The following is a 56656-nucleotide window of genomic DNA, read 5'->3' on the forward strand; positions in this document are numbered from 1 at the left end:
GGGAGGGCACACGCGCTAGCTGGGGTCGTACACACCCGTCTGCACGGCCTTCACCAATCGACGAGGAACCCTGAACTCCTGCCCACCTACCCGGACGGTGACGAGATCCGGTGCGACGGCTTTCCACTGCGCCCGACGGCTCCTCGTGTTGGAGCGGGACATCTTTCTCTTCGGAACGGCCATGGCTCAGGCTTCCTTTCGGGTGCGGCGCCCGTAGCGCTTCTCGAACTTCTCGACGCGACCCTGGGTGTCCATGATGCGCGCGGCGCCGGTCCAGAAGGGGTGCGATTCGCTGGTGACGTCGACGATCACGAGCGGGTAGGTGTTGCCGTCTTCCCATTCGATCTCGCGGGTGGACGTGATGGTGGACCGGGTCAGGAATTTACTTCCCGTGCCCGCGTCCTGAAAGACCACCGGGTGGTAGTCGGGGTGAATTCCCTGCTTCATTCCTTCGCCTCTCTCGATTGCTCCGAGTACGGAGATTCTGTTGTCTCGCATGGGTCCTCGTGGAATTGCCCGAACGGATCGGTCCAGGACGACCACTCGTCGGGCGAGGTCATCTCGTCGTCGGACACCAGAGCCCACTGCAGAGTTCGATCGATCTCCGACGGGTCGGCGGCATGCACCAGCACGACGAGCGAGGTGTCGCGATCGCCGTTCTCGTCGTCCCACCGCAGCGCCGCCATCGCACGACGCATCGTGCCGACCTGTTCCTGTTCCTCGGGAGTCATTGCGGCGAGCCACTTTCCGGCACTCGCGACGCGCAGACCCCCGCCCGCGGATTCGATCCACAGCGCTTCGTCGGGTTGCGTTGCGACCCAGGCTCGCCCGCGGGCGGTGACGACGCCGTCGAGCAGAACGTCGATCGCCTCGTGCAGACGTTCGGGATGGAACGGGCGCGTCGCAGCGAATTCGACGAGCGTGACTCCGCAGTCGGCCGTCAGCGGCGGCTGTCCGCGTAGCAGCGGCGAATGGGCGTCGGTGATCTCTCCGCGTCGCGCGTCGAACGGCACCGCTGTGAGGAGCGCTTCGACGTCGAGCGTGTCCCCCGGCCCGACCCACGCGACCGGTGCGCCGGGTGCGAGACGCGCGAGGACGGCCGCCAGTTTCGCGCGTTCCCAGCCGTCGACCTCCGGGCCTGCCGAGACGACCAGCGCGTCGGCGTAATCGACCTGTCCGACGACCACCTGCGCGACGGTACGGTCGTCGTCCCCGCTCGCGACGATGCCCCGGTCGGCCAGCGCGTCGTCACCGGTCGCGTCGGCGAGCCACGTCGCGGCATCCAGACAGTCGACGACCGCGGAGATACGCACGTCCCGCGCGGCAGGTCCGTCGATCTGTCCGACGACGCCTGCGACGACGACGTTCTCGATCGCCCAGCACAGCGCCTCCGGTTCGAGCGCCGGATCCATCGCCAGCACGATGCGCTGCACCGAGCTGCGGGCGGACAAGGCGCGCAGCAGCGGCAGCAGGTCCTCGCGCAACGTGCACGACACGCAGCCGTGTGCCAGTTCGAGAATCGTCTCACGCGGAGCCTCCCCTGCCGCGTAGAGAGTGCGACGGACGACGCCCTCGTAGACCCGGCCGAGGTCGTGACGGACGGCGACGGTTCCTGGCGCGAGTAGTGCCGTCGTCACATCCTCCATGGCTCCCGTCCAACCGGACACGAGCACGAGTGGCGTGCGACCGTCCACGAGCAGACCCCTTCTTTCGACAACGATTGTCATTTCTTCTCGCTGCACGCTACATTCGAATCAACGCTTTGTCGAAAACGATTGTCATAAACGGCAAGAGAGGAGCGCGCATGTCCGCGCACTGCCAGGTGACGGGGAGAAAGCCGGGATTCGGTAAGTCCGTCTCGCACTCCCACGTCAGGACCAGCCGCCGCTGGGACCCGAACATCCAGAAGAAGACGTACTTCGTTCCGAGCCTGGGCCGACGCGTCACGCTGACGTTGTCGGCGAAAGGCATCAAGACGATCGACCGTGACGGCATCGACGCGGTCGTCGCCAAGCTGGTCGCACGAGGGGAGAAACTCTGATGGGCAAGAGCACAGACGTCCGCCCGATCATCAAGCTCAAGTCGACGGCCGGGACCGGATACACGTACGTGACCAGGAAGAACCGTCGCAACGATCCCGACCGCGTCGTGCTGAAGAAGTACGACCCGGTCGTCCGCAAGCACGTCGACTTCAGGGAAGAGCGATAGCGATGGCGAAGAAGTCGAAAATCGAGAAGAACGAGCAGCGCAAGCTCGTCGTCGCCCGCTACGCGGCCCGACGCGCCGAGCTCAAGGAGCTGATCAGGAAGCCGTCGACACCCGATTCCGAGCGCGCGGAGGCCCAGGCGGCACTGCAGCGTCTACCACGCGACGCGAGTCCGGTACGATTGCGCAATCGTGACGCTGCGGATGGACGTCCGCGCGGTCACCTCCGGAAATTCGGACTGTCACGCGTGAAGGTGCGCGAGATGGCTCACCGGGGGGAGCTGCCAGGCGTCCACAAGTCGAGCTGGTAAGGGAAAAGGTAGAGATGGCAGTCAAGAGAGCACCGTCGAAGAAGGTCCGCGCCGAGGCAGGCCGTCGACCCAAGAAGAACCCGCTGAACGCCGCCAAGGTCACCACGGTGGACTACAAGGACATCAACCTCCTTCGTCAGTTCATCTCCGACCGCGGCAAGATCCGCAGCCGCCGCGTCACCGGCCTGACCCCGCAGCAGCAGCGTCAGGTTGCCGTCGCGGTCAAGAATGCTCGTGAGATGGCACTGCTGCCCTTCACCAGCCGCTAGATCGTTCACACCGGAAAGGCCACGCACCCTCCTCGGGTGCGTGGCCTTTCTGTGTAAGCACTAGAGTTGGCTCGCACTGTAGACGAAGCGAAGAAACGAGATCCGTAGCCCTCATGTCCGGAGTACTCGAGGGTTTCACGGTCATCTTCATCGTCATCGCGCTCGGCTACCTGCTCGCGCGTCTCGGGGTTCTCGGCCCACACGGTCAGTTCGTGCTCAGCCGGCTCGTCTTCTACGTCGCCACTCCGTCGCTGCTGTTCGTCACGCTCGCCACGTCGGACCTGTCGGTCATCCTGTCGCCGATTCTCGTCGTCGCGGGCGTGACAGCTCTCGCCGTCGGCGCGATCTACTTCGTCGTCGCCAAGTTCGTGTTGAAACGTGACGTGCCCGAGGCGACGATCGGCGGGCTTGCGTCGTCGTACGTCAATGCCGCGAACCTCGGAATTCCGATCGCGGTCTTCGTGCTCGGCGACGCGAATTTCGTCGCGCCGCTGCTGCTGTTCCAGATCATGGTGTATTCGCCGCTCGCGTTGACGATTCTGGATCTGTCGACGATGGGCAAGAAGGCGTCGATCCGGAACATCGTGGTCACGCCGTTCAAGAACCCCATCGTCCTCGCGGGCGCTGCCGGCCTGCTGCTGTCCGTCTTCGGAATCGAGCTGCCGGAAGCGCTGATGCAGCCGTTCGATCTCGTCGGCGGTGCCGCGGTGCCCGGAGCGCTCCTGGCGTTCGGACTGTCGCTGTACGGAACGCGAGTACTGGAGAAGGGCAGCAGCCCTAGGCGCGACGTCATGATCGCGTCGTCGCTCAAGATGATTCTGCAGCCGCTGCTCGGGTTCCTGATGGCTCTTGCCATGGGCCTCGAAGGCCACGAGCTGTTCGCGATCACCGTCATCTCTGCACTTCCCACCGCGCAGAACGTGTTCGTCTTCGCTCACCGCTACAACCGCGGTGTCGTACTGGCCAGGGATACTGCCTTCGTCACGACGCTCGTCTCCATCCCGGTCATCGCGCTCGTGACGGCGCTGCTGGCCTGAGCAGACTTTGTGCATGCTCAAAGGTTGTACTCAGCTCTCGGCGCTACCTTGGTGGCATGAGGAAAGTGGCTGCAGGACTGATGCTGTGCGTCCTGCTCGGCGGCTGTAGCAGCCAGGCGGTCTCCGACGACGCGGACGCCGACGGGCCGACGAATGCACCCGCAGGACTCATGCACAGCCCCAGTGCACCACCGGTTCCGATCGAGGTCCCCGTCGGGGAGGTGGGCACGATGTTCGATTCGACGCCCGGTCTGGTGCGCGCGACGGCCACGCCGTTCGAATCGTGGAGTCAGGTCTCCCCCAACACCATCGCCATCCATTTCGTCACGGGCACTCCCGAGTGCTACGGCGCCGAAGCCCAGGTCACCGAGACCGACTCGCACGTGGTCATCGCTTTGCGGACCGGCACCCTTCCGGAGGCAGCAGACAAGTCGTGCATCATGGTCGCCGTCTACGGAACCATGCAGATGACGCTGCAATCGCCACTCGGTGACCGAGCGGTGGTCAACGCAGCCTGAGTAAACTGCTCGTCGTGACCGATGAGCTCCCGGACAACCACCGAGCCACTGTTCGTGCGGCCGACGCCGACCGAGCTCTGGTCGCCAAACTTCTGAGCGACGCCTTGGCCGACGGTCAACTCTCCCTGTCCGAGTACGACGCGCGCACCGCGGCCGCGTACAAGGCCAAGACGTACGGCGAGCTGGACGTCCTGACGGGCGACCTCGCGTTGACGACGCCGAGCCCGGCGGACGGCCCCGAGAACGACCGCGCCATCGCCATCATGAGCGGCTTCACCCGCAAGGGCGAATGGACCGTGGCGAGGCGCGTCGACGCCGTCGCATTCTGGGGCGGCGGTGAAATCGACCTGCGCCGAGCGCGGTTCAGCGCCCCCGAGGTGACCATCAACTGCATCGCCATCATGGGCGGTATCGAGATCACCGTGCCGTCGACCATCCGCGTCGAGGTCCGCGGGGCTGGGATCATGGGCGGCTTCGACCACCTCAGCCAGGTCGGTCAGCCCGGTGCGCCGCTCGTCGTCGTCACCGGATTCGCGTTCTGGGGTGGCGTCGAGATCAAGGTCGAGGACTGACGCGTCACGACTTCCTCCGCCGCTTCAGGTAGTCGCTGACCACGGCGGCGCCGAGCCCGTCGAGATCCGGTGCGATGACGCGTCCGCCCACGCGCTCGGCCATTCGGTCGACCACTCGCGCGAGTCCCGGATCGTCGCCGAGCCGGAAAATCGTCACCTGCGCACCGAGTTTCGCGATGGTATCGAGCTCCCGCACCGTCAGCCCAAGCGTCCGTGGATGCGGCGGATAGTCGAAGAACGCGTGACCGTCCGGCTCGAGGTGGGCCGTCGGCTCCCCGTCGGTCACGATCAGCACGACGGGTTGCGCATTCGGGTGGCGACGCAGATGCCTACCCGCGAGCAGCAGGGCGTGATGCAGATTCGTGCCCTGGTCGTAGGCGCCGTCGAGACCGGCCAACTCCGACGCCGTCAGCTTCTGCGCGTGCCTGCCGAATCCGATCAGCTGGAGATCGTCACCCCGAAAGCGGGTACCGACAAGGTGATTCAATGCCAGCGCGGTGCGCTTCATCGGCACCCAACGTCCGTCCATGACCATCGAGAACGACGTGTCGACGAGCAACGCCACGGCTGCCTGCGTGCGCGTCTCGGTTTCGCTGATCTCGACGTCGGTGACCTGCAACCGAACTGGGAACGTCGAACCCTCCGCGGCCGTCCTGAGCACCGCGTTGCCCACCGTCCGCGTCACGTCCCACGGTTCGGTGTCCCCGAACTCCCACGTCCGCGACGCCCCCGTCGGCTCTCCCATCGCGCCGGCCTTGCGTGTGTCTCGCTCGCCGCCGCGTCGGGAAATCTTGCCGGCGACGTCCCGCAGTGCGGACTGGCCGAGCTGACGCATCGCCTTCGGGGACAGTCGCCACTGACCGTCGCTGCCCTTGTCCATGAAACCCTGCTGCTGCAGAGCCTTTTCGAGATCGGACAGCATCTTCGCATCGGCCGCGGCCCCCGGCCCCAGCTGACGTAGCAGCGACTCCGCGTCGATGTCGTCGAGCGCGGCCCCGTTGTACTGCTGCGACAGCTGATTCCCGAGGTTCTCGAGCTCCGCGATGTCCTGCAGTGCGCCGGTGCCGTCACCGAGTCCCATGCCGTTCTCGCCGCGGAAGTTCTGCGAACCGTCCCAGTCCTCACCGGGACGTGCCTGCTGCAGGTTCTGATCCAATTGGTCGAGCTGGCTCAGCAGGTCGGCGTCTCCGAAGGCCTGCTGCGCCAACGCATCCAGCTCGGCCCGCTGCTCGGGGCTCAGAGAATTCCGCAGCCGCTGAGCTGCTGCCGCACGCTGGGCCAACGCGTCGAGAAGATCGTCGATGTTTTTCGGATTCTCCGGGAAATGCTGACCGTGTTTGCGCATGAATTCGTCGAACTGCCGGTCGGTGTCCTCGCCCCGATTGTGCGCGTCGAGAAGCGAATTCAAGTCCTTCAGCATGTCGCTGATGGCTTGACGGTCCTCGTCCGTCGCCCCTTCGAGCGCCTTCTTCATTCCCGCGAAGCGCTGGTCCAGCATCTCGCGTCCGAGCAGGTCCTTGATCTTCTCGTAGTTCTCGCGAGCCTCCGACGACCGCCACTCGTAGTCCGAAAGCTCCTGCACCGCTTGCGCTGTCGACGGCGACAGATCGCCGATCTGCATCTCCTGGAACCGTGCGTCGTCGTCGAGTGCCCGCGCGAGGGCCTTGCGTTCTTCGAGTACCGCCTTGTCGAGCAACTCACGGACTTCCTGCAAGGTTCCGTCGAGATTGTTCTTGCGCAACAGATCTCGTCGACGACGGTGCGCATCTGCCGCGAGATCGTCGAGTCCGCGCATGTTCTGAGTACCGCGTCGGAGCATCTCCTGCATTGCCCGACGCGGCGACGACCCCTCGAGCACGTCGTTACCGATCGCGTCGAGCGCCTCGCGTAGATCCACCGGTGGGGCCAGCGGATCAGGGCCCCCGTGGTATCTCCCGTATCTGCTGGCGGGCATCAGCTGTACACCGTCTGTCCGTCGTCGTCGGGATCTTTAGCGATTCGGCGCGCCAAATACAGCCCCTCCAACGCCAATTCGGTGGCCGACGCCCGTTCGCCGTCGGATTTCGCGTGGAGGCGCTCGTCGATCTCCTGCAGCACCTCGAGGTCGGGCAGTTCGGCGATCAACGTCTTGGCCGCGATGCGATCACCGGTGACGACTGGCTCACCGTCCTCGATCGCGGTGACCAACGGCGCCAGATTGATTCCGCCGAGCCGGTCGCGGACGGTATCCGCGGTCGCGCGTCGCAGCAGATGCTCGAGCACCTCGACCTCGCGGCCTTCTTCGCCGGATTCGAATTCGACCTTGCCGCGCAACACCTCGATGACGGTGCCGAGGTCGACAGGTCGCGCGACGGCCTCGGCTTCGCCGAGGACTGCGGAGCGATGCACGGCAGCGGCGGCGATGGTCTCGGCGGCCGCGATCGCGAAGCGCGCCGACACACCGGACCGCTGATCGACCGACGGCGACTCGCGCAGCAATCGGGTGAACCGGGCCAGCACCTCGAGCAGGTACGACGGCACGGTCGCCGGGAGGTTCGCCTCCTGCTCGATGACGGAGACCTCGTCGTTCAGCGAGTGTGGGTAGTGGGTACGGATCTCGGCGCCGAATCGGTCCTTCAGTGGGGTGATGATGCGTCCGCGGTTGGTGTAGTCCTCGGGATTGGCGCTGGCGACGAGAACCACGTCGAGCGGAAGTCGCAGCGTGTAGCCGCGGACCTGGATGTCGCGCTCCTCCATGACGTTGAGCAACGACACCTGAATGCGTTCGGCCAGGTCGGGCAGCTCGTTGATCGCCACGATGCCACGGTGGCTGCGCGGCACGAGGCCGAAGTGGATGGTCTCGGGATCACCCAGGCTGCGACCTTCCGCCACCTTCACCGGGTCGACGTCGCCGACCAGGTCGGCCACCGACGTGTCGGGCGTCGCCAATTTCTCGGCATAGCGCTCGCTGCGGTGACGCCACTCGACGTCGAGGTCGTCGCCCAGCTCTCGCGCCCGGCGGATGCTGGCCGGGGTGATGGGATCGTAGGGATGCTCACCGAGTTCCGAGCCCGCGATGACGGGTGCCCACTCGTCGAGCAGAAGGTTGAGTGTTCTGAGCAGCCTCGTCTTGCCCTGCCCGCGTTCACCGAGCAGCACGACGTCGTGACCAGCAAGAATGGCCCGCTCGAGCTGGGGCAGGACCGTCCTGTCGAATCCGAGGATTCCCGGCCACGCGTTCTTGCCCTCCCGAAGCGCCTCGAGCAGATTGTCCCGGAGTTCTTCCTTGACCGAACGCTGCACGTGTCCGGACGCGCGCAACTCGCCGACGGTAGTGATGCCAGGTTTGGTAGAGGTCACTTCTTCAAAGTACGCCGGTCGTCATACCGGTGCCCCTGCTGCGCGCAGCGTCGCCCGGACCCGCTCGACAACGGCGAACGGCCGCAACTTCAGCTGCTCGGAGTCGACGCGCACGACGGCCCAGTCGACCTCGTCGATTCGGTCGATCTGCTCCCGCGTCCGGTGGGGTGAACCGTCGTACACCACCGCGACCTTCCACCGACTCCACCCCAGGTCGCAGCACGCGAACACGTGGCCGAACTCGTCACGAATGCGGACCCGGGTTTCCGGCCGCGGGAGTCCTGCATCGAGAAGCAACAGTCGGACCCGGGTCTCCTGGGGAGACTCCGCACCCCCGTCGGCCAGGCTCAGCACCTCCGCCGCGCGGGTGACGCCCCGTACTCCCGGATTCGTCCGGACCAGCTCTTGTGCTTCGCCGACCGAGACACCACTCGCATTCGCCAACGCGTCGACCGACTGGAGAGCGCGGAGTCGGGGCAACCGACGTGCAAGATCGAACATCGTGCGAGGAACGGTGGTCAGCGTCATGTCGCCGAGTGACGTGACGTCGGCATCCGCGAGCGAATCGTAGCGAACGAGAATCCCGTCGAGCTGCCGCTTTCGCCGGGGCCAGATCAGTTCCGCCGGTTCGCGCGCATCGATCCATTTCGCCCCGTGCACTGCAGACGCCGACAGTCCGCAGATTATTGCGTCGTCGCCCGCGAACACCTGTGCTGCAAAGGCTTTGACGACCGCGTCGATCTCGACTGCCTTCGGAACGTACACATCGCGGTAGACGCGCTGGAAGTCGGCGGCGAGCGCGTGACGCGTCAGAAGACCGTTGCGGACAGCCTGGGATCCTCGGAATGGATGGTCGAGTTGCACCCGCCGACGATGTCAACGAAATGGGCTCGAAAACGCGCCGGAGAAAGAATGTGGATAGCGCGATCAGTTATCCACAAACAGGCGAATCCGCACTTATGCAGGAGAATATGGTGTATTCGGCTGCATGAGTGCGGACTCGGCGTGAAACCTAGTGCGCGAAGTGCCGCGAGCCCGTGAGGTACAGCGTCACACCGGCATCCTGCGCTGCTGCGATGACCTCGTTGTCGCGGACGGATCCGCCGGGCTGAACGACGGCCTTGACGCCTGCGGTCAGCAGCACCTGGAGGCCGTCGGGGAAGGGGAAGAACGCGTCCGACGACGCAACCGAGCCTGCCACCCGATCACCCGCGCGCTGGACAGCCAGGTGAGCGGCGTCGACGCGGTTGACCTGACCCATACCGACGCCGACCGAGGCGCCGTCCTTCGCCAACAGAATAGCGTTCGACTTGACGGCTCGTCCTGCGCGCCAAGCGAATTCGAGATCCTTCAGGGTCTCGGCGTCCGCGGGCTCGCCGGCAGCGAGGGTCCAGTTCGCGGGGTTGTCTCCGTCGGCGTCGATCGCGTCCCGCTGCTGCAGCAGGGTGCCACCGGAGATCGGCTTGAGCTCGACTCCACCGGCGGACGGCGGCGTGGCCAGCAGAACGCGAACGTTCTTCTTGCGCTGCAGAACTCCGAGTGCACCGTCGGCGTACGCCGGGGCGACGACGACCTCGGTGAAGATCTCGGCGACCTGTTCGGCCATCTCGACGGTGATCTCGCGGTTGGCCGCGATGACGCCGCCGTAGGCACTGACGGGGTCGCAGGCGTGCGCCTTGCGGTGCGCCTCGGCGATGTCCGCGCCGACGGCGATGCCACAGGGGTTGGCGTGCTTGATGATCGCGACGGCGGGAGCGTCGTGATCGAACGCGGCGCGCCATGCGGCGTCGGCATCGGTGAAGTTGTTGTACGACATCTCTTTACCGTGCAACTGCTCGGCCTGCGCGATGCCGTCGTTCGACGGTGAAACGTACAGCGCGGCAGCCTGGTGCGGGTTCTCGCCGTACCGCAGCACTGCCGAGCGCTCCCAGGTTCCGCCGAGCCACTCGGGGAACTGCGAATCGGATTCGACGAGAGTGCTGCTCATCCACGAGGCCACGGCGACGTCGTAGGAGGCGGTGTGCTGAAAAGCCTGTGCCGCAAGCGAAGTGCGCTCGGCCAGCGTGAAACCGCCACCCTTGACGGCGTCCAGCACATCGGCGTACCGAGCAGGGTCGACGACGACGGCCACCGACGGGTGGTTCTTCGCGGCGGCACGCACCATCGACGGACCGCCGATGTCGATCTGCTCGACGCACTCGTCGGGCGTCGCGCCACTGGCGACCGTCTCCGTGAACGGGTACAGGTTGACGACGACGAGCTCGAACGCCTCGACACCCAGCTCCTCGAGCTGCTGCAGATGCTCCGGACGACGCGTGTCCGCCAGCACGCCCGCATGCACGCGCGGGTGCAGCGTCTTGACGCGACCGTCGAGCGTCTCCGGGAAACCGGTGAGATCCTCGACCTTGGTGACCGGGATGCCCGCGTCGGCGATCTTCGACGCCGTCGATCCGGTGGAGACCAGAGCGACGCCCGCCTCGTGCAAGCCGGTGGCGAGCTCGATCAGTCCCGTCTTGTCGTAGACACTGACCAGCGCACGCCGCACTGCTTTACGTTCACTCATCGCCTTATCTGAGCCTTTCGTCCATCGGAGACAACACCTCGGGTAGCGACGGCCGCGATCACCTCGACCAACAACCTGCGTTCCACAGTCTTGATTCGCTCGTGCAGCGACGCTTCGTCGTCGCCCTCCTGCACGGGCACGGCTTCCTGAGCCAGGATGGGCCCGGTATCGACACCGGCATCGACCAGGTGGACCGTCGACCCGGTCAGTTTGACGCCGTGCTCCAGCGCGTCACGTACCGCGTGCGCGCCCGGGAACGACGGCAGCAACGCCGGGTGCGTGTTGACGATGCGGCCGGCGAACGCGTCGAGAAATCGCGGTCCGAGAATCTTCATGAAACCTGCGGTGACGACCAGATCCGGCTCGTACTTCGCGACGGTCTCCGCGAGGGCCGCGTCCCATTCGGCGCGGTCCGCGTAGTCGCGTAGGCCGACGCGGACATGCTCGATTCCAGCGGTGTGCGCGTGCCGGGCCGCGTCGCAATCACGGTCGACGCCGACGGCCACGATCCGTGCCGGGTAGTCGCCCTGCGCCGCGTCGATGAGTGCCTTCAACAGCGAGCCCGTCCCCGAGGCGAGGACGACGACTCGTGCTGGGTGCACGCGTGTGGCTGTCAGCGCAGTTCTCCTGGGTTTCGTCGGGGGACGCCCGGTCGTGTCGGTACCGGGGCCACTCAGGAGCGTAGTCGCTGCGGTATGCAGCGTTCTCAGGCAGGTCGGGTTTCGTCGACGCTCACTTCTCGGGTACGTCCGAGCTCGACGGCGCGTCCACATCCTCGGTCGTCTCCGCCTCCACGACCTCGGCATCGGCGGCAACCGAATCCTCCGAAGCCTGCTCGGGAGTCTCCTCCGCGGCCCGCTCTTCGAAGACTTCGGCCTCGACGACCTCTGCTTCGACGACGTTCTCCTCGTCCTGCGACGAGGCGGTGTCCTTCGACGAGGCGGTGTCCTTCGACGGAACTGCGTCGGCTTCCGCAACGACCTCGGCATCGACCGCGCGTTCCTCGTGGACGACGGGGGCGGCGATGGCGGCCACCGGCTCGTCCGTGCGCGCCGGCTCGGGCTCGGCGTCGACGGCCGGCTGCTTCGAGCCGCCACGCCAGGCGGTGATCGCTGCGGACACCGAACCGACGACGGCGAGCCACGCGAACGTCAGCAAACCGAGCGACCAGACGGTGACCTGCACCGTCCCGAACGTTCCGAGACTGCCGCCCGCCGCGACCCCGAGCAGAAGCGTCGCGACGCCGACGACCGCCGACCCCAGCCACACTGACGACAGCGCGTAGTGCAGGTCGACGGTCCGGTGCGCACAATCCCTGCCGAGCAGAATTCCCGCCGTCAGCGGCACCACCAGCATCAGGAACCAGATGCTCTGCGCAGGTCCCTCGGGCAGGACGGACAGCACCGGCAACGGCGGAACCGGTCCCCCGGTCGTGGCGAAGAAGCTGACGACGACGTCGCCGACTTGCGCTTCGGATCCGACCGCGACGGCAAGCGCGCCGAGCACGACGTTCGGAAGATAGAGAATCGACAGGACGGTCAGGCCGAGGACACCGACGAATCCGTTGCCCGCGGTCAACAGCATCTCGGTCGTCGACCACGACGCCAGCATCGACGCGAGCACGATGCCGGCCGCGCCTGCGACCAGAACCATCGCCGCGCGCAGCATCGGGCGCAGTGTGCTTCGAACCCACTCGGGAAGCGCGCCGGTGACGTCGAGGTGCCACGTTCCCATGGCGATGCCGATGCCCGCGGCGATTCCGTGGACGGCTGCGACCCAGACGAACGCGAGCAGCGCATTCGGGCTCGACAGCCCGATGGTTCTCGACGCGTCGGCGGCGACGGCGAGTGCTACCGCCGTGACCGACACCGGCCCCAGAACGGCGGCACCGCCGATCATCGACAGCGTCCGGCGCGACGTCGACTCGTCGACCGCCGCAGCGACGCCGCGCGCCACGGTCGTCATGAGCACGAGCGTCGGCAACAGGGGCAGCACCCCGAGCGCAGTACCTCCGATGGTCATCGGAACCTGGTGGACCGCGAACCACATGCCCGCAATGGCACCGAACGTGCCCGTCAACTCGCTGTTGGCGGACACCAGCGTGATCAGGACCACCGCGGCGATCGCTGCGATCAGTACCCCGGGCTTTCGGAAGCCGATCCGCACCAGCAGTCGGGATTCTTCCGGTGTCAGCAGCGGTGCCCGCTTGGGCGCGCGGGGCGTACGAGGGGCCCGCCGCTTCTCGTCGTTCAGTAGAGCGCTCATCACATAAGAGCGTTGCACCAACCGTCGAGACGGTCACTCAGGCGCGCCGACACCTACCTGTTCTGCCGCCCACCTCTGGTCGTTTCTGCAGGCTCCACTCCCGCCTACTTCTGGTCGTTCCTGCAGGCTCCACTCCCGCCTACTTCTGGTCGTCCTTGTCCGGTGTGGTCCCGAATGCCTGAGTCGGGGCACTGTACGGAGCCTGCTCGGAGGACGACTCCTCCTCGCGCTCGGTGTGCGACTCCGACGGAACCGCATGCTGAGCTGCACCCTGGCCGGATGCGCCGACCGGCGGCTGGCCGTACTGGTATTGGCTGTACGGGGAATTCTGTCCCGCAGGTCCGGTGAGCCCGCTTGACCCGGACTCGCTCTTCGACTGGCCGACCGGATAGCCGAGGCCGCCCGTGGCGTTCTGCGTGCCGGACGGACCGCTGTAGGTCGGCGGGGTGTACCCGCCACCCTGGCTCGACGAGCCGTAGGACTGAGGCGCCTGACCGTAGCCGTAGCCCTGCGGATTCTGCGGCTGAGGGTTCTGACCTTGATTCTGCTGACCGTATCCCTGGAACGGATTCTGTTGGCCGTACGAAACAGGCTTGGCCGCAGGCGCTTTCAGGATGTCCGCCGCGAACAGAGTTGCGGCGAGAGCAGCGGCGGTCTGCAGGAAGCCGAACACCAGCACGGTGATCGCGCCTGCCCCGAGACCGATGGAGCTGCCGACGCCACTGCCGGTGTCGACATTGAAGGCCTGGAACACCAGGACGAGCCACCCGGAGAATGCCAATGCCGTCGCGATGCCCAGCGTGTTCGGCTGCTTCGGCAGCAGTCCGACGGCGGCGACGAGGCCGGACGCGAGCAGCAACGCGATCGACGTCGGATCACCGTTGCCCGGAAGGAAGAAGTTGTTCGCGATGTCGAACGCCGAGTACTGCCCCGCGAGACCCGCGAACAGGTTGACGATGCCGAACGCAACGACCACGAGGGTCAGGATGCGCGGCAGCGGCGACGCCTTGGCTGCGGCGAGAACTGGGTTGTACGACCCGGGCTGCGACGGCTGGCCGGTCTGATTCTGTTGCCCCGGCTGACCCGGGTACTGACCCTGCGCGTACGGGTTCTGCGAGTACTGCCCCTGCCCGGGCTGCTGCGACTGCCCGTAGGAAGGCGGTGAATACGGGGACTGCTGGCCGTACGGGGACTGGCCGTGCTGGGATTCCGGCGTGTTCTGCTGAGGCGTCGAACCCGGCGTCGATCCGTAGCCGCCGTATCCACCCGATCCGTATCCGGGTGAACCGGCGCCACCAGAGCCTGGGCCCTCGGGTGAATAAGTCATGACACACTCCTCGAAAACGAAAGATCGGGTCCGTAGACCAAACTAGTCTACGGACCCGACACGGTGTATCGCCGTCGAGAAGTCAGTGCGCATCCACCAAGGTCGACGCCTTCTCCAACTCTCGTACCAACGGCAGAACTTTCGCTCCGAAGTACTCGATCTCTTCCTGAAAGTGCAGGAAACCGCCCAGAATCAGGTCGACTCCGCGTCGGCGATATTCGACGATGCGTTCCGCCACCTGTTCCGGCGTCCCGATCAACTGACTGCGGAATCCGTCGTTGTACTGCACGAGATCGTCGAACGACGAGTCCGACCACATCCCCTTGCCGTCGGACGTCGACGAACCCGCTTGCTGCACAGCATTTCTGAAGCCTTCGACCGCGGGGCGGTTCGCCTTGTCGACGATTTCCCGCAGAGTGTCCTTCGCTTCCTTCTCCGTGTCGCGAGCGATGATGAATCCGTTGAGGCCGAACTTGACCTCGCGATCATGTTCGCGAGCGACGCGTCGAATGTTGTCGAGTTGCTCGGTGACGCCGTCGAAATCCTTACCGTTGCTGAAGTACCAGTCGGAGTAGCGTCCCGCGTTCTCCTGCGCTGCAGTCGAATTGCCGCCCTGGAACAGTTCGGGATTGGGCCGCTCCGGCGTGTTCAGCGGTTTCGGCTTCAACGTGAAGTCGTGGATCCGGTAGAAGTCGCCGCGGAAGTCGACGTCGTCCTCGGTCCAGATCTTGCGCAGCACCTGGAGGAATTCGGCGCTGCGCCGGTACCGCTCGTCGTGTTCGAGCCAGGGCTCGCCGAGGTGAGTGAATTCGTCCTTGAACCAGCCACTCACGACGTTCACGGCGAAGCGCCCACCGGACAGATGGTCCGCCGTCGCACCGAGCTTGGCGAGAACGCCCGGCTGCCACAGTCCCGGATGGACGGCGGCGATGACCTTGAGCCGTTCCGTGGCGAGCAACAGCGCGAGGCTGAAACTCGTCGACTCGTGCTGGTATTCGGCGCCGTAACTCGCCTCGTAGCGCACCTGACTCAGCGCGTACTCGAAGCCGTTGTTCTCTGCGGTCTGCGCCAGCTTCTTGTTGTACTCGTAGTCCCAGCTGGTGCGCTGCTCGATGTCGCTGGTGACCAGTCCGCCACTGACGTTCGGGACCCAATAGGCGAATTTGATTGCGTCGGCGATTTTTTCGGTGCTCATGTCTCTCCTTGGTGCGGCGCGCCTGTTACGAATACCAGGTCGGTTCGGGCAGTTCGCCGGTCAGAACCCAGCGGCCCACTTCGCGCCGCTTGTACGCGACCGGGTCATGCAACGTGTGGGTACGGACGTTGCGCCAGAAGCGATCGAATCCGTACTTGCCTGCCGTCGCCCGTGCACCCAGAGCCTCGAACACGGTCGACGTGATCTCGAGCGACACTTCGGTCGCACGCGCTTTCACGGCGGCGACGCGGACCTCGTGGTCACCTCGCTCCTCGGCCGTCACGTTCCATGCGTCGTCGTGAATGCGCTGCGCTTCCAACGCAACTGCGTCGGCGAGTGCTTCGACGGCCCACAGTTTGGACGTCAGATCCCCGTAGATGTCGATGATGTAGGGCTCGTCGACGGCGCGGTCGACCGTGCTGTGCAGCCACGCACGCGTCTTGTCCTTGGTGTACGCCGCCGCTTCCTCGAGAGCACCCCTCGCGATACCGAGGTAGAAGTTGACGAACACCAACTGGATCGTCGGTACGTTGAGCGTGTTGTAGACCCGGGGCTGAAACTGCTTGTCCACGAAGCCTGCTGCGCTCGCCCAGTCGACGCGCACCTTGTCGATGGTGACGCTGCCGCTCTCCGTCCGGCGCTGGCCGATGTTGTCCCAGTCGTCGTGGAACGTCAGACCCTCGATGTTCGACGGCACGATCGCGAAGACGTGGGCGTCGCTACCGGACAACGCCCCCTCGAGCACCGTCACGTCCGAGACGCGGCTGCCCGTCGAGAACGTCTTGGCGCCGTCGAAGACGATGGTGTCGCCCTCGTCGGTGACGACGACATCGCGGTCCCGCGGGTTGACCGCGCCGCCGAAGAACCACTTGTTCCGAGTCGCGTCGGCTTCGACGGCGTCGATCTGTTCGGGGGTCCCGACGAGCCGTGCCGCCCAGAACCACAGCAGGTGGTACCCGAGCAGCTGACCGATCGACCCGTCGGCGGCTGCGACCCGCCGGATGACCTGATACGCCGTCGGCCAGTCCTGCCCGGCTCCGCCGTGTTCGACGGGCCCGAGAAGGGTGACGAGGCCGGAATCCTTCAGCAACTGGACCTCGTCGTGCGGCGGTTCGGTGCCTCGGTCTCGCGCGACGGCGTCGACGGCGAGCAACTGCGCCACCTCCCCCGCCCGCGTGATCCACCCCTCGGGCGACGTCGGGGCATCCGGCCAGTCCTTGTGCAGAGCTCGGTTCTCGGTGGTTGTCATGCAGCCAGTGAAACCGTTGCCCGCAGCGATGAACACAGTTCGGATCAGGGTGATTCTGAGACTCCGTCTATGTGGTGGCGGCTCGATTGCGGCGCGCAAGCAGACCTCATGCTTCCGACAGGGTGTTCAGACGTACCGACCGGCTGCAGGTTTTCGCAAGACAAACATTTTTCGTGACTTATCTCGAGAAATTTCGTTCGTATCCGTAACATTGCCCAAGCCGCGCCGATCTTAGTGACGCAAACCACATACCGATGGGTCCGCCCGTCTTCCCCAAGGACACTCCATGCGCAAGTCCCTCTTCGCAACAGTCGCCGTTTCGGGCGCACTCGCTGCAGCAGTCATCGCTCCAGGCGTAGCAACCGCCGCCGACACGGTCGTGACGTTCACCGTCGCCGGTGGCGCTCTCAACATCACCGCTCCCGCGAGCCAGACCCTCACGGTCAATGGCGACCAGGCGGCCGGAAGCATCACCCCGGTCGTCGTGTCGGACCAGCGTCGCGGCATCAACGGCTGGACGGCGTCGGCGATCAGCACGGCTTTCACCAAACCTGCGCCCGATCCCGCCACCATCCCCGCGACGGCTGTCACTTATCAGGGGTCGTTGCCGGCCGTGACCGGTGTCGCCGTCGTCACTCCTTCGCTGCTTCCGGTCGTCTTGGACACGAACAAGAACGTTCAGGTCGCAACCGCAGTCATTGGAGCGAACACGGCGACGTGGAACGGCGCCGTCACCGTCACACTGCCGTCCGACGTCGTGGCAGGCGTGTACACCGGAACCATCACGCATTCGGTGGCCTGATCCGTTCATGTCACGTAATCGGGGATTGGCGGCCGGAGTCCTGGCATTTCTGGCGTTCGCTTCGGCGATCGTCGCCCAGGCTCCGGCAGCCGCACAAGATTCAACTCCAGAGCCCGTCGGCAGCGTCGGTATCCGACTGCTCGAGGCTCCAGTGTCGTTGCAGGACGACCCGCGAGCGCTGGCGTACATCATCGACAACCTGCCACCCGGGACGACGATCACTCGTCGTATCGAGGTGAGCAACAGCAGCGATCAAGAGCAGGCGATCTCTCTGTATCCCGCCGCCGCGTCCATCGGCGACGGCGGGAGTGGCTTCGAAGTCGCCGAGGATCGAACGGCCAATGAGCTGACCACTTGGATGTCGGTCGAGCCGACCGACGTCACTCTCGCGCCGAACTCGACGGCGGAGGCCGTCGTCACGATCGCTGTCCCTGCTGACGCGCCGGAAGGCGAGCAGTACGCCGTCGTATGGGCGCAGACCGCAGGAGCGCCCGACGCCACCGGCATCCAGAACGTCAGCCGCGTCGGAATCCGAACCTATCTATCGGTCGGCCCGGGCAACGGACCACCGGCAGACTTGTCCATTGACAGCGTCACTGCCGAACGTGGTGATGACGGGGCACCGAAAGTCGTTGCATCCGTGTCGAACAAGGGCGGCCGAGCACTCGACCCCAGCGGGACCGTCACACTGTCCGGTGGTCCAGGAGGGATCGCGACGGAACCGATCCAAGGATCGGGCGGGTCCATCGCTCCCGGGCAATCGGGTCAGGTCTTGTTCACACTGGACCCCGCACTTCCAGCGGGACCGTGGCAGGCAGCGGTATCCGTTGCGAGTGGCCTCGTGAACAAGTCGACCACCGTCGATCTCACGTTCCCGGAACAAGGTTCGACCACAGTTTCCACCGGCGAGTCCGGCGGCGTCCCTGTCTGGGTGTGGATCGTCGTGGCCGCAGTCGTTGTCGTTGCTGCAGCCGGGGCCGCCCTTGCAGTTCGGCGTCGAAAGGCCGACTGACGTGAGGCCTTTCGTCACGGTCCTTGCTCTGACGGTCGCGATTGTCGGTGCAATGTCTCCCCTCGCCGCCGCTCAGCCGGCGGCGGGGGCAGACTGCATCGACGTCGTCCCTACGACGACTCCGGTGCCGACGCCCGTCGCCGAGACAACTGCTTCACCTGTTCCCTGTGAGCCTGTAGTAGACGAAACTCCGGCGACCACAGTTATTCCCACAACAGCATCGTTGCCGACGACGACTGAGGCCACGCTCCCGAGCACCACAGTTCCGACCACGACGGCTGCTTCGACCACGACCGCCTTGCCATCGACGACATCACCCGCCCCGATTGTTTCGACGACGCCGGCCACAACGACGTCGGCAGCACGGGCTGGAGCTCCGCGCCCGGCCGCAGCACCGGCTGCGAGCCTGCTGAACATCCAGCTGGGCAGCGAATTGGTGGGGCAAGGCCCCATCCAGCCCGGATCGCAGTGGTCCGGCACCATCGGTGTCAGTGTGGTCAATGTTCTCGGGCCATGGACGTCGACGGTAAGCCTGTCGCCGTTCCGCGGGGAACGAACAAACAAGACCGTGCAGCCTGTTGCGTACTACTCGGCGCCGGAGACCAATTGCACTCTCCTGTTGGCGAAGTCGCCTGCGGTCAACAAGAAGCCGCTGGGACCGACTGCCGTCGACGCCAAGGCAGGGGGCGGTGTGGCATGCCTGACCAGCTGGACTGCCACTGTGGACATCTTTGTCCCGGACACCGACCTACTCGCCGACACCTACTCCGCGACTCTTACCCATTCGATCTACTGAGCCGGTATCGACGCCATCACTCGGTCCGCGAGGGTCCGGACCGGGATTCCCGTTGCGTCGGATACGCGGTGCAGATCGTCGTGCTCGGGCTTCGCGCGGTGCGGCCCGACCTTGACCCGCACGGTCATGCCTTCGATCTCGACGTCGATCCACCGACGAGGCAACGTACGACGGTCGACGATCGTACGACGCACACCGAGCGTGCCGGTCTCCGCGAGCAGCCGTTCCTCGACCGTCGCCGCTGCCAGTTGTGAGCACAACGCCGAGACGGTGTGCATCGGCCTGCCCTTCTTGCCGGTTCCGGGCGAGATCCAGGCATCGGCGGCGCCTGCGGCGAGCAGACGCTCGACGACGACAGCCAGCACTTCGCCCGTCACGTCGTCGAGGTTGGTCTCGAGCACGACCATCGCGTCGACGGGATCCGCGTCGGACACCGGCGTCCCCAGGACCGCGGTCAGGACGTTCGGCCGGCCCGGGGTGTCCCGCGTGCCCGCACCGTATCCGACGCTGTGCATCGTCATCGCGGGGACCGGACCGTACCGCGTTCCCGAGGTGGCGAGCAACGCGGCACCGGTCGGGGTGACCGTCTCGGTGTCCGTGTCCACCCCCACGACACGTGCGCCCCGGAGCAGGCCGAGCGTGGCAGGCGCGGGCACCGGCAGCAGCCCGTGCGCAGCGTGCGTCTGTCCGATGCCGAGACCGACGGCGCCGGAATACACCGCCGTGATGTCGAGCGCCGCCAACGCAGCAGCGACGCCCACGGTGTCGACGATCGTGTCGACGCCACCCAACTCGTGCAGATGAACCTTCTCGACGGTGGAGTCGTGGATCTTCGCCTCGGTCTCGGCAACCGAGCGGATCGCGCGGACCGCGAACTGCGAAACCTGTTCCGGCACAGCCCGTGAGGCCATGTCCAGCAACTCCGACGCGTGACGGGCGGGAACGTGGTCGTCGACCGTGACGATCGCGTGCGTCGCGCGCACCCCCTGCCTCTCCACCGACTCGGTCTCGAGCGTCCAGCCGGTGATGCCCGTGGACTCGATCGCGTCGCGAACGACGTCGATCGGGGCACCGAGGTCCAGCAGCGCGCCCAGCATCATGTCCCCCGAAATTCCTGCAATCGGGTTGAGCCACAAAATCATTCGACGGCCTTCGTTCGCGTGTAGGACTGCGCCAACCGGAACGCAGCCATGGCAGCACCGAAACCGGAGTCGATGTTGACGACGGTCACGCCCGCGGCGCACGAGGTCATCATCGCCAGCAGCGCGGTGACACCGTCCAACGCGGCGCCGTATCCGGTGGAGGTCGGCACCGCGATCACCGGACTCGCGACGAGCCCTCCGACGACACTGGCCAGCGCACCTTCCATACCGGCGACGACCACGACGGCGTCGAGGGCACGAATTTCGTCGACGCGGGCCATGATCCGATGGATTCCGGCGACTCCGACGTCGCGAATCTCGGTGACCGACAACCCGATCGCCGACGCCACCGCCGCTGCTTCCGACGCGACCGGACCGTCGGCGGTGCCCGCGGTGACGACACCGAGCGTGAACGCTCCCGGTGCCGCGCTACGCCAGGCGAGCACGCGGCCGACGGTGTCGTACGTGGAACCGGGAACCGCGTCCCCCACTACCGCTGCGGTATCCGCGGAGACCCGGGTGACCAGCACCGGCCCGGAGTTGTTCTGCAGCAACAGCTCGACGATGCGCGCGATCTCGACGTCGGTCTTGCCCGGTCCGTACACGACCTCCGGCAGACCCTGCCGGCGTTCACGATCCAGGTCGACGGTGTAATTCGGCTCGCGCATCATCGCACGACCGGCGTCAGGCTCAGCAGCGCGTTCATGCTCCCGCTTCGAAGGCCGCGGAGATCGAGCGAACCGAACACGAATCCGGCTCGGTCGAGGATGCGGAGAATGTCGTCGCGAGAGTCGAACGCAGCAGCCATGTCTCGCTCGGCTACCTCCACGCGCGCGAGCGTTCCGTCGGCGTGGGTACGCACTCGGAGCTCTCGGAACCCGAGGTCGTGCAGCGCCTGTTCGGCGTGCTCGATCTTTCCGAGCACGTCGGCCGTCACTCGGTCGCCGTATGCGATGCGCGACGAGAGGCACGCGGCCGCAGGCTTGTCCGCCGTGACCAGACCCCACTCGGCGCTGATTGCTCGCACATCTGCCTTGGTGAGTTCCGCATCGACCATCGGTGCGATGGCACCGCGCTGTGCCGCAGCGGTCTGCCCTGGGCGGTGATCGCCGAGATCGTCCAGATTGGTGCCGAGGGCCATACGCGCACCCATCAGCGTCGCCAAGGGAGTCAACGCGTCGAACAGCGCACTCTTGCAGTGGAAGCACCGGTTTCCGGTGTTCGCGACGTACTCCGGATCGTCGAGTTCGTCCGTGCAGACCTCCACGTGAGCGATGCCATGCTCGCGGGCGAACCGGCGTGCCGCGGCACGTTCGGCGGACGGCAGACTCGCCGACACCGCGGTGACGGCGACTGCACGGTCACCGAGCACGCGATGCGCGGCCGTCGCGAGCAACGCGGAATCCGCGCCGCCCGAGAACGCCACCAACAGCTTCTCTTCCCCTGCGAGCCGAACCGTCAAGCGTTCGGCTGCGTCCGACACAGTCACGACTGCACCGCCGACACGTACGGAATGGTCTGCGGCCCTTCGGGAAGAACACAGACACGAGCCTCGGGTCCGACGCGTCGCAGCTCTTCGTCGACTGCGGCAGCGATGTCCTCGACGAGGAAAAGATGCGCGGTGCGCAGTTCCTCGTCGGACAGGAACGTCGTGTGCATGCCGATGCGCGCCTTGGCGAGTACACGCGCGAGTACCTGAACCTGCCACTGATCCGGCACCGTCTTCTCACGTGCCGAGATGGCGGTCAGCAGTTCGGCGGGCGTGGACTCGGAGGCGAGGACCTCACGGAACGATCCGTGATCGGGGAAACCGTCGCTGCACTCGGCGGCGCAGATGATGAGACCACCGGGCTTGACTACCGTTGCGGCAGCGGTCATTCCCTTCACTGCCTGGTAGACGCTCTGATCCAGAGGGAAGCCGGAGTTGGTGGTGACGACCACGTCGTACAGCTGCGGCACCGGGACCATCGACAGCTCTCGCACCACCTCGCGTGTCGTCCCGTGCATCGCCAGCAGTTCACCGCCGAATGCTGCGACGACCTTCTGCTCGCGGTTGAGAACGACGTCGAGAGCGAAATCGACGCCCGTGCCCGACGCGATCGCACGCACGTCGTCGTGCACCGGATTGCCCTCGCAGACAGCCCATGTCGCCTTCTCACTACCGATGCGGGCCGCGTTGTGCAGGGTCAGGACCGTGTCGAGGCCGGCGAGCCCGGGCGCCACGAGCTTCGGGCCGCCACTGAACCCGGCGAAGAAGTGCGGCTCGACGAAGCCCGTCGTGATCTTGACGTCGGACTCGGCCCAGATCCGGTTCAGCCAGACCGGCACCCCGTCACCGTAGGTGCCCATCCACTTCAGCGAATCGTCGTCGCGTGCATCGTGATTGACGATGCGCATCGTGTCGACGAGCTCGTCGCCCAGCATGATCCGCAGTTCTTCGTCGGTGTTGCCACGATGGGTTCCGGTGGCGACCAGCAGCGTGAAGTCGTCCTTGGTGGAGATGCCCTCCAGCTCGGCGAGCAGCGCACGCACCATCAGTTCACGGGGTTGTGGCCGGGTCAGGTCGCACAGCGACACTGCGATCTTCTGACCTGGCTTGACCACCTCGCGCAGAGGCGGCCCAGCAACCGGCTTGGCCAACGCCTGACGCAGCAGGCTCGGAACGTCGTCGGATGCGGGCTGGTAGGTGGGCGCGACGACGGTGGTGCGGTCCTCGGGCAGTTCGATCGTCAGACCGGTTCTGCCGTAGGCGAGTTCCACCGGAATCCGGGACTCGCCGTCTCGTTCGGTCATGACTACTCCTCGTTCTCGTGTTCGTGGTGCACGCGGCGGATCTACTCACCCGTACCGCGGCCGAATGGGGCAGCCCGAGGAACGGACTGCCCCACGCGGGCTTTCGATGGCTGTGTCTACGACGCTACCGTGGCGAGTTGCTACGGAACCATCCAGCCGAGGACCGGTGTGGACTGGAGCACGATCAGCGCCGTGATGACGGCCAGCAGTCCGAGGCTCCACGGAAGCAGTTTGCGGAACAGTGTGCTCTCCGAGCCGACGACGCCCACCGCGGCGGATGCGACGGCCAGGTTCTGCAGCGACAGCATCTTGCCCATGACGCCTGCCGACGAGTTGGACGCTGCCATCAGCGTGGCCGACAAGCCGGTCTGATCGGCCGCGGTCACCTGCATGGCGCCGAAGAGCGAGTTCGACGACGTGTCCGAGCCGGTCAGCGCGACGCCCAGCCAACCGATGATCGGCGACAGGACGGCGAAGAACGCGCCGGTCGACGCGAGCGCCAGTCCGAGCGATGTGGTCAGACCCGACAGGTTCATGACGAACGACAGCGCGAGCACCGACGTGACGGTGACGATCGTCCACTTGAGCTGCACGAGGGTGGCGCCGAACGTGCGGATGCCCCGCATCGGGCTGATCTTGTAGATACCCATCGTGATGATGCCCGAGAGCAGCAGCAGGGTTCCCGTCGCGGCGAGATGGTCGAACTTGAACTTCTGTGCGGCAACGGCATTTCCGTCGGCATCGACCACGTCGAGACCCGGCCATTGGAACGTCGTACTACCGATTCCCACGAGCGCGGACTTGACGGCCGGAATCTGAGCGATCGAGAAGATCACGATGACGACGAGGTACGGAGCTGCAGCCATCAGAACGTGACGCAGCGGGGGCCGCTTGACGACGACTGCACCGGTGACCGCCGTCGCGGTGCCGGACGATCCGGTACCGCCGCCGTCGATTCCGCCGGTCTCGATGCGATCGGCATCCGTGGGCTCGGTGCTGGAGATGATCTCCTTCGGCTGCCAGACGCGCAGGAACGCCAGTACCGCAATGATCGTCGCGACTGCGGCGAGCACGTCGGTCAGCTCGACCGCGATGTAGTTGGACACCAGGAACTGTGCGAGACCGAAGACGAAGCCCGCGACGAGCGCGACCGGCCACGTGTGCTTGATGCCGCGCTTCCCGTCGACCAGGAGGACGAGCAGCATCGGCACGATGATGGCGACGAGCGGTGTCTGACGACCGGCCATGCTGGACAGTTCGTGCAGCTCGATTCCCGTGACGCCGTTCAGTGCGATGATCGGGGTACCCATCGATCCGAACGCGACCGGCGCGGTGTTGGCGAGCAGACAGATGACTGCGGCCTTGATCGGGTTCATGCCCGTCGCGATCAGCATTGCGGCCGTGATGGCAACCGGCGCACCGAAGCCTGCGAGCGACTCGAGCAGGGCTCCGAAGCAGAAGGCAATGAGAACAGCCAGGATTCGAAGGTCGTTGGAGATCGACCGGATGGTCGTTCCCAACGTCTCGAACCACGGGGTGTCGGCGCTGAGTCGGTAGATCCACAACGCGGTGATCAAGATCCAGAGGATCGGGGTCAGGCCGTAGGTGACACCGGCGGCCGCCGCACTGAGAGTCTGTCCGACGGGCATGCTCCACACCACCACGGCCAGGATCAGCGCGATGGCCAGTCCGGTCAGGGCCGACAGGTGCGCCTTGACGCGAAACACGCCGAGCAGCACGAACATCGTGACGAGGGGGATGGCAGCGACCAGGGCCGACAGGGCCAGGGACCCGCCGACGGGATCGTTGATCTGTTGAAACATCAGGTCTCTTTCGATTTTTCTAGCAATCAGCTGCAGGAGTGGAGCCTGCGGAATGACCCAGGGAGGGGGAGAAGGTGCCGTACATGGCGGCGATGTGCGAGGCGCTGCTACGAATCAGATCGATTGCCTCATCGGTCATCTCGACCAGAGTCGACGGTCCGGAGGCGATCGACACGGCTGCGGTGATGCCCGCATCCCGAGCTTCCTTCGGATCCAGCATCACTCGCCCCGCCACCACGACGACGGGACACCCGGACGGTACCGCACCGGCGACGCCTGCAACGACTTTTCCGTTCAACGACTGCGAATCGAACGAGCCTTCACCGGTCAGGACGAGATCCGCCTGCGCGCAGAGCTCACGAAATCCGACGGCACCCATCACGAGTTCGGAGCCCGGAAGAAACTCGGTCGTCAGTACTGCGGACAGGCACGCAGGCATTCCGCCTGCAGCACCCGCGCCCGACAGCTCTCGCGCATCGACACCCGTCGAATCGGCAAGAACCGCCGCGAGATTCGCGAGCCCGGCGTCGATGACCCGAACCTGCTCCGGAGTCGCGCCTTTCTGCGGCCCGAAAACCGATGCAGCGCCTCGGCTTCCGAGCAGCGGGTTGTCGACGTCCAGCGCGACGCGAAAGTGTACATCGGCTGCACGCGGATGCCTACCCGTCATGTCGACCGAGCGAATATCGCCCAATCCCTGCGCACCGCTGGCGACTTCGACCCCGGACTCGTCGAGGAACTTCACACCCAGCGCACTCGCGAAGCCCATGCCTCCGTCGTTGCTCGCGCTGCCGCCGATGCACAGCAGGATGTCGGTGACACCCTCGTCCATCAGATGACGCGCCAGGATCCCGACCCCGTAACTGTCTGCGCGCATCGGCTGGAGGTCCACATCGGACACGTGCGGAAGTCCGTTCGCTTCCGCGGCCTCGATGACTCCCGTTGTGCCGTCGGCGGATACGGCGACCCGAGCACGACGAGGGCGCCCGATGGCGTCGACGGTATCGACCTCACGGATATCGGCGTTCAATCCCGCCGCGAGAGCGTCGAGCGTGCCCTCCCCGCCGTCCGCCAGCGGGCATTCGATCACCGTCACCGCCGGACCCAGGGCGTCCCGTACTCCGTCGGCCATGGCCGCAGCGGCCTCCGACGCAGAGCAGGAGCCCTTGAACGAGTCCGGAGCCGTGACGACGGTAAGTCTCTTTTGCTCCATCCCTGTAGGCTAGGTCACAAAGATTCGGCCAGATATAGGCGTCGGACACATAGATCGGATCGATTTCACCCAAGTATCAGTGCGTCGCGCACTCTCTACGTTCGGTTGATCGATTCAGCTGCCAATGCGATGCGCATCGTGACCGCGTCGTCGAACGTACGGAGATCGAGCCCGGTCAGAGCTTGGATGCGGTTCAACCGCTGCACGACGGTATTGCGATGCGCGTGCAATGCCGCCGCCGACGCCACCACCGAAAGATCGTGCGCCAACACGACCGCGGCCGTGTGACGCAACGTGGCGGACAACGGTCCGAGGGTGCGCGACGCACAGTCCGTGGACAGTTCCGTCGCCTGCTGCGCCAGCAGGATCTCGAGAGCGAACCCACTCAGCTCGTGAACGCCACTGTCGTTCACTTTCGTTGTGCGAGTGAGGATGTCGAGACGTTTGGCGTCGACGACGAGCTCCGCAGTCGTCGCGGACGGACGTCCGGCGACGACCGTCGCACCACGCGAGCGCAGCCTGTCGAGCACCACGTTCCGCACTCCGTCGTTCGCTCGTCCGAGCAGAAACCAGACGACACCGGCGCGTTCGATGCCGACGACGTTGTCGAGTCCCGTCATCGAGGACTCCAACCTCGACGGCTGTGCGTCCGTGCCTGCCGTGTCGAACGCGACCAGCACACTCCACGGAGGACGACTGGGTCGTCCCACATCGTCGAGCACGGCGCTCACACGCGCCTCGGACACTCTCGGTTCACTGATCAACGTGTTCAGCAGGTCTCGCAAAGTCGATGCACGCCAATGCGAATCGACGAGCTGCTGTTCCTGACGCACCAGCAGCATCACCGTCAAGACGACCACGCGCGCAACGGGTTCGACGACCGACGGCTTGCCCGTCACGCCCACCACTCCGACGGCTTCCCCGTCGATCACCAGGGGCACGTTGACACCGGCCTTGGACTGCTCGCGGTCGCGCGCGATCCGGACGATGTCTCGCTTCGCGAGCGCAGCGATGGCCCCGTCGTGACTCGTTCCGAGCCTGGACGGGTCGGCCGACGCGATGATGACGCCGCGGTCGTCCATGATGTTGACGTTGTGCTCGACCACGGGACGCACCTGGTCGACGACTCGCTGGGCGAGCTCTGCAGTCAGCACGCTGGTACTCCCTTCCACGACCGCATCGATGGACCACCACAACCGTCTAACGGTTGCCACGTGACATCGATGCCGATAGAGCGTACGAAAAAGGCCCGCCGCTGACGCGACGGGCCCTTTCGACAGGAACTGCTTACTTCACGGAAAGCGATTCCAGGATCTCGCGAGCGAGTGCAGCGGTCTCGGACGGCGTCTTGCCGACCTTGACGCCTGCAGCCTCGAGCGCGTCCTTCTTCGCCTGAGCCGTGCCCGACGAGCCGGAGACGATGGCGCCTGCGTGGCCCATGGTCTTGCCCTCGGGAGCGGTGAAGCCTGCGACGTAGCCGACGACCGGCTTGGTCACGTTGGCCTTGATGTAGTCGGCCGCACGCTCTTCGGCGTCGCCACCGATCTCACCGATCATGACGATCAGCTTGGTCTCGGGGTCGTTCTCGAACGCCTCGATGGCGTCGATGTGCGTCGTACCGATGACCGGGTCTCCACCGATGCCGATGGCCGTCGAGAAGCCGAAGTCACGGAGTTCGTACATCATCTGGTAGGTCAGGGTGCCGGACTTCGAGACGAGGCCGACGGGTCCCTTGTCGGTGATGTTCGCCGGGGTGATGCCGACGAGAGCCTCACCGGGCGTGATGATTCCGGGGCAGTTCGGGCCGATGATGCGGGTCTTCTTGCCCTTCTCCACGTTGTAGGCCCACGCGTAAGCGGAGTCCTGCACGGGGATGCCCTCGGTGATGACGACGAGCAGCGGGATCTCCGCGTCGATCGCCTCGACGATGGCGTCCTTGGAGAATGCCGGGGGAACGAACGCGATGGAGGTGTCCGCACCGGTCTTCTCGATTGCCTCGGCGACCGAAGCGAACACGGGAAGCTCGATGTCGTTGCCCTGTGCGTCGACATGCTTGACCGTCGTGCCGGCCTTGCGTGCGTTGACGCCACCGACGACGTTGGTGCCGGCCTTGAGCATCAGGGCGGTGTGCTTGGTTCCCTCGCCACCGGTGATGCCCTGGACGATGACCTTGTTGTCCTTGTTCAGAAAGATAGACATGGTTTCCTCTACTTCGCTGCCAGCTCGGCGGCCTTGTCGGCGCCTTCATCCATGGTTCCGGCGAGCGTCACCAGCGGGTGCGCGGCGTCGGCGAGAATCTTGCGTCCCTCTTCGACCTTGTTGCCGTCGAGACGCACTACCAGCGGCTTGTTGGCGTCGTCGCCCAGCTTCTTCAGCGCGCCGACGATGCCGTTGGCGACAGCGTCACACGCGGTGATGCCACCGAAGACGTTGACGAACACGCTCTTGACCTGCTCGTCACCGAGGATCACGTCGAGGCCTGCAGCCATGACCTCTGCGGAGGCGCCGCCTCCGATGTCGAGGAAGTTGGCAGGCTTGACGCCACCGTGCGCTTCACCGGCGTATGCGACGACGTCCAGCGTGGACATGACCAGTCCGGCGCCGTTGCCGATGATGCCGACTTGTCCGTCGAGCTTGACGTAGTTGAGGTCGTTCTCCTTGGCCTTGGCCTCGAGAGGATCGGCCGCGTCCTTGTCCTCGAAGTCCGCGTGGGCTTCGTGGCGGAAGTCTGCGTTCGCGTCGAGCGTGACCTTTCCGTCGAGCGCGAGAATCTGGTCGTCGGGGGTGCGAACCAGCGGGTTGACCTCGACGAGAAGCGCGTCTTCCTTGATGAAGACTTCCCACAGCTTCTGGATGGTCACCGCAGCGGCGTCGAGCACCTCGGCGGGCAGCTTGCCCTTTTCAGCGATATCACGAGCAAATGCGAGGTCGACGCCCTTCACGGCATCGACCGGGATCTTCGCGAGTGCGTCCGGGTTCTCCTCGGCCGTCACCTCGATCTCCACGCCACCCTCGACGGAACACATCGCGAGGTAGGTGCGGTTGGTGCGGTCGAGCAGGAAGGAGATGTAGTACTCCTCGGCGATGTCGGAGGCTTCTGCAACGAGAAGCTTCTTCACGACGTGGCCCTTGATGTCGAGGCCGAGGATCGCTTCTGCGTTCTCGGTAGCTGCCGCGACGTCCTTGGAGTACTTGACGCCGCCGGCCTTGCCTCGACCGCCGACCTTGACCTGTGCCTTGACCATCACAGGCTTGCCGATTTCCTCGGCAATCTGAGTTGCACCAGCAACCGTGTCGGTGACACGGCCTGCGGACGTGGGTACGTCGTGCTTGGCGAACAATTCCTTCGCCTGGTATTCGAAGAGATCCATCAGCTCACCGTCTCGTCTACGTTGACGCCCGCTCAAGGGGTGTGAGCGGGTCCGGTCATCGACTTTATCCAGGTGCCCGGAGGCTTCATCGCCCACCCGGAACCTATGTGGTCTATCTCACCGGTACGCGGCATGTGTCCCAGGTCTCATCGAGCGCGCCGTCGAGCCGAAAGCAGCGCCGCCACAACGAGAATCACGCAGCCGAGGGCTCCGGCGACGACACCTGGACCGACCGTCGGGTCCGTCGCACGCCCGGAAGTCAGCGGCCAGCCCACCACGTAGACGACGACGGCCGCCGACCCGCCCGCCAGAAGCGCGGCACCGCGCGCAGGCCTCGAACGGGCAGCGACGACGGCCGCAACCACCAATGTCACCGCGAGAGCCATCTGGCCCCACACGTCCCAACCCCACGGGATTTCGGTCACCGTGGCTGCGGTGACGTCGGAGCCGCTGTAGAGCGGGAGCGCGAGACCGATCGCGGCGACGACGGCACCGAGCAAGGCAACCGCGCCGACGACGCGGTCTCCCGTCGTGTCGGACGTGTCGACGTCGTCACGCTCCGCGCTTCCCGCCAGGAGCGTCGCGGAACCGCACACCACGGCCGCGACGACGGCGACAATGATCGCCAGCCCGCCGGATCCGATCGCGATGCCGTCGATGTCCGTTGCGAGCACGACGGCCTGCAGTACGCCGGCGCCCGTCATCACGACGGACACGCTCAGCACACCCGTTGCAGGGCGGACCGTTGCCGCGAACAGCGAGAAGAACAGCGGCACCGACGCGACGACGAGAACGAACCCGGCGATGACGGCGGTGCGGGTCGCGAGGATCGTCGGTGTCGGCAGACCGTCGGGAACGACGAGAACAGCTAGCAGCCCACCTGCGATCGACGCCACGCCGGACACGACACCGGCCACACCTGCGACGACGTGCCACCGCGTCGACGACAGATGTCCGTCGTCGAGCCCCGACCGACGGACGCGATCGGACCCTGCCCGACGCTCACGCGCGGCTGCCACCGGCCATGCCGTGACCCCGGCGGCGAGAAGGACGACGGCAGCGGCCGTCCCCGCGACGGAGCCCGGGGACACCTCGATCCCGGGGCCGGACGCCAGACCGGCGAGCAGCCGCGACCCGGTCAGACCGATCAGTGCCGCACCCGCACCGAACAACGCGCCCGACGCGACGACGGGCGAGATCGATGCCAGTGCCGACGCCGCGACGACGAGGACTGCCAATGCGGCGAGAGCCGAGCCGACGGCCGTCGTCCACGGCGACTCGACGACCGCAGGCACGAGCACGATCGAATCGGTCGAGACGAACGGCGGAACGAACAGGGCCCCCGCGCCGATCACGGCCGCCACCACGGCCACCGTCGACAGCAGACCGCCGACGCGTGCGGCGGCGGCGCGCCCGGTCAGGTCCGGGCTGGCCGACTGGCCGTACCCGTCGCTCAGCGATGCTCGACCGACCGCGATCCAGCCGAGCAGGCCGGCAAGCACTGCGAGTGCGTGCGACGCCACCACCACATAGGCGCCTGCGCTCGGCTCGAGCACCGCTGCGGTGATCGGGCGGAACAGCTCCAGCCGGTTCGCGTCGATCGGATCCAGGAGCAGGCCGAGATCGAGAACGGTCAGTCCGACGGCCACCGCCCCGTATCCCGCCGTCACGGCTCCGGCCAGTGCAGGACTGCGAACGACCGCCAGCCAGGCGCCGACGGCGACGACCGCGAGAGGGACGGACGCCACCAGACTCGCGCCGACGAGGCCGCCCGTCGGGCCATCACCCGACGTCGCACTCACGGGGTCGAGAACGACGACGGCGAGCGCGAGACTCGCTGCGATCGACGCGACCGCCGCGGCCGCGATCGCGGGAGGGCGAGCGCCCTTGTCGTCCTGTGCCCTGCCCTCGATCACTCGAGGGGAAGCCTTGTCGGACCGGTGGATCTGAGATGAGGACGCCACACGACAGACGCTATCGTTCGTCGCCCCGGGAACACGTGATGCGCTCGTCGTGTTTCGACAACGGAATCGGGGGTACTCCCGCGTTGTCGGAGACCCCCGGGCGTCTCCGCGTTTCGCCTGTTCACGTTGTGAGCCATCTCACATATCCGACCGCGGGGCCCGTAAAACTTGCGCCGCTTGCAATCGTTTCGTTACCGTCTGCCGAGTCTTAAGTCACGAGCAGATCACGAAACGGAGGCCGCAGGTCTTGTCGCAACACCGCGCGTCCTTCACCGCAAGCCGATTCGTCAAGCCGGCAGCGGTTACCGACAGCGCACCTGCCGTCTACTCGCCCGACACCGTGTTTACCGAGGACACCGTGTACACCCGGGACACCAGCTGGGGCTCCGAGGCCGAGAACCTCGAGTCGAGCCGGTACGACTACTTCGCCAGCAGCTACGGCGCAGCCAAGACCTATCACGACTCCGAGCTGCATGTGTCCGAGATGGACGACGCAGCCGACGACTCCGTGACCGAAACCATCGAGGCCGTCGCCCGCCGAGGCGGAGCGCACCGCATTCCGACGCCTCCCACCGCACTCAAGGGCCGCGCAGCGGTTCTCGCCGTTGCCGCCGGTGCCGTTGTCGCAGCGGGCCAGGCCGTCGTCGATCACGAACCCGCCGCCGCCAGCTCGTCCGAGGAGGTTGCGCTCGCAGCCGGAGCGGCTCCCGCAGCCCCCGGCATCGCCGCGACGACCACCCCCGAGGCCGCCGACTACGCAACGGACACTGCTGCGGCTTCGCCGTCGTCGGCCCCGCAGATCCTGAACGTCGCGAACCCGGTCGATCTCAGCCAGTTCAACGACCTGCTCGCCAAGGGCCAGCGCTTCAGCGAAGAACGCGCCGCCCGCGAAGCAGCGGCACGACGCCCGCTGTTCGTCCTCCCGGCGGTCGGAACCTACACATCCAACTTCGGCATCCGCTGGGGCGTCCTCCACGCCGGTGTCGACATCGCGAACGCCATCGGTACACCGATCCTCGCCGTCGCCGACGGCAAAGTCATCGACGCCGGTCCTGCATCCGGGTTCGGCATGTGGGTTCGTCTGCAGCACGCCGACGGCACCATCACGGTGTACGGCCACATCGACAGCGCCAACGTCACCGTCGGCCAGGAAGTCATGGCAGGCGACCAGATCGCGCGCATGGGTAACCGCGGTTTTTCCACCGGACCTCACCTGCACTTCGAGGTGCACCTGCCCGGCGAAAACAAGATCGACCCGCTGCCCTGGTTGGCATCCCGCGGCATCAGCCTCGGTCCCGAGCAGGACTGAGTTCAGTCGGCGTCGTACGCCTTCTCTGGCCCCTGGTTTTTCTGACCGAATGTGACATTCGGTCACCTTTGGCGGAGCGAGGGCGTCATTTGGTCACTCAGAGTGACCCAAGGCGTCATTCGCTCACCCCGCGCTCCGCGCCGACCGAGGGCCTCATTCGCTCACTCAGAGTGACCCAGGGCGTCATTCGCTCGCGCCGCGCCCCGCGCCCAACCGAGGGCCTCATCCGGTCACTCAGAGTGACCCAAGGCGTCATTCGCTCACCCCGCGCCCCGCGCCCAACCGAGGGCCTCATCCGGTCACTCAGAGTGACCGAAGGACGCCCTCGGTCACCCTCGGCGACGCGTCGCCACTCGCCACCCCAGGATCGCGGAGCTACAGCTTGGTCATCGGCACGCCACCGATGAGCATCATCTTGACGCGACCGGACGTGCCGAAGTCGACGAGCACCATGGCCGACGTACCGCTTCCGGTGGACTCGAGGACCGTTCCGAGGCCGTACTTGTCATGGTTGACGCGATCGCCGACGGCCAGCACCAGCGTGTTGTTCTTGGGTCGGGGCGCACCGAAGCTGGGGGTCGACGGCCGATCGCCGAACCCACCGCCCCCGAATCCACCACCGCCGAAGCCGCCACCGAATCCGGATCGCGGCCGTCCACCGCCGATCGCGCGGCCGGAGATACCCGGGTCCTCGCGCTTCCAATTGATCAAGGACTGCGGAATCTCCTGCAGGAAGCGCGATTCGGGGTTGTTGATCGGCTGACCCCATGCCGAACGCATGATCGCGCGCGTCACGTACAACCGATGACGCGCCCGAGTGATGCCGACGTACGCGAGTCTGCGTTCCTCGGACAACTCGTGCGGATCACCGAGTGCCCGCATGTGTGGGAACTGGCCGTCCTCCCAGCCCGTCACGAAGACGACCGGGAACTCGAGACCTTTCGCGGTGTGCAGCGTCATCAGCGTGACGACGCCTGTGCCGGAGTCCGGAATCTGGTCGGTGTCGGCAACCAAGGACACTCGTTCGAGGAAGGCCGCAAGCGAACCGGGCTCGGGCAGACCCTCGTCGTCGTCGGCATCCTCGTCGACGACGTCATCGGTGTCGAGCTCCGCCTCGACGGCCGCCAGGTTGCGCGCCTCCGACGTGAATTCTCTTGCGACGCTGACCAATTCGTTGAGGTTGTCGAGGCGCGCGCCGTCCTGCGGATCACTGCTGCCTTCGAGTTCGGCGCGGTAGCCCGTCCGATCGAGCACGGCTTCGACGACGTCACCGATGTCGGCGATGTCGTTGCCGTCGCCGTCCGTGGTGCCGAGTACGTCACGCAATTCGTCGAGCAGATCGAGGAACTGTCCGATCAACTTCTGCGCACGCGAGTTGAGCAGCGCAACTTTGCCGTCGGCCGCGTCGCGCAGAGCCCGAGCGAAGCTGATGTCGCGCTGCTCGGCATGCACGGCCACGCACGCCTCGGCACGATCGCCGATTCCGCGCTTGGGCACATTGAGAATGCGACGCATACTGACGGTGTCGTCTTCGTTGGACAGCACACGCAGGTAGGCGACGATGTCGCGAATCTCCTTGCGCTCGTAGAACCGAACGCCGCCGACGACCTTGTACGGCAGCCCGAGGCGGATGAAGATCTCTTCGAGCGCACGGGAGGAATTGTTGGTGCGATAGAAGACCGCGACCTCGTCGTAGCGGACGCCTTCGCCGTCGACCAGCCGATCGATTTCCGACGCGACGAACGACGCCTCGTCGTGCTCGTTGTCCGCGACGTAGCCGACGATCAGCTCGCCCTCGCCGGAGTCGGTCCACAGCCGCTTCTCGCGCCTGCCCGCGTTACGCGAGATGACGGAGTTGGCCGCCGACAGAATGTTCTGCGTCGACCGGTAATTCTGCTCGAGCAGGATGGTGCGCGCATCGGGATAGTCGCGCTCGAACTCCTCGATATTGCGAATCGTCGCGCCACGGAACGCGTAGATGGACTGATCGGCGTCACCGACGACACACAGCTCCCCCGGCTCGACGGTGCCCTTGAGTGCCCCGTCGGAATCCTCGCGGCCCACGAGCTCACGCACGAGCATGTACTGGGCGTGGTTGGTGTCCTGGTACTCGTCGACGAGCACATGGCGGAACCGCCGACGGTAGTACTCGGCGACCTGCGGAAAAGCTTGAAGCAGCCCGACGGTCTCGCCGATCAGGTCGTCGAAGTCCATGGCATTCGCGGCGCGGAGGCGCTGCTGATAGTGGCCGTACACGCGCGCGATGAGCTTCGGCAGCTCGACGGTCTCCTTCTCCGCGTCCGCTGCGGCGTCCTCGGGACCGATGAGTTCGTTCTTCAGGTTGGAGATGTGCGTGGCCAACAACCGCGCCGAGAACTTCTTCGTGTCGATCTGCAGATCCTTGGAGATCATCGTCAGCAGGCGACGCGAGTCGTCGGCGTCGTAGATCGAGAAGTTCGAGTTCAGACCCGGCAGCAACGATGCCTGGCTGCGCAGGATGCGGACGCAGCTGGAGTGGAACGTCGACACCCACATGCTGTTGGCGCGTGGACCGACGAGACCTGCAACACGTTCACGCATCTCGGCGGCAGCCTTGTTGGTGAACGTGATGGCCAGCACCTGCCCGGGAGATACGCCCCGCTCGGCCAGGAGGTAGGCGATGCGACGCGTCAGGACGGCCGTCTTACCCGAGCCTGCACCTGCGACGATGAGCAACGGCGATCCAGAATGCACCACGGCCTCGCGCTGCTGGGGATTCAGCCCCTCCAACAGCGCTTCCGACTTGCTCTTACCTGGCATCGGTACAACCTGAAGATTCGTGTTCATCGCGCAACCAGATTACCGGTGGGGACCGACAGGACGTCATCGCCGAGGACGTCGCACGAACAGCCGACTTTTCACGGGCGGCATCCGAGTGGCAAACTGGATCGGTGATCGAAACAGCCGTCCGTCGCCGCCTCCTGCCGTCGGTCGATCTACCAGCGACGAGACAAGGGGATTGTCGGTAGCAATGCGCGCCCCGAGGTCCTCTTTTTACGAGGGTCCGGGGTTTCTTCATGTAATCCCCGACATTCCGACCCACGCACCCGCGTAACGGTGACGAACAAGCCAACGATCCACGAAGTGACACTAGGAGAGAAAATGGCATCCACCACGCAGAGCGACTCCGAATCCACGTTGCCGTCGACCGAGGCAGAGATCGACGATCTCCGCCAGGAGATCGACCGCCTGGACGCCGAGATCCTGGCCGCCATCCAGCGCCGCACCGAGGTCTCGCAGTTGATCGGCCGTACCCGTATGGCTTCCGGTGGTCCTCGCATGGTCCACAGCCGTGAGATGAAGGTTCTCGACCGCTTCAGCGCCCTCGGCCAGGAAGGGCACACGCTTGCAATGCTTCTTCTCCGCCTCGGCCGCGGACGTCTCGGCCGCTAGACACCGGTCCCTGTACGTCCGGTAGCTGGACAACCCCCGACGCTCGTTGTGCAAGGCAACCCGTGCACAACGAGCGTTTCGGTCAGCTCAGAGCGATGTACTTGGTCTCCAGGTACTCCTCGATCCCCTCGCTTCCCCCTTCGCGACCGAAGCCGGAAGCCTTCACACCACCGAACGGCGCCGCCGCGTCCGAGATGACTCCGCGGTTGACGCCCACCATGCCGCTGTCGATGGCGTCGGCGACCCGTAGCGCTCGATCGAGCCCCTGCGTGTAGATGTACGACGCGAGACCGAATTCGGTGTCGTTCGCGGCCGCGATTCCTTCTTCCTCTGTGTCGAATCCGACGATCGGTGCGACGGGTCCGAAGACCTCTTCCTTCAGAATTCGTGCGTTCGCAGGAACGTCGGTCAGAACGGTCGCGGGATAGAAGTAGCCGTCACCGCCTGCGGCCTCGCCGCCCAGCGCCACCGTCGCACCGGCGTTCACGGCGTCGTCGACGAGTTCCTGGACCTTGCTCAGCTGGTCGGCGTTGATCAGCGGCCCGAGCTTGGTGTCGGGATCGATGCCGGGTCCGAGCGTGAACGTCTTCATCTTCTCGACGAGCTTCGCCGTGAATTCCTCGCGAACGCTGTTGGCGACGTGGAAACGGTTCGCAGCGGTGCACGCCTCGCCGCCGTTGCGCAGCTTGGCGAGAATCGCACCGTCGACGGCCGCGTCGATGTCCGCGTCGTCGAACACGACGAACGGCGCATTGCCACCGAGCTCCATCGACGTCCGCAACAAGCTGCCTGCAGACTGCTCGACGAGCTTGCGGCCCACCTCCGTCGAGCCGGTGAACGTCAGCTTCCGCAGCCGCGGATCCTCCAACAAGGGTGCGCTGACCGCGCTGGACTTCGACGTCGTCAGCACGGACAGGACACCCTCGGGCAGTCCTGCCTCGGCGAACAGCTGCGCGAGCAACAGCATGGTCAGGGGCGTCTCGCTCGCGGGCTTGACGATGATCGTCGATCCAGACGCCAGCGCGGGTCCGATCTTCCGAGTCCCCATCGCGAGTGGGAAGTTCCACGGCGTGATGGCGAGAACCGGTCCGACGGGCATCTTGGTGACCAGGATGCGTCCGTTGCCCGCAGGCGCCGGGGTGTAGCGGCCGTCGACGCGAACGGCCTCTTCCGCGAACCATCGGAAGAATTCGGCACCGTACTTGACCTCGGCCTTCGATTCGGCAAGAGCCTTACCCATCTCGAGCGTCATGACGGCCGCGATGTCGTCGGCGCGTGCCGTGATCTTCTCGAACACCGCGCGCAGGATCTCGCCGCGCTCACGAGCGGGAGTCTTGCCCCAGGACTTCTGGGCGCCTGCGGCCGCGTCGAGCGCCTTGATCGCGTCGCTCGCACTGGCGTCGGCGACCCGGGTGAGAGGCTTGCCGGTAGCAGGATCCTTGACCTCGAACGTCGCACCGTTCTCGGCATCGACCGCGAGGCCGCCGATCCACAATTTCGCAGGAATCGATTCGATGAGCTTTGAGGTGTGCATACCTTCAGTCTGCCCTTGCTGTCTGCACAGCAAACGAGAAGGCGCGCACTCGGGCCGTCTGCCCACTAGGGTTTGTCGATATGAGCAGTGACATCACGGGCACCGAGGCCTGGACGAACCTGAAGGCGCATCACTCCTCCATCGGCGAGACCGACCTGCGAACTCTGTTCGCCGACGACCCGGATCGCGGGCGCGAGTTCACCTTGACCGCGGGCGATCTGCACATCGACTACAGCAAGCACCGAATCGACCGCGAGACAGTGTCTCTTCTCGTCGAACTCGCCCGCGCAGCCGACATCGAAGGCCGTCGCGACGCGATGTTCGCGGGCGAGCACATCAACACCTCCGAAGATCGCGCAGTTCTGCACACCGCGCTCCGCCTTCCCGCCGACGCTCGGTTGGAAGTCGACGGACAGAACGTCGTCGCCGATGTTCACGAAGTCCTCACGCGGATGGGCGAATTCACCGATCGTGTCCGCTCCGGCGAATGGGTCGGCGCGACGGGCAAGAAGATCGAGACCGTCGTCAACATCGGTATCGGCGGCAGCGACCTCGGACCCGTCATGGTCTATCAGGCACTGCGCCACTACGCCGACGCAGGCATCTCGGCGAAATTCGTGTCCAACGTCGACCCTGCCGATCTCGTCGGGGCGCTCGACGGACTCGACCCGGCGACGACGTTGTTCATCATCGCGTCGAAGACCTTCTCGACTCTCGAAACGCTCACCAACGCAACGGCTGCGCGACGCTGGCTCGTCGACTCGCTCGGCGAGGACGCCGTCGCCAAGCATTTCGTGGCAGTGTCGACCAACGCGGAACGCGTCGCCGATTTCGGTATCGACACCGACAACATGTTCGGATTCTGGGACTGGGTCGGCGGACGATACTCGGTCGACTCAGCGATCGGCCTGTCGGTCATGGCGGTCATCGGAAAGGAGGCGTTCGGAGAATTCCTGGACGGCTTCCACCGCGTCGACGAGCATTTCCGTACCGCTCCCCTTGCCGAGAACGCGCCGGTGCTGCTCGGCCTCATCGGACTCTGGTACAACAACTTCTTCGGCGCGGAAACCCGTGCGGTGCTGCCGTATTCGAACGATCTCGCGCGCTTCCCTGCGTATCTGCAGCAGCTGACGATGGAGTCCAACGGCAAGTCCGTCAAGGCCGACGGATCACCCGTGACGACGTCGACCGGCGAAATCTTCTGGGGTGAGCCAGGAACCAACGGTCAGCATGCGTTCTACCAGTTGCTGCACCAGGGAACGCGACTGATCCCGGCAGACTTCATCGGATTCGCCGAGCCCACCGACGATCTCCCGACGCGCGACGGCAGCGGCAGCATGCACGACCTGCTGATGAGCAACTACTTCGCGCAGACCAAGGTCCTCGCATTCGGCAAGACCGCGGACGAGATCGCCGCGGAAGGAACACCGTCGGATGTGGTGCAGCACAAGGTGATGCCGGGCAATCGTCCGTCGACGTCGATTCTCGCTCCGAAGCTGACGCCGTCGGTCGTCGGCCAGCTCATCGCACTGTACGAGCACCAGGTATTCGTCGAGGGCATGGTGTGGGGCGTCGACCCGTTCGACCAGTGGGGCGTCGAACTCGGCAAGACGCAGGCGCTGGAACTGACACCGGTCTTGACCGACGCCGAAGCACCTGCAGCGCAATCCGACTCGTCCACCGACGCGTTGGTCCGGTGGTACCGGGATCAGCGGGGTCGAGCGAAGTAGCTACGCCGCTCGGGAGCAGCCCCGCTCACACCCTTGCCAGCACCGCTGCCGTATCCACCCCCGTCGGCAAGGTGCCGAAGGCCCCACCCCAGTCCTGCGCCAACCTGCTGGCGCAGAAGGCGTCGGCGACCGCAGGATCCCCGTGACGCACGAGCAGGGACCCCTGCAGCACCAGGGCCATCGACTCGACGACGCGTCGGGCGCGGTATTCGATGTCGGACCGGTCGGCCAGCTCCTTGCCGACGCGGGCGATGGCGTCGTCGAGTCGAGAGTCCGCGCCTGCTGCAAGGCCGACCTCGGTGAAGTACGCCTCGACGGTGTCGGGCTGCTTGGCCAGCGCGCGCAGGGAGTCCAGTGCCGCGACGTTGCCCGATCCTTCCCAGATGGACATCAGCGGCGACTCCCGGTACAGCCGGGGCATGCCCGATTCCTCGACGTAGCCGTTGCCGCCGAGACATTCGAGCGCCTCGGCTGCGTGCGACGGCGCCCGCTTGCACACCCAGTACTTGGTGACGGCCAACGCGATTCGGCGCAGTTCGGCCTCATGCGTGTCACCCGAGGCGGCGCGGTCGGTCGCCCCGGCCAACCGCATCATCACGGTGGTTGCCGCTTCGGATTCGATGATCAAGTCCGACAGCACGTTCCGCATCAGTGGCTGATCGACCAACGCTGCACCGAACGCCTCGCGATGCCGAGCGTGGTGCACCGCCCGCATCGTCCCCGCACGAATACCGGCCGCCGAGCCGATGACACAGTCGAGCCGCGTCATGTTCACCATCTCGATGATGGTCGGGACGCCGCGTCCTTCCTCGCCGACGAGCCATCCCGTCGCACCCTGGTATTCGATCTCGCTCGACGCGTTGGACTTGTTCCCCAGTTTGTCCTTGAGTCGTTGCAGTGCAATGCGATTGAGCGAACCGTCGGGAAGGACGCGGGGCAGCAGGAAGCACGACAGCCCTCCGGGTGCCTGCGCGAGCGTCAGGAACATGTCGGACATCGGGGCAGACGTGAACCACTTGTGCCCGACGATAGAAAAGGTCCCGTCCGAGGACGGCACCGCCGTGGTCGTGTTCGCGCGTACGTCGGAGCCACCCTGCTTCTCCGTCATCGACATCCCTGCGATGAGGCCTCGCTTCTGCGTCGGCACGCGGAGTCCGAAGTCGTAGTGCGTCGACGCCAACAACGGCTCGTACAACGCCGCCAATTCCGAATTGTGCCGCAGTGCAGGCACTGCCGCGTACGTCATCGAGATCGGGCACATGTGTCCGGCGTCGGCCTGGCCCCACGCGTAGAACTTCGCGGCCCGTGCGACGTGGGCGCCGGAACGGTCGCATTGCCACGGGGTCGCATGCAAACCGCCCGCGACAGCCACAGACATCAGGTTGTGCCAGTGCGGATGGAACTCGACCTCGTCGATGCGGTTGCCGTAACGATCGTGCGTGTGAAGCACGGGTGGATGCTCGTTGGCCAGTCGCCCCCACTCCTGCGCCTCGACACTGCCGGCCAGATCTCCGAGCTCGCGGAGATCGTCGTACGCCCACTGCGCTCCCTCGCGCGCGAGACCTTCGAGCAGCGACGCATCGTCGGACGTGTCGTAGGGCAGTAGATCGGGGACCTGGTTGAACACGCTGTGCGTGGCGGGAAATGTCATGGACGAACTCCTAACGAGCGGAGGGCGAATGCGACGAGATCGGGGACGACGTCAGGGCCCGGCGGTCGATCCGGACTCAGCGGCCCCACCAGAACTTCGCCGACGGCACCGACGAGTGCGGCCGCCGCCAGCTGTGCGTTCTGTTCGGGCACGTCCCCCGCGGCGATGCCGGCGGTGATCGCGCCGGCGATGGCGTCGGTGAAGCTTCGGCGGAAGACGAGCCGTTCGGCGTCGACGGCGGCATCGACGGGTTCGGCGAGCAGCGCGTAGGCCATGGTCCGGTTCTTCATCGCGCGGCCGGCGAACGTCTCGACGATGGCCGTGACCCGCTCGACGACGGTGCCGCGCGCACCCGCGTCGGCGACGGCCTGCACCTCGCGGCCGCATACTTCACGGAAGATCGCGACGACCAGATCGGACTTGTTCTCGAAATGGGTGTAGACACTCCCCGCCGAGACACCGGCCGCTGCGGCGACGGAAGCGATGGACAGACCCTTGTAGCCCTGCGTCGACAGCACCTCGACGGCGGACGCGAACAGCTTCTCTCTGCCGGCGTCGAGCCTGGCTTGCACGGACTCCGTGCGGCGGTACGGCATGTCAAGGATTGAAGCACCGATTCATTGCTTCAAGCAAGGCCTGCTGGGTACCGTCGACTGCATGGCAGTGAGGATCGAGCGCTCCGGGCCCGTCACGACGATCGTGCTGTCGCGCCCCGAGTCCAGGAATGCCGTCGACGGTCCGACGGCGGCCGAGCTCGTCGCCGCGTTCGAGGACTTCGATGCCGACGACGACGCGGCCGTCGCGGTTCTCTGGGGCGAAGGCGGGACGTTCTGCTCTGGCGCCGATCTCAAGGCGCTCGGTACCGAACGATCCAATCACGCAACGGAACACGGCGACGGTCCGATGGGGCCGACCCGCATGCACCTGTCCAAACCGGTCATCGCCGCGGTGTCCGGGTACGCCGTCGCCGGAGGACTCGAACTCGCGCTGTGGTGCGATCTCCGTGTCGCCGAGGCCGACGCGACGTTCGGCGTGTTCTGCCGCCGATGGGGCGTTCCGTTGATCGACGGCGGAACCGTCCGCTTGCCGAGGCTCATCGGCGCATCACGTGCGATGGATCTCATTCTGACCGGCCGCGCGGTCGACGCCGACGAGGCGCTCGCGATCGGCCTGGCCAACCGGGTCGTGCCCGTCGGGCATGCGCGTCGGGAAGCCGAAGAGTTGGCCGGGGCGCTCGCCTCGTTCCCGCAGACCTGCATGCGACGCGACAGGCTGTCTCTGCTCGAACAGGACGGGCTCGTCGAGGATGCAGCCCTCGTGAACGAATTCCGACACGGCGTCATCTCCATGTCGGCCGACGCGCTGAACGGTGCGCAGGCGTTCGCCGCAGGCGCCGGAAGGCATGGGGCAGCCACGTCGTGACGACGGATCGCCAACGCAGGACTACCGTGAACTCATGAGCGAGCACGACATCTACAGCAAGATCGAGCAGTTGGTCGCCACCGAGCACAAGCTGAGGTCGCAGACCGAAGCCGGCGAGATCGACCCGAGTGACGAGACGGCCCAACTAGCATCGATCGAGCGTGCGCTCGACCAGTGCTGGGACCTGCTGCGTCAGCGCCGCGCCCGTCTCGATGCGGGACAGAACCCGGACGACGCCCAGGTCAACAGCGTCGAACAGGTCGAGCACTACCTGCAGTAACTACACGAAGCGGTTCGTCAGCTCGTTGGGCAGGAAGCGCAGGGCCAGGTCGATGCCCTGCCACTTCAGGCCGGGCAGGGCGACGCGTCGCGATTCCTTCTCGATGGCGTCGACCATTGCGGTGACGCCCGCGTCCAGGCTTGCCGTCATCGACGACGCGTCGCCTGCTTTCGCGGACATGTCGGTGGCGATGAAGCCGGGCAACAGCGTCGTGACGGCGATGTCGGTGCCTGCCAGTTCCGCCGACAGCGCTTCACCGAGTGCGGCGACGCCTGCCTTGCTGGCGGAGTAGACGGCCTTCGGTCCCGGGAGGCCGCGGTCCGCGCTGATCGACGACACGAGCACCAGGTGTCCGAACTTCTGCGCCCGAAAGATCTCGAGCGCTGCTTCGGTCTGCGACAGGGCACCGATGAAATTGGTTCGAGCAGTGGCGAGGTTCGCGTCGGCGCGGCCGCTTCCGATCTTGGCGCCCTTGCCGAGGCCCGCGTTGACGACGACCCGGTCGAGTCCGCCCACTTCGTCTCGAAGCTCACCGAACACGGCGACGACGGCTTCGTGGTCGGTCACGTCGAGCGCTCGAACGGCAACCGTGATGCCGGGGTGCTGCGCGATCAATGTTTCGCGCAGGCTGTCCAGCCGGTCGAGTCGCCGCGCACACAATGCGAGATCACGGCCCTTCGCGGCGAACCGCCGGGCCATCTCCTCCCCCAGGCCCGAGCTCGCGCCGGTGATCAGAATCTTCTGTCTCCTCTGCCCCATGGCCGACGAGCCTATGTCACTCTTGAGAAATGACCTCAGCAAGCACGGACGAATTCGACGTCATCGTCATCGGCGGCGGACCCGTCGGCGAGAACGCGGCCAGTTACGCCATCGCCGGCAGTGACCGCACTGCCGTCATCGTCGAGCACGAACTCGTCGGTGGCGAGTGCTCGTATTGGGCGTGCATGCCCAGCAAGGCGCTGCTCCGTCCGGGCCAGGTGCTCGACGCCGCGCGCAACATGCCGGGCGTCCTGGAGTTGGTCGGCGACAAGCCGCTCGACGTGCCTGCCGTCCTTGCGCGTCGAGACTCGTTCACGCATTCGCTCGACGATTCGTCGCAGGTCGACTGGGCCGAGTCCGAGGGCATTTCCGTCGTACGTGGCCACGGCCGCATCTCGGGTGAGAAGACCGTCGATGTCGACGGCCGTACGTTGACCGCGCGACATGCCGTCGTTCTCGCGACCGGTACGACGGCGTCGATTCCCGGCACTCCCGGTCTGCGCGAGGCATTGCCGTGGACCTCGCGCGACGCGACCAACATGCACGAGGTGCCGACGCGCGTCGCAGTCATCGGCGGCGGGGTCGTCGCCAGCGAGAGCGCGACATGGTTGCTGTCGCTCGGTGCCGAGGTGACGATGCTCGTGCGTGGAGGGTCGTTGCTGTCGAACGCCGAGCCGTTCGCGAGCGAACTCGTCGCGGACGCACTGCGTGCGCGAGGCGCGAAGATCGTGTTCCACGCGGACGTGACGAACGTGTCGCGCCCCGACGTGAACGACACGGGCATCGGCAGGATCCACGGCGGCCCTGCCGAACTGACCGTGGGCGGCGAGACGATCACCGTCGACGAAATCGTCGTCGCTGCAGGCAGGAAGCCGACGAGCGGCGATGTCGGACTGTCGGCAGTCGGGTTGGAGGACGGCGCCACCGTCGAGGTCGACGACCACCTGCAGGTGCCTGGAATTCCGTGGCTCTACGCGGTCGGCGACGTCAACGGCCGCGCGCAGCTGACTCACATGGGCAAGTACCAGGGACGCGTCGCGGGCGACGTCATCGCGGCACGTGCCGACGGCACGCCGCTCGACGGCAAGCGATTCTCGGCGACGGCAGATCACGGGCAGATCCCGCAGGTCGTATTCACCGCGCTCGAGGTCGCGTCCGTCGGGCAGACCGAGAAGAACGCGCGCGACGCGGGCATCGACGTGGAGATCCTCGGCGTCGACATCGCGGTGGCCGGGTCGTCGCTGCAGCAGGACAACTTCTCCGGGCACGCGCAACTGGTGGTGGACCGGGCGAAGGACATCGTCGTCGGAGCCACGTTCGTCGGACCCGGCGTCGCCGAGTTGGTCCATGCCGCAACGGTTGCCGTCGTCGGCAAGGTGACTCTCGACGACCTGTGGCACGCGGTCCCGTCGTACCCGACGGTGAGCGAGGTGTGGTTGCGGCTGCTCGAGTCTCGCAGGACGTAGATTGGACGCGTGAGCCAGGAAACCGGATCGAAGCAGCAGCCGCTGTTGGTGTTGGGCAAGATCACCGAGATTCTCGACGCGTTCTCGTTCGACCGTCCGTCGCTGACGCTCGGTGAGATCCAGCAGAGCACCGGGATTCCGACGTCGACGGTGCAACGCCTGGTCACCAACCTCGTCGCACAGGGTTTTCTCGACCGCGCCGGAGATCGGATCCGCATCGGCGTCCGGATGGCGTACTGGGCAGCAACGGCCACAAAGGATCTCGACGTCCTCTCCATCGTGAACCCCGTACTCAAGGAGGTTCGAGACCTCACGGGCGAAACCGCCTGCTTCTTCCGGCCGGAACAGAACTATCGCGTGTGCGTCGCGATCGCCGAGACGAAGCATGCACTACGCCGAGACATGTACGTCGGCAAGGTGATTCCGCTGAACGTCGGATCGGCGAGCCGTGTGCTGCTCGCTTACGATTCGGCACTCGCGGACCGCATCCTGTCGGGCACCCTCGAACAGATGACGGCCGAATCGATCACGCAGAAGGACACGCTGCGCGCCGCGGTCGACCGGGCCCGCGCCGACGGCTACGCCATCACGACCGGTGAACGCGAGACCGGTGCGTCGGGGTTGTCGGCACCGGTGTTCGACTCCGCCGCCGACATCATCGGTGCCGTGACCATCAGCGGCCCGACACTTCGAATGCCGTTGTCGCAGTGCGAGGAATGGGTGGACCTGCTCGTCTCGCACGCCGAGCAGATCACCCGAACCCTCGGTGGCCGCTACCCGGCGTGACCCCACGCTTCGGGGTTGACGGGATGCGGCGGTAGCGAGCCGGTCGCCATGGCTGCCGCGTTCTCGGCGCACAATCGGGCCATTTCCGACCGCACCGACACCGTCGCGCTCCCGACGTGCGGTAGCAACACCGTGTTCGGTAATCCCGCGAGCCCCGGTTCCAACTCCGGTTCCCGCTCGTACACGTCCAGGCCCGCACCCGCGATGACTCTCTCGCGCAACGCCGTCACCAACGCAGCCTCGTCGACGACAGGCCCGCGCGCGGTGTTGATCAGGATCGCGGAGTTCTTCATCGCGTGCAGCACCCGTGTGTCGACGAGGTGATGCGTCGACTCGCTCAGCGGAACGTGCAGGGACAGAAAGTCGCTCGTCGCGACGAGCTCGTCCCACGACACGTGTTCGACGCGTCCGGCGAACTCACCCAATTCCTCGTCGCTGACCTCGCGGTCCGACGGCGGGCGTGGGCAGAACTTGACGGTCATGCCGAATCCGAGAGCTCGACGCGCCGTCGCCCGTGCGATCCGGCCGAACCCTGCGAGCCCGAGAACACGACCGGACACGTCGGTGCCGAGCATGAATTCGGGCTTCCACCCGGTGAATCCGCCGGAACGGACGAGGTTGTCCGACTCGATCGCACGCCGCGCGGTCGCCAGCATCAGCAACAGCGCGATGTCGGCGGTCGAATCCGTCAGTACCCCAGGCGTGTTCCCGACGGTGATGCCGCGCGCCGTGGCCGCGGCGACGTCGATGTTGTCGAATCCGACGGCATAGTTCGAGATGCCGACGAGCTTGGCCGACGCCAGCAGCTCGGCGTCGAACTTGTCGCGCAGTTGCGACACGACGACCGAATAGTCACCGGAGGCGCATCGCTCCACCAAGCCGTCGTGGCCGAGTTCGAGGACCTCCACCTCGCCTGCCGCGGCGAGAATGTCCATGCCGGGCGCGGGAATCGGGTGGGTGACGAGGATGCGGCTCATAGCACCCACTCGAACTTGTCTGCTGACGAATGCGCACCCTGAACGGTCTTGGAGCGCATGGGCTCGCCCAGTTCGGCGAGGAGTTTCTCCGACAAATCCACCATGGTGGCCAGAGTATCGGGCTGGAACCAGTCGGGTCGCGTCGCGAACAGAATGTCCTCGCTCGAGGTGTTGCCGCTCGCACCGGGTGCGAAAGGGCACCCGCCCAGGCCGCCGAGTGAGCCGTCGACCATCGCGGCGCCCGCGGTGATGGCAGCGAGGGTGTTTGCCACACCGAGTCCCCACGTGTCGTGACCGTGAAAGACGATGCGGCGCTGCGGTGTTTCGTCGACGACGCGGGTGATCAGCGACGATACCTGCGCCGGAACGGCCTGCCCGAGGGTGTCGCAGACGACGATGTCCGTTGCCCCGTGCGTACGCTCGTCGCGGGCGATGTCGAGTACACGCTCCTGCGGCACCTGTCCTTCGAACGGGCAGGTGAACGACGTCGCGATGCACAGCTGGATCTGCCCGTCGACGCTGCGGGTGATCTCCACGGCGTCGGGCATCGCCGCGAGACTGTCCTCGGTGAGGCGGCCGATGTTGGCCTTGTTGTGGGAATCCGACGCCGAGAAGCAGTACTGGAACTTGCGCGCCCCTGCCGCGGCGGCTTTCTCGATGTGCCGGGGCGTGGCCACCCAGACCCAGCACTTCTCCAGTTCCTCGTCCGTCAGTTCGCCGATGACCTCGAGCGTGTTCGCCATCGGCGGCACCAGATCACCGCGTGCCATGGATCCGATCTCGAGCGACGGAACACCGGCTGATAGCAGGCTTCTGGCGACGTCGAGCTTTCTTTCCGTCGACAGTAGTTTTCCGGTCAGCTGCAGACCGTCACGCAACGTGACGTCCCGGAGTTCGGCGGTGGGGGTGAACTGGAACATCAGGCGTCCATCTCTTCGTCGGTGCGTCCGAGCAAGGTCGAGAGTACTTCGCGGGTGTGCTCGCCGAGGTCGGGGCCCACCGATCGGATGGGGAGCGAGCGGTCGCCGATGACGGGCACCACCCCGACGAACCCCACGTCGGCCGGCTCGTCCGCGCCGGTGTCGACCTCGAAGTGCTGGATCATGTTTCGTGCCGCGTATTGTTCGTCGGCGACGACGTCGGCCGCGGTGTAGATCGGTCCCGACGGCACTCCTGCGGCGTCGAGCTGCTTCAAAGCTTCGTCACGAGAACGCATTCCGGTCCACGCGCTGATGGCCGCATCGAGTTCGTCACGACGCTTCCAGCGACCTGCGTTGGTCGCCAGTTCCGGATCGGCTCCGAGATCGGGACGTTCGATCGTGTTCATGTAGCGCTGGAAGATGGCGTCGCCGTTGCCCGCTACGACGACGGACTTGCCGTCGTTGCACATGTACGCGTTCGACGGCGCGATACCTTCCATGCGGCCGCCGGTGCGTTCGCGTTCGACGCCGTACGCGAGATAGTCGGGAATGAGCGACTCCATCATCGACAGAATCGACTCGTTGAGAGCGACGTCGATCGAGCGCTGCTCCAGCGACAGCGTGTCCTTGGCTGTCTGCCGCTGGAAAAGGGCCATGACACAACCGAATGCGGCGTACAGGCCTGCGATCGAGTCTCCGATGGACACGCCGACGCGGACCGGCGGCCGGTCGGGATCGCCGACGAGGTTGCGGAATCCTCCGTAGGACTCGGCGACCGCGGCGAAGCCCGGCCGTTCCGACATCGGTCCGGTCTGCCCGAACGCCGAGATGCGGGTGATGATCAGATCGGGGTTCTTCTCGCTGAGAATCTCGGGCGACAGCCCCCATTTCTCCAGTGTCCCCGGCCGGAAGTTCTCGAGCACGATGTCGCACTTCGCGGCGAGGTCGATGACGTCCTGCCGGCCTTGCTCGGTGCGCAGGTCCAGCACGATCGACTTCTTGTTGCGGTTGATCGTGCGGTACAGCATCGACGTCGTGCCGGAGTAGAGGCGCCAGTTGCGGAGTTCGTCGCCGGTACCGGGACGCTCCACCTTGATAACCTCGGCGCCGAAGTCGGCCAGCATTCGGGCCGCGGTCGGTGCGGCGATGTAGTTACCGAGTTCGAGTACTCGAACTCCGCTCAGTGGGAGTGCGTTCATGGTCAATTACCCTCTCAGAGAACCAGACTCATGGGCAGGATCAGCAGGATGGCGACGACGGAGGCGACGGACACGCCGACCGAGCACGTCTTCAGTGTGCCCCTCGTGCTCTGTCCCATCAACGACTGCAGCAGCCAGAACGTGTTGCTCGTGACGTGCACCGCGAACAGCGATCCTGCGCCCGCCGCGAGCGCGATGAACACGGGGTCGAGGCCGATCAGCGGCGCGACGGGAGCGAGAATGCCTGCAGAGGTGATGGCCGAGATCGTCACCGAGCCGACGGCGATGTGCAGCGCAGCGGCGATGACCCACACCATCAGCAGAGGCGCCGCCGTGCTCGCCGTGAAGTACTGACCGAGAATGTCACCGAGCCCGGCTTCCTTGATCATCGCGGCGAGCGAACCACCGACGCCCGTCAGGATCAGGATCTGGCCGCTCTCGGCGAAACCACGGGCCAACGCCTTCTCGACGCGCTTCTGGCCGACGGTGTAGCGCGCGACGAGGCACGTTCCGACCAGTCCGATGAGCAGTGCGATCACCGGACTCGCAACGAATTCGACGACGGGGATGGAGATTTCGGCTACCTCGAGTAGTGCTCCGGTCGCGATGAGCACGAGCGCCAGAAGCAGAGGAGACAACAGCACGACGAGACGCGTGCGCTTCTCAGCGCGTACGGCCTGCGCGACTCCGCCGGAAACGAACGGCTCGTCGGCGGGATCCTCGTCTTCTTCCACCGCGACGGAGATGAACTCCTGCTCGTCCTTCTCCTCGTTCCACCATCCGCGGCGGAACGCGAACGTCATGACAGCGATCGAGATGATCACGACGGGGACGATCAGAATCAGGCCGTAGATCATCATCTTCCCCAGCGGTACGCCGAGCAGTCCGGCGAGGGCCAGCGCCGCGACGCCGGGGACCATGAAGACGATGCCGCATTCGAGACCGATCGCGAGCGCCGTCGCCATGCGCGCGGTGCCGAGCTTGCCGATCTTCGGTGCGAGATTGCGTGCGAGCGGCGCCGAGATGACCAGCAGAACGTCGAGGAAGATCGACTGCAGCACGGTCGCGATGGTCAGGGACAGCGCATACGGCAGCCTCTTGGGGCCGAACGTCTTCAACAGCGTCCCGACGAGGCGTTGGATCGCCTTCATCTCCTGGAGCACCGCCCCCATGAGCACTCCGAACCCGATCAGCAGACCGACCTCGGCCATGATCTCGCCGAAGCCTCCGGTGATGGTCTCGACGGTCGTCGACACCCCGAGCTTCGTCGCAAGCCCGAGGTAGGCGGCGCCCAGCACCAGCGAGACCACAGGGTTGAAATGGAAGCGCACGATGAAGATCACCACCGCGAGTACGGCGATCACCGTATGAATCACGATCCACATATCGGACATTTGGGTTCTTTCCACGTAGTGAGTGGCGCCATCCGAGGCGCGTAGATGTGACGAGCCACACCATCACCCACATTATGGGCACAGATTCACTTCATGGGCAAGGATGGCTGCGCCACCTGCGGTTGGGCCCTTGTCACCTGCGCCGCTGCCTTCGACGCGTCCAGCTCGACGGGCGACCGCACGATCACCGGCCCAGTCCGCAACATCCCGTCGGTCAGCGGCTCCGCCCGCAGGCCGCCGCGCCCGATGAGCGCTTTTCGGGCACCGTCGACGATCATCGAATCCATCCAGGCGCACGGATGGGCCGGTCTGCCGCCACGGAAGCGAACCGGGCCGTCACCGGAATCCAGCTCGAATTCGACGCCGCGCAGCGGGTCGAGTTCGATACCGCGTACGACGATGTTTCGCCTGGCCACGGCTGTGTCGGGCATCTCCGTCGCCAACGCGTCGCCGACGGCTTCCCACGCCTCGACGGCCAAGAACGTCACCGCGGCCTCGGTATGGGCCTTGACGCCGAAGAATCGGTCGCCGCGAATGCCCTTGTTCGCGACGATCTCGACCCGCTCGACGAGGTCGGTACTCACGTCGTCGGCAGGCCCGTCCTTCGACCTACCGAAATACGCATGGGCAGGTGAGACCAGGAGTTGGAGAATGTCGGCTCGATATTCGAACACCATGACCTTCAGTGTCCACGACCGTCGGCGTGGGGAAATTTGTACACTCGCCGACATGGCTTTCAACACCAGAATCGCCACGCTGGACGGCGTCGTCGAGGGCAAGACCGTGGGCGATCTCGTCACCTGGCGCGGCATCCCCTACGCGGCGCCACCCGTCGGACCACGTCGGCTGCGCGCGCCTCAGCCTGTCGAGCCGTGGACAGGAGTTCGCGACGCGACCGAGTGGGGTAACGCGTCGGTGCAGCACAAGCGCGGCACGATGCTCTCGATCGGCAAGTATCAGCCGTCGAGCGAGGACTGCCTGACGCTCAACGTGTTGGCCCCTGGCAGGCGCAGTGCGACGCCACGGCCGGTGATGGTGTTCATCCATGGCGGCGCGTACACGCTCGGCACGTCGGCGACGCCCCTGTACGGCGGCGGCTCACTGGTCCGACGGTCGCTGAAGGACTCTCACGGCATCGTCTACGTGTCGATCAACTATCGGCTCGGTGCGCTCGGCTATCTGGACATGACCCAGTTCTCCACCGAGGCACGGCAATTCGACTCCAACCTGGGTCTGCGAGATCAGGTCGCAGCCCTCGAATGGGTGCAGCGGAACATCGCGCAGTTCGGCGGAGATCCGAACAACGTGACGATCTTCGGGGAGTCCGCCGGAGGAAACGCCGTCACGACCTTGTTGGCGACGCCCGCCGCGAAAGGGCTTTTCACGCAGGCGATCGCGGAGAGTTCGGCACCCGGTCTCGTCGGCACGCACGCGAACGCGACGCAGTGGGCCACGCAGTTCCTCGACTTCCTGGGCCACGACGGCGACCCTGCCCACGCACTCGACACCGCCGACGTCACGCGTCTCGGCCGAGCAGGAACGAAATTAGCCCTCACGGTCGCGTCGGCGACTCCCGGTCTGCATCCGTTCGGGCCCGTCGTCGACGGGGACTACCTACCGAAGAATCCGCTCGACGCGTACCAGGACGGGTCGGCGCATCGCGTCCCCCTGATCATCGGTACGAATGCCCGCGAAGGCACGCTGTTCCCGAAGGTGCTCGACGCGTTACCCACCAACCCCGAGCGCATCGACAAGCTCTTCTCGTTGACCGACCCGTCGGCCAAAGATGCTGTGCTGGAAGCCTATCCGGGCTACCCGTCCGAGGCAGCTGCCATCGACGTCGGCGGCGACTTCACGTTCTGGAAGCCGTCGCTCGAAGTGGCGGAAGCACATTCGGTGTACGCGCCGACCTACAGCTACCGCTTCGACTTCGCGCCGCGCATCATGCGGTGGCTCGGTCTCGACGCCACCCACGGATTCGAATTGTTCGCGGTGTTCGGCATCAGCAACACGGCGTTCGGCAAAGCGATGACGCTGCCGGGCGGCCGGAAGGCCTTCGCCGACGTCACCGAACGTGTGCAGTCGCAGTGGCTCGAGTTCGCGAGAACCGGTGCGCCCCTTCCGCCCTGGCCGAAGTACGACGAGCAGAGCCGCGAGACGATGATCTTCGACGCCCGCACCCGTGTGCAGCGCGATCCGCGGCGTGACCGTCGTCGAGCATGGGAGGGCTACCGCGGCTACGCGAGCCTGAAGACCGAGCCGAGCACTACTTGAGCAGGCGCGACATCCGGCGGTCGGCGAGGATCTTGCCGCCGGTCTGACACGTCGCGCAATACTGGAACGAACGCTCGGCGTACGAGACTTCGCGGACCGGATCGCCGCACACCGGGCACGGCAGGCCGGTCCTGGCATGTACCCGCATGCCGGACCGCTTCTCCCCCTTGAGTCGGGCTGCGTCCTGGCCCACCGAGCGCGCGACTGCATCGGTCAGCACGTCGCGCATCGCCCGATACAGCGTGGCAACGGACTCCGCATCGAGCTTGCTCGACGACGCGAACGGCGACAACTTCGCCACGTGCAGAATTTCGTCGGAATACGCGTTGCCGATACCGGCGATCAGAGCCTGGTCGACGAGCGACGTCTTCAACCTGGCCGTCGTGCCGCCGAGAATTTCGGCGAACTCGGGCTCGGTGACAGCCAGCGCGTCCGGTCCGAGTCGGGCGATGCCCGGCACCTCGCTCGGGTCGTGCACCACCCAGACCGCGAGCCGCTTCTTCGTGCCCGCCTCGGTGAGGTCGATCGCGGGTGTCAGACCCTCCGGGGTGAAGAAGTGCACCCGCAACGCGAGCGGCCCCTTGCCGGGCTTCGGCGGTGCGGCGCTGGGGTTGTCCGTCCAGCGCAGCCACCCGCCGCGCGAGAGATGGGTGATCATCCAGAGGTCACCCGCCTGCAGCGCCAGGTGCTTGCCGAACCGCGCGGCATCGGTGACGTCGCGCCCCTGCAGCACGGTGATCGGCGGATCGAACGTCTTCAGAACACTCAGCGCCGCGATGTCGACACGACCGACGACGGAACCGACTGCGTGCTCGCGCAGGAACCCGGCGAGCGCTTCGACCTCGGGTAGCTCAGGCATTGCCCCATTATGCGGGCCCGCCGTGCTCGTGCACGGGATATAGACTGGCTCACCGTGATGGTTCCAACCCCGTACGAGGATCTCTTGCGGCTCGTGTCCGAGACCGGCACCCCGAAGTCCGACCGCACGGGCACCGGCACGACCAGTGTCTTCGGCCACCAGATGCGCTTCGACCTGTCTCGGGGATTTCCGTTGATCACCACCAAGAAGGTGCATCTGAAGTCCATCGTGTACGAACTGCTGTGGTTCCTGCGCGGCGACTCCAACGTGCAGTGGCTGCAGGATCACGGCGTCACCATCTGGAACGAGTGGGCGAGTCCGAACGGAGAACTGGGTCCCGTCTACGGCGTGCAGTGGCGGTCGTGGCCGACGCCGTCGGGTGAGCACATCGATCAGATCAGTCAGGTTATCGAGACCCTGCGCACCGATCCCGATTCACGACGCATGATCGTCTCGGCCTGGAACGTCGCCGACATCCCGCAGATGGCCCTCGCGCCGTGCCACGCGTTCTTCCAGTTCTACGTCGCCGACGGCACCCTGTCGTGCCAGCTGTACCAGCGCAGTGCCGACATGTTCCTCGGTGTGCCGTTCAACATCGCGAGCTATGCGCTGCTCACCCACATGGTCGCCGATCAGGTCGGGCTGAAGGTCGGCGAGTTCATCTGGACCGGCGGTGACTGCCACATCTACGACAACCACCGCGAGCAGGTCACCGAACAGCTCTCCCGTGAGGCGTTCGCCTACCCGACTCTGAAGCTGGCGCACCGGGATTCGATCTTCGACTACCGATTCGAGGACATCGAGATCCTGGACTACCAGCACCACCCGGCGATCAAGGCGCCGGTGGCGGTGTGACTGCTCGCCACGTCGGCATGATCTGGGCGCAGGCCCGCGGCGGTGTCATCGGTGACGGCGGGACCATCCCGTGGCACGTCCCCGAGGACATGAAGCATTTTCGGTCGACGACGCAGGGCCACCCCGTCGTCATGGGCCGCAAGACGTGGGACTCGCTACCGCCGAAATTCCGTCCCCTGCCCGGCCGTCGGAACATCGTCGTGACGCGCGATCCCGCTTGGTCGGCCGACGGCGCCGAGGGGGTCGGAAGCATCGACGACGCACTGTCACTGGTCGACGACACTGTCTGGATCATGGGCGGAGGCGAAATCTACCGCGCTGCACTGCCTTTCGCGTCGGAGCTTCAGGTGACGGACATCGACCTCGACATCGAGGGTGACACCGTCGCACCCGAGGTGTCCGACGAATGGACGGCGTCCCCCGGAGAGTGGCAGACGAGCAGCAACGACGGCATCCGCTACCGCTTCGTCCAGTACGGCAAGGCTTACCGAACCGCTTGATTCGCACCGACTTCCGTCGACTCCGCTCTTGCCGGACGGACATTGGGGTCATACTGGGCACATGGACAAGAAGTCACTCACCGCCCTTGCCCGACAACAGCTCAAACTGGCCGTGGGGGCGTCCAGTGGCCGCAGCTCGCAGACCGTCTACGGCGGTCACCAACGGCATCTTCGGCAGACCGTCGTCGCGCTCGCAGCGGGAAACAAGATGGCCGAGCACGATCTGAACGGCGAATCCACGGTGTTCGTTCTCAGCGGCAAACTCGAACTCGCCAGCGGCGAGAAGTCCTGGAAGGGTTCCGCGGGTGACCTTCTCGTCATTCCCGACGCCCGTCACAGCGTCGAAGCAATCGAAGACGTCGCGTTCCTGTTGACGGTGGCGGTCTAGCCCCCGGGTCCTCGCACCACCATGACCGGGCAGTCCGCGGTGTGGACGAGCGCGTAACTCGTCGACCCGAGAAGCATGCCGGCGAACCCGCCGCGTCCGCGGTGTCCGACGACGATCAGTGACGCCTGCTCCGACATCTGGCTGAGCACGCGCACCGGACGGTCCTGCGCGACGACGCGTCGCACCTCGACGTCCGGGTACTTGTTCTGCCATCCCGCGAGACTCTCGGCGAGCAGAACTTCTTCCGACGCGGCGATGGTTTCCCAGTCGCGCGGCGGGCCCGCCACCTGAGCAAGACTCACGTCGGACCAGACGTGCACGGCCACCAGCGGCGAATTACGTTGTGCGGCTTCCTCGAACGCAACGCCTACTGCTGCCTGATTCTGCTCGGAACCGTCGACACCCACGACGACGGGACCGAGCGTGGGCGGGCGGCCGTCGATACTGCGACCTCGCACCACCACGACGGGCGACGAACCGTGCGCGCACAACGCCACAGCTGCAGACCCGAGCACTCCCGACTCGGACTCGCCCAGGCCACTCGCACCGAGGACGATCGCTTCCCGACCGTGCGACTCGGCCATCAACACCTCGGCGACCTTGCCGTCCACCGCCGCGGTGACGATGTCGAACCCGGATTCGTCGACGCTTTCGCGTGCGAGGACTTCGGCCGATGCCAGACGGGCATCGGCAACCGCTCGGTATTCGGTGATGTCGTCTGCAGCCAGATGCGCAGGAGGATCGACGGCGGTGACGATCCGCAACGTCCAACCGCGTGGTGCAGCTGTCAGCGCGGCCCAGACGACGGCGCGGTCGGCGCTTTCGGAACCATCGATGCCCACCACGATCGTATGCGCGCCCGACACGGGACCACCTCCGGTAGGGATCGGATGTCCGGCCTCAGGATAGACGAAGGTGCCTCTCTCCGGCTCGACACCGGAGAGAGGCACGCTACCCTCGGACCCCCCGGGGGCTTTTCTGGTCGCGCGCCCGACCTAGGACGCGCGCAGTCTTCTCGCTTCGAACGATGCCGCTCGGGCCTCGAGATCGCCGAGGAACTCGGCCAGGATCTTGGTGCTGCGGGCACCGAGGTCGAGGTCGGTCCGTTCGAAGAATCGCCAGAACTTCAGGACCGGTAGGACCACCTCGTCGAGG

The 56656-nt window shown here is 65.8% G+C and carries 57 protein-coding genes (1 of these 57 cut by a window edge); 21 read left to right on the forward strand and 36 right to left on the reverse strand.

Annotated elements, in window-relative coordinates; genetic code table 11:
* Positions 1-15: 15 nt before the first annotated feature.
* The 3 genes from rpmF to RhoFasB10_RS13500 are packed head-to-tail and all read right to left on the reverse strand — an operon-like array spanning position 16 to position 1727.
* Positions 16-183 carry a 50S ribosomal protein L32 gene (gene rpmF, locus RhoFasB10_RS13490; RefSeq protein ID WP_167676764.1) on the reverse strand — a complete coding sequence of 56 codons (168 nt, stop codon included), beginning with the start codon at positions 181-183 and terminating at the stop codon, positions 16-18.
* A 3-nt stretch (positions 184-186) separates the two neighbouring features.
* Entirely contained in the window at positions 187-447 is a 261-nt protein-coding gene (locus tag RhoFasB10_RS13495; protein WP_068423879.1) for a type B 50S ribosomal protein L31, read from the reverse strand.
* Complete coding sequence (locus RhoFasB10_RS13500) at positions 444-1727, reverse strand: GTP-binding protein (protein WP_174551387.1); 1284 nt, start codon at positions 1725-1727, stop codon at positions 444-446. The genes RhoFasB10_RS13495 and RhoFasB10_RS13500 overlap by 4 nt, the downstream gene beginning before the upstream one ends.
* 77 nt (positions 1728-1804) lie before the next feature.
* On the opposite strand from RhoFasB10_RS13500, the gene rpmB reads away from it, so the two are divergent.
* The 7 genes from rpmB (at position 1805) to RhoFasB10_RS13535 (ending at position 4912) form a co-directional block, all read left to right on the forward strand.
* Positions 1805-2041 carry a 50S ribosomal protein L28 gene (rpmB, locus tag RhoFasB10_RS13505; protein WP_019664486.1) on the forward strand — a complete coding sequence of 79 codons (237 nt, stop codon included), beginning with the start codon at positions 1805-1807 and terminating at the stop codon, positions 2039-2041.
* A complete protein-coding gene (rpmG, locus tag RhoFasB10_RS13510; RefSeq protein ID WP_174551391.1) occupies positions 2038-2208 on the forward strand; it encodes a 50S ribosomal protein L33 in 171 nt (56 codons plus the stop codon). Before rpmB ends, rpmG begins: the two co-directional genes overlap by 4 nt.
* Positions 2209-2210: 2 nt before the next feature.
* The gene (gene rpsN, locus RhoFasB10_RS13515) at positions 2211-2516 is read left to right on the forward strand and encodes a 30S ribosomal protein S14 (protein ID WP_068423876.1); all 306 of its coding nucleotides are present in this window, start codon (positions 2211-2213) and stop codon (positions 2514-2516) included.
* 14 nt (positions 2517-2530) lie between these two features.
* Complete coding sequence (rpsR, locus tag RhoFasB10_RS13520) at positions 2531-2785, forward strand: 30S ribosomal protein S18 (protein WP_008719028.1); 255 nt, start codon at positions 2531-2533, stop codon at positions 2783-2785.
* Positions 2786-2898: 113 nt separating this feature from the next.
* Entirely contained in the window at positions 2899-3822 is a 924-nt protein-coding gene (locus RhoFasB10_RS13525) for an AEC family transporter (RefSeq protein WP_167676766.1), read from the forward strand.
* Positions 3823-3878: 56 nt separating this feature from the next.
* Complete coding sequence (locus RhoFasB10_RS13530) at positions 3879-4340, forward strand: hypothetical protein (protein ID WP_068423873.1); 462 nt, start codon at positions 3879-3881, stop codon at positions 4338-4340.
* 14 nt (positions 4341-4354) lie between these two features.
* Positions 4355-4912, forward strand: a complete 558-nt coding sequence (locus RhoFasB10_RS13535) for a DUF1707 and DUF2154 domain-containing protein (RefSeq protein WP_167676768.1) — start codon at positions 4355-4357, stop codon at positions 4910-4912.
* Between the two features lie 4 nt (positions 4913-4916).
* Here the strand turns inward: RhoFasB10_RS13535 and RhoFasB10_RS13540 are convergent, their stop codons facing one another.
* The 9 genes from RhoFasB10_RS13540 to RhoFasB10_RS13580 all read right to left on the reverse strand — a co-directional run bounded on the left by RhoFasB10_RS13540 (position 4917) and on the right by RhoFasB10_RS13580 (position 16850).
* Positions 4917-6866, reverse strand: coding sequence for a VWA domain-containing protein (locus tag RhoFasB10_RS13540; RefSeq protein WP_167676770.1), 1950 nt, complete (start codon positions 6864-6866; stop codon positions 4917-4919).
* Positions 6866-8251, reverse strand: a complete 1386-nt coding sequence (locus tag RhoFasB10_RS13545) for a sigma 54-interacting transcriptional regulator (protein ID WP_167676772.1) — start codon at positions 8249-8251, stop codon at positions 6866-6868. The genes RhoFasB10_RS13540 and RhoFasB10_RS13545 overlap by 1 nt, the downstream gene beginning before the upstream one ends.
* Positions 8252-8272: 21 nt before the next feature.
* Positions 8273-9115 carry a hypothetical protein gene (locus tag RhoFasB10_RS13550; RefSeq protein ID WP_167676774.1) on the reverse strand — a complete coding sequence of 281 codons (843 nt, stop codon included), beginning with the start codon at positions 9113-9115 and terminating at the stop codon, positions 8273-8275.
* A 148-nt stretch (positions 9116-9263) separates the two neighbouring features.
* Positions 9264-10814 (reverse strand): bifunctional phosphoribosylaminoimidazolecarboxamide formyltransferase/IMP cyclohydrolase, encoded by a 1551-nt coding sequence (purH, locus tag RhoFasB10_RS13555; RefSeq protein WP_167676776.1) that lies wholly within the window; start codon positions 10812-10814, stop codon positions 9264-9266.
* Positions 10811-11431: a phosphoribosylglycinamide formyltransferase gene (purN, locus tag RhoFasB10_RS13560; protein WP_240931091.1), complete on the reverse strand. Its 621-nt coding sequence runs from the start codon at positions 11429-11431 to the stop codon at positions 10811-10813. Before purN ends, purH begins: the two co-directional genes overlap by 4 nt.
* 115 nt (positions 11432-11546) lie before the next feature.
* A complete protein-coding gene (locus tag RhoFasB10_RS13565; RefSeq protein WP_240931088.1) occupies positions 11547-13079 on the reverse strand; it encodes a DUF6350 family protein in 1533 nt (510 codons plus the stop codon).
* Positions 13080-13218: 139 nt separating this feature from the next.
* Positions 13219-14406: a DUF5336 domain-containing protein gene (locus tag RhoFasB10_RS13570; RefSeq protein WP_167676778.1), complete on the reverse strand. Its 1188-nt coding sequence runs from the start codon at positions 14404-14406 to the stop codon at positions 13219-13221.
* 82 nt (positions 14407-14488) lie between these two features.
* Complete coding sequence (sfnG, locus tag RhoFasB10_RS13575; RefSeq protein WP_068423862.1) at positions 14489-15601, reverse strand: dimethylsulfone monooxygenase SfnG; 1113 nt, start codon at positions 15599-15601, stop codon at positions 14489-14491.
* Positions 15602-15626: 25 nt separating this feature from the next.
* Positions 15627-16850 carry an acyl-CoA dehydrogenase family protein gene (locus tag RhoFasB10_RS13580; RefSeq protein ID WP_167676780.1) on the reverse strand — a complete coding sequence of 408 codons (1224 nt, stop codon included), beginning with the start codon at positions 16848-16850 and terminating at the stop codon, positions 15627-15629.
* A gap of 286 nt (positions 16851-17136) precedes the next feature.
* On the opposite strand from RhoFasB10_RS13580, the gene RhoFasB10_RS13585 reads away from it, so the two are divergent.
* Positions 17137-17652 (forward strand): hypothetical protein, encoded by a 516-nt coding sequence (locus RhoFasB10_RS13585; protein WP_167676781.1) that lies wholly within the window; start codon positions 17137-17139, stop codon positions 17650-17652.
* 7 nt (positions 17653-17659) lie between these two features.
* A complete protein-coding gene (locus tag RhoFasB10_RS13590; RefSeq protein ID WP_167676783.1) occupies positions 17660-18664 on the forward strand; it encodes a hypothetical protein in 1005 nt (334 codons plus the stop codon).
* A 72-nt stretch (positions 18665-18736) separates the two neighbouring features.
* On the opposite strand, the gene RhoFasB10_RS26140 is transcribed toward RhoFasB10_RS13590, so the two are convergent.
* Complete coding sequence (locus tag RhoFasB10_RS26140) at positions 18737-19012, reverse strand: hypothetical protein (RefSeq protein WP_206030908.1); 276 nt, start codon at positions 19010-19012, stop codon at positions 18737-18739.
* An 88-nt stretch (positions 19013-19100) separates the two neighbouring features.
* Here RhoFasB10_RS26140 and RhoFasB10_RS26145 point away from each other — a divergent pair, with 88 nt between their 5' ends.
* On the forward strand, positions 19101-19460 hold the full coding sequence (locus RhoFasB10_RS26145; RefSeq protein ID WP_206030909.1) for a hypothetical protein: 360 nt from the start codon (positions 19101-19103) through the stop codon (positions 19458-19460).
* Here the strand turns inward: RhoFasB10_RS26145 and larC are convergent.
* From larC to RhoFasB10_RS13645, 10 genes are all read right to left on the reverse strand, one after another.
* A complete protein-coding gene (larC, locus tag RhoFasB10_RS13600) occupies positions 19454-20602 on the reverse strand; it encodes a nickel pincer cofactor biosynthesis protein LarC (protein WP_167676787.1) in 1149 nt (382 codons plus the stop codon). The genes RhoFasB10_RS26145 and larC overlap by 7 nt on opposite strands.
* The gene (gene larB / locus RhoFasB10_RS13605; protein WP_157105280.1) at positions 20599-21273 is read right to left on the reverse strand and encodes a nickel pincer cofactor biosynthesis protein LarB; all 675 of its coding nucleotides are present in this window, start codon (positions 21271-21273) and stop codon (positions 20599-20601) included. The genes larC and larB overlap by 4 nt, the downstream gene beginning before the upstream one ends.
* On the reverse strand, positions 21270-22091 hold the full coding sequence (gene larE, locus RhoFasB10_RS13610) for an ATP-dependent sacrificial sulfur transferase LarE (RefSeq protein ID WP_346764396.1): 822 nt from the start codon (positions 22089-22091) through the stop codon (positions 21270-21272). Before larE ends, larB begins: the two co-directional genes overlap by 4 nt.
* Positions 22088-23395: a nickel-dependent lactate racemase gene (gene larA, locus RhoFasB10_RS13615; RefSeq protein ID WP_167676789.1), complete on the reverse strand. Its 1308-nt coding sequence runs from the start codon at positions 23393-23395 to the stop codon at positions 22088-22090. Before larA ends, larE begins: the two co-directional genes overlap by 4 nt.
* A 140-nt stretch (positions 23396-23535) precedes the next feature.
* Positions 23536-25218, reverse strand: coding sequence for an L-lactate permease (locus RhoFasB10_RS13620; protein WP_068424528.1), 1683 nt, complete (start codon positions 25216-25218; stop codon positions 23536-23538).
* 19 nt (positions 25219-25237) lie between these two features.
* Complete coding sequence (locus tag RhoFasB10_RS13625) at positions 25238-26431, reverse strand: glycerate kinase (RefSeq protein WP_167676791.1); 1194 nt, start codon at positions 26429-26431, stop codon at positions 25238-25240.
* Positions 26432-26526: 95 nt separating this feature from the next.
* Positions 26527-27585 carry a sugar diacid recognition domain-containing protein gene (locus RhoFasB10_RS13630; RefSeq protein WP_167676793.1) on the reverse strand — a complete coding sequence of 353 codons (1059 nt, stop codon included), beginning with the start codon at positions 27583-27585 and terminating at the stop codon, positions 26527-26529.
* Between the two features lie 133 nt (positions 27586-27718).
* Positions 27719-28630, reverse strand: coding sequence for a succinate--CoA ligase subunit alpha (gene sucD / locus RhoFasB10_RS13635; RefSeq protein WP_068424533.1), 912 nt, complete (start codon positions 28628-28630; stop codon positions 27719-27721).
* A gap of 8 nt (positions 28631-28638) precedes the next feature.
* Positions 28639-29802: an ADP-forming succinate--CoA ligase subunit beta gene (gene sucC, locus RhoFasB10_RS13640; RefSeq protein WP_068424535.1), complete on the reverse strand. Its 1164-nt coding sequence runs from the start codon at positions 29800-29802 to the stop codon at positions 28639-28641.
* A gap of 146 nt (positions 29803-29948) precedes the next feature.
* Complete coding sequence (locus tag RhoFasB10_RS13645; RefSeq protein ID WP_206030910.1) at positions 29949-31766, reverse strand: hypothetical protein; 1818 nt, start codon at positions 31764-31766, stop codon at positions 29949-29951.
* A 247-nt stretch (positions 31767-32013) separates the two neighbouring features.
* Between RhoFasB10_RS13645 and RhoFasB10_RS13650 the strand changes: the two genes are divergently transcribed.
* A complete protein-coding gene (locus RhoFasB10_RS13650) occupies positions 32014-33075 on the forward strand; it encodes a M23 family metallopeptidase (protein WP_068424540.1) in 1062 nt (353 codons plus the stop codon).
* Positions 33076-33450: 375 nt separating this feature from the next.
* On the opposite strand, the gene pcrA is transcribed toward RhoFasB10_RS13650, so the two are convergent.
* Positions 33451-35901, reverse strand: a complete 2451-nt coding sequence (gene pcrA, locus RhoFasB10_RS13655; RefSeq protein WP_167676795.1) for a DNA helicase PcrA — start codon at positions 35899-35901, stop codon at positions 33451-33453.
* 315 nt (positions 35902-36216) lie between these two features.
* Between pcrA and RhoFasB10_RS13660 the strand changes: the two genes are divergently transcribed.
* Positions 36217-36507: a chorismate mutase gene (locus tag RhoFasB10_RS13660; protein ID WP_068424545.1), complete on the forward strand. Its 291-nt coding sequence runs from the start codon at positions 36217-36219 to the stop codon at positions 36505-36507.
* Between the two features lie 82 nt (positions 36508-36589).
* Here the strand turns inward: RhoFasB10_RS13660 and RhoFasB10_RS13665 are convergent, their stop codons facing one another.
* Positions 36590-38041 carry an NAD-dependent succinate-semialdehyde dehydrogenase gene (locus tag RhoFasB10_RS13665; protein WP_167676797.1) on the reverse strand — a complete coding sequence of 484 codons (1452 nt, stop codon included), beginning with the start codon at positions 38039-38041 and terminating at the stop codon, positions 36590-36592.
* 80 nt (positions 38042-38121) lie between these two features.
* Here RhoFasB10_RS13665 and pgi point away from each other — a divergent pair, with 80 nt between their 5' ends.
* Entirely contained in the window at positions 38122-39771 is a 1650-nt protein-coding gene (pgi, locus tag RhoFasB10_RS13670; protein ID WP_167676799.1) for a glucose-6-phosphate isomerase, read from the forward strand.
* A 25-nt stretch (positions 39772-39796) separates the two neighbouring features.
* On the opposite strand, the gene RhoFasB10_RS13675 is transcribed toward pgi, so the two are convergent.
* Positions 39797-41422 carry an acyl-CoA dehydrogenase family protein gene (locus RhoFasB10_RS13675; protein WP_167676801.1) on the reverse strand — a complete coding sequence of 542 codons (1626 nt, stop codon included), beginning with the start codon at positions 41420-41422 and terminating at the stop codon, positions 39797-39799.
* The gene (locus tag RhoFasB10_RS13680) at positions 41419-42018 is read right to left on the reverse strand and encodes a TetR/AcrR family transcriptional regulator (protein ID WP_068424557.1); all 600 of its coding nucleotides are present in this window, start codon (positions 42016-42018) and stop codon (positions 41419-41421) included. The genes RhoFasB10_RS13675 and RhoFasB10_RS13680 overlap by 4 nt, the downstream gene beginning before the upstream one ends.
* 61 nt (positions 42019-42079) lie before the next feature.
* Here RhoFasB10_RS13680 and RhoFasB10_RS13685 point away from each other — a divergent pair, with 61 nt between their 5' ends.
* Both RhoFasB10_RS13685 and RhoFasB10_RS13690 read left to right on the forward strand, forming a co-directional pair.
* Complete coding sequence (locus RhoFasB10_RS13685) at positions 42080-42844, forward strand: crotonase/enoyl-CoA hydratase family protein (RefSeq protein WP_068424560.1); 765 nt, start codon at positions 42080-42082, stop codon at positions 42842-42844.
* A gap of 34 nt (positions 42845-42878) precedes the next feature.
* Positions 42879-43124, forward strand: a complete 246-nt coding sequence (locus RhoFasB10_RS13690) for a DUF2630 family protein (protein WP_167676803.1) — start codon at positions 42879-42881, stop codon at positions 43122-43124.
* Here RhoFasB10_RS13690 and RhoFasB10_RS13695 read toward each other — a convergent pair whose 3' ends face one another.
* On the reverse strand, positions 43125-43883 hold the full coding sequence (locus RhoFasB10_RS13695; RefSeq protein ID WP_167676806.1) for an SDR family oxidoreductase: 759 nt from the start codon (positions 43881-43883) through the stop codon (positions 43125-43127).
* A 29-nt stretch (positions 43884-43912) separates the two neighbouring features.
* On the opposite strand from RhoFasB10_RS13695, the gene RhoFasB10_RS13700 reads away from it, so the two are divergent.
* Both RhoFasB10_RS13700 and RhoFasB10_RS13705 read left to right on the forward strand, forming a co-directional pair.
* Positions 43913-45349 carry an NAD(P)/FAD-dependent oxidoreductase gene (locus RhoFasB10_RS13700; protein ID WP_167676808.1) on the forward strand — a complete coding sequence of 479 codons (1437 nt, stop codon included), beginning with the start codon at positions 43913-43915 and terminating at the stop codon, positions 45347-45349.
* 9 nt (positions 45350-45358) lie between these two features.
* The gene (locus tag RhoFasB10_RS13705) at positions 45359-46135 is read left to right on the forward strand and encodes an IclR family transcriptional regulator (protein WP_254303481.1); all 777 of its coding nucleotides are present in this window, start codon (positions 45359-45361) and stop codon (positions 46133-46135) included.
* Here RhoFasB10_RS13705 and RhoFasB10_RS13710 read toward each other — a convergent pair.
* The 5 genes from RhoFasB10_RS13710 to RhoFasB10_RS13730 all read right to left on the reverse strand — a co-directional run bounded on the left by RhoFasB10_RS13710 (position 46123) and on the right by RhoFasB10_RS13730 (position 51302).
* Positions 46123-47112: a D-glycerate dehydrogenase gene (locus RhoFasB10_RS13710; protein WP_167676810.1), complete on the reverse strand. Its 990-nt coding sequence runs from the start codon at positions 47110-47112 to the stop codon at positions 46123-46125. The genes RhoFasB10_RS13705 and RhoFasB10_RS13710 overlap by 13 nt on opposite strands.
* The gene (locus RhoFasB10_RS13715; RefSeq protein ID WP_167676812.1) at positions 47109-48032 is read right to left on the reverse strand and encodes a hydroxymethylglutaryl-CoA lyase; all 924 of its coding nucleotides are present in this window, start codon (positions 48030-48032) and stop codon (positions 47109-47111) included. Before RhoFasB10_RS13715 ends, RhoFasB10_RS13710 begins: the two co-directional genes overlap by 4 nt.
* Positions 48032-49231, reverse strand: a complete 1200-nt coding sequence (locus RhoFasB10_RS13720) for a CoA transferase (protein WP_167676814.1) — start codon at positions 49229-49231, stop codon at positions 48032-48034. Before RhoFasB10_RS13720 ends, RhoFasB10_RS13715 begins: the two co-directional genes overlap by 1 nt.
* A 14-nt stretch (positions 49232-49245) precedes the next feature.
* Entirely contained in the window at positions 49246-50625 is a 1380-nt protein-coding gene (locus RhoFasB10_RS13725) for an SLC13 family permease (RefSeq protein ID WP_167676816.1), read from the reverse strand.
* A gap of 86 nt (positions 50626-50711) precedes the next feature.
* Positions 50712-51302 (reverse strand): molybdenum cofactor biosysynthesis protein, encoded by a 591-nt coding sequence (locus RhoFasB10_RS13730; protein ID WP_167676818.1) that lies wholly within the window; start codon positions 51300-51302, stop codon positions 50712-50714.
* A gap of 52 nt (positions 51303-51354) precedes the next feature.
* Between RhoFasB10_RS13730 and RhoFasB10_RS13735 the strand changes: the two genes are divergently transcribed.
* Positions 51355-52899: a carboxylesterase/lipase family protein gene (locus tag RhoFasB10_RS13735; RefSeq protein WP_167676820.1), complete on the forward strand. Its 1545-nt coding sequence runs from the start codon at positions 51355-51357 to the stop codon at positions 52897-52899.
* Here the strand turns inward: RhoFasB10_RS13735 and RhoFasB10_RS13740 are convergent.
* Positions 52892-53758: an Fpg/Nei family DNA glycosylase gene (locus tag RhoFasB10_RS13740; RefSeq protein ID WP_167676822.1), complete on the reverse strand. Its 867-nt coding sequence runs from the start codon at positions 53756-53758 to the stop codon at positions 52892-52894. The two genes, RhoFasB10_RS13735 and RhoFasB10_RS13740, sit on opposite strands and share 8 nt — an antisense overlap.
* Before the next feature lie 54 nt (positions 53759-53812).
* Here RhoFasB10_RS13740 and RhoFasB10_RS13745 point away from each other — a divergent pair, with 54 nt between their 5' ends.
* The 3 genes from RhoFasB10_RS13745 (at position 53813) to RhoFasB10_RS13755 (ending at position 55501) form a co-directional block, all read left to right on the forward strand.
* Positions 53813-54613: a thymidylate synthase gene (locus RhoFasB10_RS13745; protein ID WP_346764397.1), complete on the forward strand. Its 801-nt coding sequence runs from the start codon at positions 53813-53815 to the stop codon at positions 54611-54613.
* Positions 54610-55113, forward strand: a complete 504-nt coding sequence (locus tag RhoFasB10_RS13750) for a dihydrofolate reductase (RefSeq protein ID WP_308115184.1) — start codon at positions 54610-54612, stop codon at positions 55111-55113. The genes RhoFasB10_RS13745 and RhoFasB10_RS13750 overlap by 4 nt, the downstream gene beginning before the upstream one ends.
* 61 nt (positions 55114-55174) lie before the next feature.
* Positions 55175-55501, forward strand: coding sequence for a cupin domain-containing protein (locus RhoFasB10_RS13755; RefSeq protein WP_068424584.1), 327 nt, complete (start codon positions 55175-55177; stop codon positions 55499-55501).
* On the opposite strand, the gene RhoFasB10_RS13760 is transcribed toward RhoFasB10_RS13755, so the two are convergent.
* Both RhoFasB10_RS13760 and RhoFasB10_RS13765 read right to left on the reverse strand, forming a co-directional pair.
* Entirely contained in the window at positions 55498-56367 is an 870-nt protein-coding gene (locus RhoFasB10_RS13760) for a universal stress protein (RefSeq protein WP_068424587.1), read from the reverse strand. The genes RhoFasB10_RS13755 and RhoFasB10_RS13760 overlap by 4 nt on opposite strands.
* A gap of 129 nt (positions 56368-56496) precedes the next feature.
* Positions 56497-56656 carry the end of an acyl-ACP desaturase gene (locus RhoFasB10_RS13765; RefSeq protein ID WP_068426022.1) on the reverse strand. 659 nt of this gene lie beyond the right edge of the window, so 160 of the gene's 819 nt are visible here — the last part of the coding sequence; its start codon lies beyond the right edge, outside the window; its stop codon occupies positions 56497-56499.

Source organism: Rhodococcus sp. B10 (assembly GCF_011770055.1).
Taxonomy (GTDB): domain Bacteria; phylum Actinomycetota; class Actinomycetes; order Mycobacteriales; family Mycobacteriaceae; genus Rhodococcoides; species Rhodococcoides kyotonensis_B.

Bases quoted from the DNA above. Each gene is read 5' to 3' on its own strand.
- rpmF (WP_167676764.1), bottom strand. From the start codon at position 183: ATGGCCGTTCCGAAGAGAAAGATGTCCCGCTCCAACACGAGGAGCCGT.
- RhoFasB10_RS13495 (WP_068423879.1), bottom strand. From the start codon at position 447: ATGAAGCAGGGAATTCACCCCGACTACCACCCGGTGGTCTTTCAGGAC.
- RhoFasB10_RS13500 (WP_174551387.1), bottom strand. From the start codon at position 1,727: ATGACAATCGTTGTCGAAAGAAGGGGTCTGCTCGTGGACGGTCGCACG.
- rpmB (WP_019664486.1), top strand. From the start codon at position 1,805: ATGTCCGCGCACTGCCAGGTGACGGGGAGAAAGCCGGGATTCGGTAAG.
- rpsN (WP_068423876.1), top strand. From the start codon at position 2,211: ATGGCGAAGAAGTCGAAAATCGAGAAGAACGAGCAGCGCAAGCTCGTC.
- rpsR (WP_008719028.1), top strand. From the start codon at position 2,531: ATGGCAGTCAAGAGAGCACCGTCGAAGAAGGTCCGCGCCGAGGCAGGC.
- RhoFasB10_RS13525 (WP_167676766.1), top strand. From the start codon at position 2,899: ATGTCCGGAGTACTCGAGGGTTTCACGGTCATCTTCATCGTCATCGCG.
- RhoFasB10_RS13530 (WP_068423873.1), top strand. From the start codon at position 3,879: ATGAGGAAAGTGGCTGCAGGACTGATGCTGTGCGTCCTGCTCGGCGGC.
- RhoFasB10_RS13540 (WP_167676770.1), bottom strand. From the start codon at position 6,866: ATGCCCGCCAGCAGATACGGGAGATACCACGGGGGCCCTGATCCGCTG.
- purH (WP_167676776.1), bottom strand. From the start codon at position 10,814: ATGAGTGAACGTAAAGCAGTGCGGCGTGCGCTGGTCAGTGTCTACGAC.
- RhoFasB10_RS13565 (WP_240931088.1), bottom strand. From the start codon at position 13,079: ATGAGCGCTCTACTGAACGACGAGAAGCGGCGGGCCCCTCGTACGCCC.
- RhoFasB10_RS13570 (WP_167676778.1), bottom strand. From the start codon at position 14,406: ATGACTTATTCACCCGAGGGCCCAGGCTCTGGTGGCGCCGGTTCACCC.
- sfnG (WP_068423862.1), bottom strand. From the start codon at position 15,601: ATGAGCACCGAAAAAATCGCCGACGCAATCAAATTCGCCTATTGGGTC.
- RhoFasB10_RS13580 (WP_167676780.1), bottom strand. From the start codon at position 16,850: ATGACAACCACCGAGAACCGAGCTCTGCACAAGGACTGGCCGGATGCC.
- RhoFasB10_RS13585 (WP_167676781.1), top strand. From the start codon at position 17,137: ATGCGCAAGTCCCTCTTCGCAACAGTCGCCGTTTCGGGCGCACTCGCT.
- RhoFasB10_RS13590 (WP_167676783.1), top strand. From the start codon at position 17,660: ATGTCACGTAATCGGGGATTGGCGGCCGGAGTCCTGGCATTTCTGGCG.
- larC (WP_167676787.1), bottom strand. From the start codon at position 20,602: ATGATTTTGTGGCTCAACCCGATTGCAGGAATTTCGGGGGACATGATG.
- larB (WP_157105280.1), bottom strand. From the start codon at position 21,273: ATGATGCGCGAGCCGAATTACACCGTCGACCTGGATCGTGAACGCCGG.
- larA (WP_167676789.1), bottom strand. From the start codon at position 23,395: ATGACCGAACGAGACGGCGAGTCCCGGATTCCGGTGGAACTCGCCTAC.
- RhoFasB10_RS13620 (WP_068424528.1), bottom strand. From the start codon at position 25,218: ATGTTTCAACAGATCAACGATCCCGTCGGCGGGTCCCTGGCCCTGTCG.
- RhoFasB10_RS13625 (WP_167676791.1), bottom strand. From the start codon at position 26,431: ATGGAGCAAAAGAGACTTACCGTCGTCACGGCTCCGGACTCGTTCAAG.
- sucD (WP_068424533.1), bottom strand. From the start codon at position 28,630: ATGTCTATCTTTCTGAACAAGGACAACAAGGTCATCGTCCAGGGCATC.
- sucC (WP_068424535.1), bottom strand. From the start codon at position 29,802: ATGGATCTCTTCGAATACCAGGCGAAGGAATTGTTCGCCAAGCACGAC.
- pcrA (WP_167676795.1), bottom strand. From the start codon at position 35,901: ATGAACACGAATCTTCAGGTTGTACCGATGCCAGGTAAGAGCAAGTCG.
- RhoFasB10_RS13660 (WP_068424545.1), top strand. From the start codon at position 36,217: ATGGCATCCACCACGCAGAGCGACTCCGAATCCACGTTGCCGTCGACC.
- RhoFasB10_RS13665 (WP_167676797.1), bottom strand. From the start codon at position 38,041: ATGCACACCTCAAAGCTCATCGAATCGATTCCTGCGAAATTGTGGATC.
- pgi (WP_167676799.1), top strand. From the start codon at position 38,122: ATGAGCAGTGACATCACGGGCACCGAGGCCTGGACGAACCTGAAGGCG.
- RhoFasB10_RS13675 (WP_167676801.1), bottom strand. From the start codon at position 41,422: ATGACATTTCCCGCCACGCACAGCGTGTTCAACCAGGTCCCCGATCTA.
- RhoFasB10_RS13680 (WP_068424557.1), bottom strand. From the start codon at position 42,018: ATGCCGTACCGCCGCACGGAGTCCGTGCAAGCCAGGCTCGACGCCGGC.
- RhoFasB10_RS13685 (WP_068424560.1), top strand. From the start codon at position 42,080: ATGGCAGTGAGGATCGAGCGCTCCGGGCCCGTCACGACGATCGTGCTG.
- RhoFasB10_RS13690 (WP_167676803.1), top strand. From the start codon at position 42,879: ATGAGCGAGCACGACATCTACAGCAAGATCGAGCAGTTGGTCGCCACC.
- RhoFasB10_RS13695 (WP_167676806.1), bottom strand. From the start codon at position 43,883: ATGGGGCAGAGGAGACAGAAGATTCTGATCACCGGCGCGAGCTCGGGC.
- RhoFasB10_RS13700 (WP_167676808.1), top strand. From the start codon at position 43,913: ATGACCTCAGCAAGCACGGACGAATTCGACGTCATCGTCATCGGCGGC.
- RhoFasB10_RS13710 (WP_167676810.1), bottom strand. From the start codon at position 47,112: ATGAGCCGCATCCTCGTCACCCACCCGATTCCCGCGCCCGGCATGGAC.
- RhoFasB10_RS13715 (WP_167676812.1), bottom strand. From the start codon at position 48,032: ATGTTCCAGTTCACCCCCACCGCCGAACTCCGGGACGTCACGTTGCGT.
- RhoFasB10_RS13720 (WP_167676814.1), bottom strand. From the start codon at position 49,231: ATGAACGCACTCCCACTGAGCGGAGTTCGAGTACTCGAACTCGGTAAC.
- RhoFasB10_RS13725 (WP_167676816.1), bottom strand. From the start codon at position 50,625: ATGTCCGATATGTGGATCGTGATTCATACGGTGATCGCCGTACTCGCG.
- RhoFasB10_RS13730 (WP_167676818.1), bottom strand. From the start codon at position 51,302: ATGGTGTTCGAATATCGAGCCGACATTCTCCAACTCCTGGTCTCACCT.
- RhoFasB10_RS13735 (WP_167676820.1), top strand. From the start codon at position 51,355: ATGGCTTTCAACACCAGAATCGCCACGCTGGACGGCGTCGTCGAGGGC.
- RhoFasB10_RS13740 (WP_167676822.1), bottom strand. From the start codon at position 53,758: ATGCCTGAGCTACCCGAGGTCGAAGCGCTCGCCGGGTTCCTGCGCGAG.
- RhoFasB10_RS13755 (WP_068424584.1), top strand. From the start codon at position 55,175: ATGGACAAGAAGTCACTCACCGCCCTTGCCCGACAACAGCTCAAACTG.